General features: G+C 58.3%; 56 protein-coding genes and 1 tRNA gene (1 of these 57 running past the window's edge). 30 read left to right on the top strand and 27 right to left on the bottom strand.

Going from position 1 to position 56,717, the window contains the following annotated elements:
• Positions 1-1,106: the end of a magnesium-translocating P-type ATPase gene (gene mgtA, locus G5179_RS14415; RefSeq protein WP_421258596.1), read on the top strand. The gene continues 1,657 nt to the left of window position 1, outside the view; the window shows 1,106 of its 2,763 coding nt (coding positions 1,658-2,763); its start codon lies beyond the left edge, outside the window; it ends in the stop codon at positions 1,104-1,106.
• 129 nt (positions 1,107-1,235) lie between these two features.
• Here the strand turns inward: mgtA and G5179_RS14410 are convergent, their stop codons facing one another.
• The 5 genes from G5179_RS14410 to G5179_RS14390 form a co-directional block, all read right to left on the bottom strand.
• Positions 1,236-2,345: a YeeE/YedE thiosulfate transporter family protein gene (locus tag G5179_RS14410; RefSeq protein WP_216952316.1), complete on the bottom strand. Its 1,110-nt coding sequence runs from the start codon at positions 2,343-2,345 to the stop codon at positions 1,236-1,238.
• Positions 2,346-2,474: 129 nt separating this feature from the next.
• Positions 2,475-3,398, bottom strand: a complete 924-nt coding sequence (gene rarD / locus G5179_RS14405; RefSeq protein ID WP_421209102.1) for an EamA family transporter RarD — start codon at positions 3,396-3,398, stop codon at positions 2,475-2,477.
• A 125-nt stretch (positions 3,399-3,523) separates the two neighbouring features.
• Positions 3,524-3,694, bottom strand: coding sequence for a hypothetical protein (locus G5179_RS14400; protein ID WP_005341999.1), 171 nt, complete (start codon positions 3,692-3,694; stop codon positions 3,524-3,526).
• Between the two features lie 125 nt (positions 3,695-3,819).
• Positions 3,820-5,316 carry an aldehyde dehydrogenase gene (locus G5179_RS14395; RefSeq protein WP_421258595.1) on the bottom strand — a complete coding sequence of 499 codons (1,497 nt, stop codon included), beginning with the start codon at positions 5,314-5,316 and terminating at the stop codon, positions 3,820-3,822.
• 125 nt (positions 5,317-5,441) lie between these two features.
• Positions 5,442-5,984, bottom strand: coding sequence for a cupin domain-containing protein (locus G5179_RS14390; protein WP_042012327.1), 543 nt, complete (start codon positions 5,982-5,984; stop codon positions 5,442-5,444).
• A 186-nt stretch (positions 5,985-6,170) separates the two neighbouring features.
• Here G5179_RS14390 and G5179_RS14385 point away from each other — a divergent pair, with 186 nt between their 5' ends.
• From G5179_RS14385 to G5179_RS14360, 6 genes are all read left to right on the top strand, one after another.
• Complete coding sequence (locus tag G5179_RS14385) at positions 6,171-7,502, top strand: aspartate aminotransferase family protein (RefSeq protein ID WP_216952313.1); 1,332 nt, start codon at positions 6,171-6,173, stop codon at positions 7,500-7,502.
• An 81-nt stretch (positions 7,503-7,583) separates the two neighbouring features.
• Entirely contained in the window at positions 7,584-9,080 is a 1,497-nt protein-coding gene (locus G5179_RS14380) for a CoA-acylating methylmalonate-semialdehyde dehydrogenase (RefSeq protein WP_421206309.1), read from the top strand.
• 86 nt (positions 9,081-9,166) lie between these two features.
• Positions 9,167-9,895: a glutamine amidotransferase-related protein gene (locus G5179_RS14375; protein WP_216952309.1), complete on the top strand. Its 729-nt coding sequence runs from the start codon at positions 9,167-9,169 to the stop codon at positions 9,893-9,895.
• Between the two features lie 155 nt (positions 9,896-10,050).
• The gene (locus G5179_RS14370) at positions 10,051-11,022 is read left to right on the top strand and encodes a LysR substrate-binding domain-containing protein (protein ID WP_033114758.1); all 972 of its coding nucleotides are present in this window, start codon (positions 10,051-10,053) and stop codon (positions 11,020-11,022) included.
• Positions 11,023-11,128: 106 nt separating this feature from the next.
• On the top strand, positions 11,129-11,968 hold the full coding sequence (locus G5179_RS14365) for a PfkB family carbohydrate kinase (RefSeq protein WP_421258594.1): 840 nt from the start codon (positions 11,129-11,131) through the stop codon (positions 11,966-11,968).
• A 333-nt stretch (positions 11,969-12,301) separates the two neighbouring features.
• Positions 12,302-12,754, top strand: coding sequence for an Rrf2 family transcriptional regulator (locus G5179_RS14360; protein WP_033114760.1), 453 nt, complete (start codon positions 12,302-12,304; stop codon positions 12,752-12,754).
• Between the two features lie 53 nt (positions 12,755-12,807).
• Here the strand turns inward: G5179_RS14360 and G5179_RS14355 are convergent, their stop codons facing one another.
• The gene (locus tag G5179_RS14355; protein ID WP_216952305.1) at positions 12,808-13,329 is read right to left on the bottom strand and encodes a ferredoxin-type protein NapF; all 522 of its coding nucleotides are present in this window, start codon (positions 13,327-13,329) and stop codon (positions 12,808-12,810) included.
• Positions 13,330-13,469: 140 nt separating this feature from the next.
• On the opposite strand from G5179_RS14355, the gene G5179_RS14350 reads away from it, so the two are divergent.
• Together G5179_RS14350 and rmuC are read left to right on the top strand one after the other, a co-directional pair.
• The gene (locus tag G5179_RS14350; RefSeq protein ID WP_033114762.1) at positions 13,470-13,685 is read left to right on the top strand and encodes a hypothetical protein; all 216 of its coding nucleotides are present in this window, start codon (positions 13,470-13,472) and stop codon (positions 13,683-13,685) included.
• Entirely contained in the window at positions 13,682-15,022 is a 1,341-nt protein-coding gene (gene rmuC, locus G5179_RS14345) for a DNA recombination protein RmuC (protein ID WP_236095644.1), read from the top strand. The genes G5179_RS14350 and rmuC overlap by 4 nt, the downstream gene beginning before the upstream one ends.
• Positions 15,023-15,088: 66 nt before the next feature.
• Here rmuC and G5179_RS14340 read toward each other — a convergent pair whose 3' ends face one another.
• The 6 genes from G5179_RS14340 to glnA all read right to left on the bottom strand — a co-directional run bounded on the left by G5179_RS14340 (position 15,089) and on the right by glnA (position 21,403).
• Complete coding sequence (locus G5179_RS14340) at positions 15,089-15,385, bottom strand: hypothetical protein (RefSeq protein ID WP_421206314.1); 297 nt, start codon at positions 15,383-15,385, stop codon at positions 15,089-15,091.
• 204 nt (positions 15,386-15,589) lie between these two features.
• Positions 15,590-16,591: an adenosine deaminase gene (gene add / locus G5179_RS14335; protein ID WP_236095642.1), complete on the bottom strand. Its 1,002-nt coding sequence runs from the start codon at positions 16,589-16,591 to the stop codon at positions 15,590-15,592.
• A 141-nt stretch (positions 16,592-16,732) separates the two neighbouring features.
• Complete coding sequence (glnG, locus tag G5179_RS14330; protein ID WP_005339666.1) at positions 16,733-18,151, bottom strand: nitrogen regulation protein NR(I); 1,419 nt, start codon at positions 18,149-18,151, stop codon at positions 16,733-16,735.
• A 9-nt stretch (positions 18,152-18,160) separates the two neighbouring features.
• Positions 18,161-19,216, bottom strand: a complete 1,056-nt coding sequence (glnL, locus tag G5179_RS14325) for a nitrogen regulation protein NR(II) (RefSeq protein WP_005356202.1) — start codon at positions 19,214-19,216, stop codon at positions 18,161-18,163.
• Between the two features lie 80 nt (positions 19,217-19,296).
• Positions 19,297-19,878 carry a DUF4124 domain-containing protein gene (locus G5179_RS14320; RefSeq protein WP_421258593.1) on the bottom strand — a complete coding sequence of 194 codons (582 nt, stop codon included), beginning with the start codon at positions 19,876-19,878 and terminating at the stop codon, positions 19,297-19,299.
• Positions 19,879-19,993: 115 nt separating this feature from the next.
• Positions 19,994-21,403: a glutamate--ammonia ligase gene (gene glnA / locus G5179_RS14315; RefSeq protein WP_005339672.1), complete on the bottom strand. Its 1,410-nt coding sequence runs from the start codon at positions 21,401-21,403 to the stop codon at positions 19,994-19,996.
• 351 nt (positions 21,404-21,754) lie between these two features.
• Between glnA and typA the strand changes: the two genes are divergently transcribed.
• Positions 21,755-23,566, top strand: coding sequence for a translational GTPase TypA (gene typA / locus G5179_RS14310; protein WP_106844305.1), 1,812 nt, complete (start codon positions 21,755-21,757; stop codon positions 23,564-23,566).
• A 249-nt stretch (positions 23,567-23,815) separates the two neighbouring features.
• On the opposite strand, the gene G5179_RS14305 is transcribed toward typA, so the two are convergent.
• The 5 genes from G5179_RS14305 to def all read right to left on the bottom strand — a co-directional run bounded on the left by G5179_RS14305 (position 23,816) and on the right by def (position 29,641).
• Positions 23,816-25,258: a TrkH family potassium uptake protein gene (locus G5179_RS14305; RefSeq protein ID WP_421258592.1), complete on the bottom strand. Its 1,443-nt coding sequence runs from the start codon at positions 25,256-25,258 to the stop codon at positions 23,816-23,818.
• A gap of 96 nt (positions 25,259-25,354) precedes the next feature.
• Positions 25,355-26,731 carry a Trk system potassium transporter TrkA gene (gene trkA / locus G5179_RS14300; RefSeq protein ID WP_005339689.1) on the bottom strand — a complete coding sequence of 459 codons (1,377 nt, stop codon included), beginning with the start codon at positions 26,729-26,731 and terminating at the stop codon, positions 25,355-25,357.
• An 87-nt stretch (positions 26,732-26,818) separates the two neighbouring features.
• Positions 26,819-28,111, bottom strand: coding sequence for a 16S rRNA (cytosine(967)-C(5))-methyltransferase RsmB (rsmB, locus tag G5179_RS14295; protein WP_421206317.1), 1,293 nt, complete (start codon positions 28,109-28,111; stop codon positions 26,819-26,821).
• A 60-nt stretch (positions 28,112-28,171) separates the two neighbouring features.
• A complete protein-coding gene (gene fmt, locus G5179_RS14290) occupies positions 28,172-29,116 on the bottom strand; it encodes a methionyl-tRNA formyltransferase (RefSeq protein ID WP_421172637.1) in 945 nt (314 codons plus the stop codon).
• Positions 29,117-29,128: 12 nt separating this feature from the next.
• Positions 29,129-29,641 (bottom strand): peptide deformylase, encoded by a 513-nt coding sequence (gene def / locus G5179_RS14285; RefSeq protein ID WP_216952294.1) that lies wholly within the window; start codon positions 29,639-29,641, stop codon positions 29,129-29,131.
• A 108-nt stretch (positions 29,642-29,749) separates the two neighbouring features.
• Here def and G5179_RS14280 point away from each other — a divergent pair, with 108 nt between their 5' ends.
• The 9 genes from G5179_RS14280 to G5179_RS14240 all read left to right on the top strand — a co-directional run bounded on the left by G5179_RS14280 (position 29,750) and on the right by G5179_RS14240 (position 36,517).
• Positions 29,750-30,844: a LysM peptidoglycan-binding domain-containing protein gene (locus tag G5179_RS14280; protein ID WP_421206321.1), complete on the top strand. Its 1,095-nt coding sequence runs from the start codon at positions 29,750-29,752 to the stop codon at positions 30,842-30,844.
• A gap of 1 nt (position 30,845) precedes the next feature.
• Positions 30,846-31,961 (top strand): DNA-processing protein DprA, encoded by a 1,116-nt coding sequence (gene dprA, locus G5179_RS14275; protein ID WP_421258591.1) that lies wholly within the window; start codon positions 30,846-30,848, stop codon positions 31,959-31,961.
• The gene (locus tag G5179_RS14270; RefSeq protein WP_005339699.1) at positions 31,954-32,427 is read left to right on the top strand and encodes a DUF494 family protein; all 474 of its coding nucleotides are present in this window, start codon (positions 31,954-31,956) and stop codon (positions 32,425-32,427) included. The genes dprA and G5179_RS14270 overlap by 8 nt, the downstream gene beginning before the upstream one ends.
• 55 nt (positions 32,428-32,482) lie before the next feature.
• A complete protein-coding gene (locus G5179_RS14265; RefSeq protein WP_421258590.1) occupies positions 32,483-33,040 on the top strand; it encodes a topoisomerase DNA-binding C4 zinc finger domain-containing protein in 558 nt (185 codons plus the stop codon).
• 74 nt (positions 33,041-33,114) lie between these two features.
• Positions 33,115-33,618 (top strand): 5-(carboxyamino)imidazole ribonucleotide mutase, encoded by a 504-nt coding sequence (gene purE / locus G5179_RS14260; protein WP_005339704.1) that lies wholly within the window; start codon positions 33,115-33,117, stop codon positions 33,616-33,618.
• 135 nt (positions 33,619-33,753) lie between these two features.
• On the top strand, positions 33,754-34,314 hold the full coding sequence (locus G5179_RS14255; protein ID WP_019445779.1) for a Sua5/YciO/YrdC/YwlC family protein: 561 nt from the start codon (positions 33,754-33,756) through the stop codon (positions 34,312-34,314).
• A gap of 112 nt (positions 34,315-34,426) precedes the next feature.
• Positions 34,427-35,335 (top strand): oxygen-dependent coproporphyrinogen oxidase, encoded by a 909-nt coding sequence (gene hemF, locus G5179_RS14250; RefSeq protein WP_421258589.1) that lies wholly within the window; start codon positions 34,427-34,429, stop codon positions 35,333-35,335.
• 103 nt (positions 35,336-35,438) lie between these two features.
• Positions 35,439-36,260, top strand: coding sequence for a shikimate dehydrogenase (aroE, locus tag G5179_RS14245; protein ID WP_421258588.1), 822 nt, complete (start codon positions 35,439-35,441; stop codon positions 36,258-36,260).
• Positions 36,257-36,517, top strand: a complete 261-nt coding sequence (locus tag G5179_RS14240; RefSeq protein WP_069555578.1) for a DUF1488 domain-containing protein — start codon at positions 36,257-36,259, stop codon at positions 36,515-36,517. The genes aroE and G5179_RS14240 overlap by 4 nt, the downstream gene beginning before the upstream one ends.
• 776 nt (positions 36,518-37,293) lie before the next feature.
• Here the strand turns inward: G5179_RS14240 and yihA are convergent.
• Complete coding sequence (yihA, locus tag G5179_RS14235; RefSeq protein ID WP_064337553.1) at positions 37,294-37,950, bottom strand: ribosome biogenesis GTP-binding protein YihA/YsxC; 657 nt, start codon at positions 37,948-37,950, stop codon at positions 37,294-37,296.
• Between the two features lie 142 nt (positions 37,951-38,092).
• Here yihA and G5179_RS14230 point away from each other — a divergent pair, with 142 nt between their 5' ends.
• From G5179_RS14230 to hemN, 4 genes are all read left to right on the top strand, one after another.
• Positions 38,093-38,710, top strand: a complete 618-nt coding sequence (locus G5179_RS14230) for a c-type cytochrome (protein WP_005339710.1) — start codon at positions 38,093-38,095, stop codon at positions 38,708-38,710.
• An 836-nt stretch (positions 38,711-39,546) separates the two neighbouring features.
• Positions 39,547-40,134 (top strand): Der GTPase-activating protein YihI, encoded by a 588-nt coding sequence (yihI, locus tag G5179_RS14225; protein WP_216979905.1) that lies wholly within the window; start codon positions 39,547-39,549, stop codon positions 40,132-40,134.
• A gap of 11 nt (positions 40,135-40,145) precedes the next feature.
• Positions 40,146-40,586 carry a DUF2489 domain-containing protein gene (locus G5179_RS14220; RefSeq protein ID WP_005339712.1) on the top strand — a complete coding sequence of 147 codons (441 nt, stop codon included), beginning with the start codon at positions 40,146-40,148 and terminating at the stop codon, positions 40,584-40,586.
• A gap of 31 nt (positions 40,587-40,617) precedes the next feature.
• Entirely contained in the window at positions 40,618-41,991 is a 1,374-nt protein-coding gene (hemN, locus tag G5179_RS14215; protein WP_421258587.1) for an oxygen-independent coproporphyrinogen III oxidase, read from the top strand.
• A gap of 734 nt (positions 41,992-42,725) precedes the next feature.
• Here hemN and G5179_RS14210 read toward each other — a convergent pair.
• The 3 genes from G5179_RS14210 to G5179_RS14200 form a co-directional block, all read right to left on the bottom strand.
• Positions 42,726-43,094 carry a CopG family transcriptional regulator gene (locus G5179_RS14210; protein ID WP_216952276.1) on the bottom strand — a complete coding sequence of 123 codons (369 nt, stop codon included), beginning with the start codon at positions 43,092-43,094 and terminating at the stop codon, positions 42,726-42,728.
• A gap of 1 nt (position 43,095) precedes the next feature.
• Positions 43,096-43,743 carry an AAA family ATPase gene (locus tag G5179_RS14205; RefSeq protein WP_216952274.1) on the bottom strand — a complete coding sequence of 216 codons (648 nt, stop codon included), beginning with the start codon at positions 43,741-43,743 and terminating at the stop codon, positions 43,096-43,098.
• Between the two features lie 97 nt (positions 43,744-43,840).
• Entirely contained in the window at positions 43,841-44,017 is a 177-nt protein-coding gene (locus G5179_RS14200) for a hypothetical protein (RefSeq protein WP_421258586.1), read from the bottom strand.
• A gap of 747 nt (positions 44,018-44,764) precedes the next feature.
• On the opposite strand from G5179_RS14200, the gene arcA reads away from it, so the two are divergent.
• The 4 genes from arcA to G5179_RS14180 all read left to right on the top strand — a co-directional run bounded on the left by arcA (position 44,765) and on the right by G5179_RS14180 (position 49,588).
• A complete protein-coding gene (arcA, locus tag G5179_RS14195; RefSeq protein WP_005339718.1) occupies positions 44,765-45,985 on the top strand; it encodes an arginine deiminase in 1,221 nt (406 codons plus the stop codon).
• Positions 45,986-46,047: 62 nt separating this feature from the next.
• The gene (arcC, locus tag G5179_RS14190; RefSeq protein WP_005339719.1) at positions 46,048-46,974 is read left to right on the top strand and encodes a carbamate kinase; all 927 of its coding nucleotides are present in this window, start codon (positions 46,048-46,050) and stop codon (positions 46,972-46,974) included.
• A gap of 79 nt (positions 46,975-47,053) precedes the next feature.
• Positions 47,054-48,058, top strand: coding sequence for an ornithine carbamoyltransferase (argF, locus tag G5179_RS14185; protein WP_005339721.1), 1,005 nt, complete (start codon positions 47,054-47,056; stop codon positions 48,056-48,058).
• 123 nt (positions 48,059-48,181) lie between these two features.
• Positions 48,182-49,588, top strand: a complete 1,407-nt coding sequence (locus G5179_RS14180; protein WP_005339725.1) for a YfcC family protein — start codon at positions 48,182-48,184, stop codon at positions 49,586-49,588.
• Between the two features lie 132 nt (positions 49,589-49,720).
• Here the strand turns inward: G5179_RS14180 and G5179_RS14175 are convergent, their stop codons facing one another.
• The 5 genes from G5179_RS14175 to G5179_RS14155 form a co-directional block, all read right to left on the bottom strand.
• Positions 49,721-50,212 carry an arginine repressor gene (locus G5179_RS14175; RefSeq protein ID WP_421258585.1) on the bottom strand — a complete coding sequence of 164 codons (492 nt, stop codon included), beginning with the start codon at positions 50,210-50,212 and terminating at the stop codon, positions 49,721-49,723.
• 200 nt (positions 50,213-50,412) lie between these two features.
• Positions 50,413-50,877 carry an aspartate carbamoyltransferase regulatory subunit gene (pyrI, locus tag G5179_RS14170; protein WP_005339730.1) on the bottom strand — a complete coding sequence of 155 codons (465 nt, stop codon included), beginning with the start codon at positions 50,875-50,877 and terminating at the stop codon, positions 50,413-50,415.
• A gap of 15 nt (positions 50,878-50,892) precedes the next feature.
• Positions 50,893-51,813, bottom strand: coding sequence for an aspartate carbamoyltransferase (gene pyrB / locus G5179_RS14165; RefSeq protein ID WP_005339735.1), 921 nt, complete (start codon positions 51,811-51,813; stop codon positions 50,893-50,895).
• Complete coding sequence (locus G5179_RS14160; protein WP_133249581.1) at positions 51,794-51,988, bottom strand: hypothetical protein; 195 nt, start codon at positions 51,986-51,988, stop codon at positions 51,794-51,796. The genes pyrB and G5179_RS14160 overlap by 20 nt, the downstream gene beginning before the upstream one ends.
• A 99-nt stretch (positions 51,989-52,087) precedes the next feature.
• The gene (locus tag G5179_RS14155) at positions 52,088-52,630 is read right to left on the bottom strand and encodes a hypothetical protein (RefSeq protein WP_335865244.1); all 543 of its coding nucleotides are present in this window, start codon (positions 52,628-52,630) and stop codon (positions 52,088-52,090) included.
• A 201-nt stretch (positions 52,631-52,831) separates the two neighbouring features.
• Between G5179_RS14155 and G5179_RS14150 the strand changes: the two genes are divergently transcribed.
• Positions 52,832-52,908 (top strand) — tRNA-Trp (locus tag G5179_RS14150).
• 144 nt (positions 52,909-53,052) lie between these two features.
• Here G5179_RS14150 and G5179_RS14145 read toward each other — a convergent pair.
• Complete coding sequence (locus G5179_RS14145; RefSeq protein ID WP_421258584.1) at positions 53,053-53,925, bottom strand: LysR family transcriptional regulator; 873 nt, start codon at positions 53,923-53,925, stop codon at positions 53,053-53,055.
• Between the two features lie 100 nt (positions 53,926-54,025).
• Here G5179_RS14145 and G5179_RS14140 point away from each other — a divergent pair, with 100 nt between their 5' ends.
• Entirely contained in the window at positions 54,026-54,523 is a 498-nt protein-coding gene (locus G5179_RS14140) for a lactoylglutathione lyase family protein (protein WP_041209527.1), read from the top strand.
• A gap of 209 nt (positions 54,524-54,732) precedes the next feature.
• Positions 54,733-56,625: a methyl-accepting chemotaxis protein gene (locus tag G5179_RS14135; RefSeq protein ID WP_421258583.1), complete on the top strand. Its 1,893-nt coding sequence runs from the start codon at positions 54,733-54,735 to the stop codon at positions 56,623-56,625.
• Positions 56,626-56,717 lie beyond the last annotated feature (92 nt).

Genomic DNA, 56,717 nt, shown 5'->3' with positions numbered 1-56,717 from the left:
ATCCGCCCAAGGATTCGGCCGCACCGGCCATCCGTGCGCTGAACGACTATGGTGTGGCGGTCAAGGTGCTGACCGGTGACAATCCCATCATCACCAGCAAGGTGTGTCGTGACGTAGGGCTGGAGCCCGGCTTACCGCTGCTCGGCAAGGATATCGAAGGGATGGACGACGTGGCGTTGTGCGAGGTGGTCAAGCAGACCACCATCTTCGCCAAGCTCACCCCGCTGCAGAAGTCGCGGGTGGTGAAGGCGCTGCAGGCCAACGGCAACACCGTCGGTTTCCTCGGTGACGGCATCAACGATGCGCCGGCGCTGCGGGATGCGGACGTAGGGATCTCGGTGGACAGCGGTGCCGACATCGCCAAGGAGACCGCCGACATCATCCTGCTGGAGAAGAGTCTGATGGTGCTGGAGGAGGGGGTGATCAAGGGGCGCGAGACCTTTGGCAACATCCTCAAGTACCTCAACATGACCGCCAGTTCCAACTTCGGCAACGTCTTCTCGGTGCTGGTGGCTTCCGCCTGGCTGCCATGGGCACCCATGCTGGCGATGCAGATGCTGATCCAGAACCTGGTGTATGACGTCTCCCAGATGCTGCTGCCGTGGGACAAGATGGATCCCGAGTTCCTCAAGCGGCCGCGCAAGTGGGAGGCGAGCAACATCAAGCGCTTCATGCTCTGGCTCGGCCCGACCTCGTCGGTGTTCGATATCAGCACCTACTGCCTGATGTGGTTCGTGTTCGGTGCTGGCGCCCTCTATGCCACCGCCAACGGCAGTATGGATCCGCTGGTCAACGGTCAGGCCATCATGAACTCCGGCTGGTTTATCGAGGGGCTGGTGTCGCAGACGCTGGTGGTACATATGCTGCGTACCCGCAAGATCCCGTTCCTGCAGAGTACCGCTACCCTGCCGGTGCTGCTCTCCACCTCGATCGCCATTGCCATCGGCTGTTACCTGCCCTTCTCGCCTGTGGCTGAGCACTTCGGCTTCATCACTCTGGATGGGCCCAAGTACTTCATGTGGCTGGTGATCACCATGCTGGCCTACATGGGGCTGACCCAGACCGTCAAGAGCATCTACATCAAGCGCCACGGCCAGTGGTTCTGATGACGTGCTAGCTGACGGGCCGGTGTGATCCCGGCGCGACAGAAAAAAGAGAGCCAGCCCACGCAAGCGGACTGGCTCTCTTTATTTGGTGTGACCCGACTCCCTTGTTGGCGAGTACCGGCCTGTGGCTTAGAGCTTGAACAGCGGGCGCAGGCGAATACCGATCAGGCTGCCGGCGAGGGCCATCAGCATCCAGACCCAGCCGTGCAGGCTGCCGGAGGCGGTGCCGTCGAAGAAGCCGCCGAGGTTGCAGGCGCTGTACATGGCGCCCATCCCCATCAGCAGGCCGCCGAGGATGGATGCCAGACTGTTGCCGATCCGCATCGGGGCGAAGTTTCCGCCACCGCTGATGCAGCGCGCCAGCATGGCCCCCAGAATGCCGAGCCAGAACATGCCGACCATGGGATTGATGAAGAGTGGCTGGGCCAGCTTGGGGTTGCCCTCGAACAGGCCGAACAGAGAGGCGCCGCGCAGCGCCATGTCATAGACGGCGCCTGTGATGGTCCAGGCCGAGCCGTGCAGGGCGACGACAGTGGAGTTGAGTATGGCGATGATGATGCCGCCGGTCAGCACGGTGAAGCGGCCATCGCGCCAGAACAGGTTGCCGCCGCTGAAGAGGGGCTTGAGTTCGCCGGTACGCTTGAGTTCGCTGTTGCGAAACAGCAGGAACAGCGCGGCGACCAGCGCCAGGTTGAGCAGCATGCCGCTCCAGATATTGCCGGTCAAATCCTTGGCCAGCACCACATGGCTGGAGAAGGTGGCCTCCAGTTCGGGGCGGAACTGGTTGCTGATGAGGGTGCCGATTCCGTAGCAGATCAGCACCAGCCAGAAGCGGGGTTGTCCCTCGCCGCAGCAATAAAGAGTGCCGGTGGCACAGACGCCTGCCAGCTGCATGCCGATGCCGAACAGGAAGGCACCGACGATGAAGGGAATGCCGATAGCCATCACGTTACCCACCATGGCATCGCCAAACAGGGCGTGGCTAAAGGAGAGGAAGGTGGTGAACAGCAGAATTTCGATGGCGATGGTGAGCAGGTGAACCCGCACATAGTAACTGTTGCGCTTGGTCAGCATCTCGCGCCAACCGAAGACGATGCCGAAGCGGCTGAAGGAGAGGGTGAAGCCGAAGCCGAATCCGATCAGGGCCATCAGAGCCCATTTCATACCAAAGGTGTTGCCAAGCCAGAGTAACGCTCCCCCCGCGATTGCCACGATGGGGAGCGACCATTTTCGAGTCATAGCTGTAATTCCTTATAGCTGGATGGAGAATAGGGAGTGCGGATCCTATTCCCACATTGAGTCCAAGGCTACCGGTTTAACAGGTCAGGGGGCGAGAAAATGGCATATCGCTTCTGATGACTTTGTTAGCTACTGATTTGATTTTGAAGGCTTTATATTGCTCGTTGCAGCAGGACGCTTGCCGTTGCGCAGCCCATCGAGCGTGAAGATCAGCAGCGCGCTCCAGATACAGGCGAAAGTAAGAGCCTTGTCCATTGCCAGCTCCTCGCCGTAGAGAGTGACAGCGAGGATGAACATCAGGCTGGGGCCTATGTACTGGAAGAAGCCCAGGGTGGAGAGCTTGAGCCGTGTCGCAGCGGCGGTGAAGCAGAGCAGAGGGGCTGTGGTGACGGCGCCAGCAGCGATCAGCAGCAGGTTGAGGTGCCAGTCGTTCTGGGTGAGATGGCTGGTGGGGCTGTCGGCAATGCCCCACAGATAGATTGCTGCCGGTGGCAGCATGATCATGGTTTCGATCAGCAGGCCGGTAAGTGCATCGAGGGCCAGTTTTTTGCGCACCAGCCCATAGATGGCAAAGCTCGACGCCAGCACCAGCGCAATCCAGGGCAAGGAACCAAAGGCGATAAGCTGGATCGCCACCCCGGCAAAGGCCAGCGCCACTGCCCACCACTGCAGGCGGCGCAGCTTCTCGCTCAGAAACACCATTCCCAGCAGCACGTTGAACAGCGGGTTGATGTAGTAGCCGAGGCTGGCATCCAGCATATGGCCGTTGTTGATGGCCCAGATGAACAGCAACCAGTTGCCGCCGACGGTGACCGAGGTAAACGCTAGGGTGAGCAGCACTTTTGGCTGGCGCAGTACCGCCTGCACCTTGTGCCACTGGCGCCCTGCCAGGGTGAGTACCATCAGCAGTACGCAGGACCAGATCATCCTGTGGGTCAGGATCTCGGCGGCCGGGACGGCAGAGATGGTCTTGAAATAGATGGGGGCTATGCCCCAAAGGGTATAGGCGCACAGGGCGTAGATGACGCCCTGACGCTGGATCTGTTGCGGCATGCGGATGACCTTTACTGAAGCGTTGGATGCGGGAAAACATCGCAAAAAATCAGTGTAGCGATCCTTTTGCGGGGAAAGAAGCGAATAAACGAAGTTTGAGGGATAGGAGGAGTGTGGCTGGCAGGTCAGCCTTTACCGCGACGGATCTTGTCGACGTCCATCAACAGCCACAACATCAGGGCGATGGCGGAGATCCAGGGGCCCCAGGTCACGTAGGCCTCGCCGTGCCCCAGCACGAAAAACAGCAGGGGCAACCCGATCACCAGAAAAAGTACGCTTCCCAGAAAAAATAGCATTTTTGTCTTTATATTTAATGGTTTGCTTATTTGATGATTATATCGATTGTGCCGCCTGATGGAAGACCAAAATGCAAAAGGGGGGATTTCTCCCCCATTGCTGATGATGATGGCTATATATACCTTTATTCGAGCTGGATCCAGGTACTTTTCAGCTCGGTGTACTTCTCCAGCGCGTGCAGCGACTTGTCACGACCGTTACCAGACTGTTTGAAGCCACCAAACGGCATGGTCATGTCGCCGCCATCCCAGTTGTTGACGAATACGGTGCCAGCACGCAGGGCGCGGGAACCCTTCACCGCCTTGTTGAGATCCGCGGTCCAGATCGCCGCCGCCAGCCCGTAGTCGGTGTCGTTGCCCAGAGCAATGGCCTCTTCGAGCGTGTCGAAACCGGTCACTGCCAGCACAGGGCCGAAAATCTCCTCGCGGAAGATCCGCATCTCGGGTGTCACCTCGTCGAAGATGGTGGGCTCGATATAGAAGCCGCCGCTCTCAAGATTGGTGCGTTTGCCTCCCAGCAGTAGCTTGGCTCCCTCCTGCTTGCCAATCTCGACATAGCGCAGCACCTGCTCCATCTGGATGTGATCCACCATGGCGCCGATGCGGGTCGCAGGGTCGAGCGGGTTGGCTGAGATCCACTCGCGGGCATGGGCCAGCAGTCGCTCCATAAATTGCGGCTTGATGCTGTTTTGCACCAGCAGGCGAGAGGCGGCGGTACACACCTCGCCCTGGTTGTAGAAGATGGCGCCAGCGGCGCTCTTGGCCGCGGCGTCCAGGTCCGGCGCATCCGCCAGTATGATGTTGGGGCTCTTGCCGCCGCACTCCATAAAGGCGCGCTTGAGGTTCGACTTGCCGGAGCACTCCACCAGATGCTTGCCGATTTTGGTGGATCCGGTGAAGGTGATGCAATCCACATCCATGTGCATGGCCAGCGCCTCGCCCACGGTATGGCCAAAGCCCGGGAGTACGTTGAACACGCCGTCAGGAATGCCTGCCTCCTTGGCCAGACCTGCGATACGCAAGGCGGTCAGGGGGGACTTTTCGGAAGGTTTGAGAATGACCGAGTTGCCGGTAGCGAGCGCCGGCCCCAGCTTCCAGCAGGCCATCACCAGCGGGAAGTTCCACGGCACGATGGCGGCAACGACCCCGAGCGGTTCCCGGGTCACCAGCGCCAGGGCGGATTCCTCGACCGGCGCGACTTGATCGTAGATCTTGTCGATCGCTTCGGCGTTCCAGGCGATGCAGTTGGCGGCGGCAGGGGCATCGTAGCCCATGGCATCGCCGATGGGTTTGCCCATGTCCAGCGACTCCAGCAGTGCCAGCTCCACCTTATTGAGACGCATCAGTTCGGCGAAGCGCTGCATGATCAGCTTGCGCTGTTTCGGCGGCAGGCCGCTCCAGCGCTTGTCGTTGAAGGCATCACGCGCGGCCTGTACCGCCAGCTCGGCATCGGCGACATCGCAGGCTGCTACCTTGGTCAGCAGCTTGCCGTTGGCCGGGTTGATACAGTCGAAGGTGGCACCATTGACGGCATCCCGATAGCTACCGTTGATAAAGGCTTGTGAGGGCAGGGTCAGATGGGCGGCCTTGTGTTGCCACTGGGCCAGGGTCAGGTCACTCATGTTCACTCCTTGAACCGGCAAAAGTCATTGTCCGCGTATCAATATGCTAAACATCCTGCCACTTGTAAATCCATTTTGTAACAATTCATTAAACATTGGCGGCTGGCTGGCCCCTTATCACCCTGTTAGAAACTGGCGGGGGTATTGGCCGAAATCAATACGCACTCCTGCTCGCCCACATTGCGAAAACGGTGAGGAGTGCGGCTGTCGAAGTAGTAGCCGTCCCCCGGTGTCAGCAGGTAGATCTGCTCACCCACGGTCACTTCAACCTCGCCCTTGATGACGATGCCGCACTCTTCACCCTCGTGGCTCAGCATGTCGTCGCCAGTGTCGGCGCCCGGTGGCAGCACCTCCTGCAACATGCCGATGGCACGGTTGGCACGGCTGTGGCCCACCAGCCGGTAGCTAATGGGGTGAGTGCCGAGATCCGGCATATCGGCGGCGCGAAAGATCACTTCGGAGTCCATTTCGGTCTCGTCAGTAAAGAAGCTGGCCAGTGACATGGGGATCCCTTCCAGCACCTTGCGCAGGGAGGCAACTGACGGGCTCACCTGATTCTTTTCGATCTGGGAGATGAATCCGTTGGTCACGCCCGAGCGTTTGGCCAGCTCGCGCTGGGAGAGGGCCGCCTTGGTGCGAACCGCCTTGAGACGGTGACCGATATCCATCGATAGACACTCCTTGACTGTTTACTATTATTAAATTTGTGTTAAATATCTTATACCACCCTGTAGAGTCATCTAGCTAGGGGTGGCATCAGACAGGGCGATAATGAGCCCTTTTTTATGGATTCAGGTGTTTAATTTAATAGGCAATGGCCAATAGTTGCTAAACACCTTAAGGATGAGGTGACCATGAAACCGATCAGCGACATCAATACTCCCTCCGACATGTCCGCCTTCTGGATGCCGTTCACCGCCAACCAGCAGTTCAAGGCGGCGCCGCGCATCCTGAAGTCGGCGGAGGGGATGTATTATCACTCAGAGGATGGCCGCAAGATACTGGATGGCACTGCCGGACTCTGGTGTTGCAACGCGGGCCATGGTCGGCGCGAGATTGCCGAGGCGGTCTCCCAGCAGATTTCCCACCTCGATTTCGCCCCCACTTTCCAGATGGGCCACCCGTTGCCGTTCGAGCTGGCCAACCGGCTGGTGGAGATCGCTCCCCAGGGCTTTGGCCATGTCTTCTATACCAACTCCGGCTCAGAGTCGGTTGATACCGCGCTCAAAATCGCACTGGCCTGGCAGCGGGCTCGCGGTCAGGGCACCCGCACCCGGCTGATTGGTCGCGAGCGGGGTTATCACGGGGTTGGCTTTGGCGGCATCTCGGTGGGGGGCATTCCTGGCAATCGCAAGTGGTTTGGCTCCCTGCTGACCGGGGTGGATCATTTGCCCCATACCCTCAACATCGCCAAAAATGCCTTCACCAAAGGGTTGCCTGAGGAGGATGTGGCGCTGGCCGACGAGCTGGAAAAGATCGTCTTTCTGCACGATGCCAGCAATATCGCGGCGGTGATCGTCGAGCCCATCGCTGGCAGTACCGGCGTGCTTATGCCGCCCAAAGGCTATCTCAAGCGGCTGCGGGAGATCTGTACCAAACACGGCATCCTGCTGATTTTTGACGAGGTGATCACCGGTTTCGGTCGTCTTGGCTCCCCCTTTGCCGCACAGGAGTTCGATGTCATCCCCGACATGATCACCTGCGCCAAGGGGCTCACCAACGGCGCTATCCCCATGGGAGCTGTGCTGGTGCAAAAGCATATTTATGACGACATGATGGCGGCAGGTAAGGGGGCTATCGAGCTGTTCCACGGCTACACCTATTCCGGTCATCCGGTGGCTGCTGCTGCGGGTCTGGCGACCCTCGAGATCTATCGCAACGAGAACCTGCTTAGCCGAGCCGCGGATCTGGCGGGCTACTGGGAGGAGGCGGCCCATTCGCTGAAGGGCTGCAAGCATGTGAAGGATGTGCGCAACTACGGGCTGGTGGCCGGTATCGAACTTGAATCCATGCCGGATGCGCCGGGCAAGCGCGCCTATGAGGTGTTTGTCCGCTGCTTCGAGAAGGGGGCGCTGATCAGGGTGACCGGCGACATCATCGCCCTGTCGCCACCCCTCATCATCGAACGCAGCCAGATCGATGATCTCTTCACCCTGCTGCAGGATGCCCTGCAGGCACAACCCTAACCCATTTGATGGTCCCGCGCTGGCGGGGCCTTGCGTTGTCTTGTTCAGCGCAATCACCACATCAATTATCACGGAGGATACATGACATACAGGGTCAGCAACTTCATCAACGGCCAGCCGCAGGAGAGTCGTAGCGAGCGCCAGGGCGCCATCTTCAACCCAGCCTGCGGCAAGCAGCAGGGGAGCGTCGGGCTTTCCAGCGCCGCCGAGTGTCAGGAGGCGATCGCCATCGCCGAGCGTGCCTTTGCCGACTGGTCGCAAACCCCGCCGCTGGTGCGGGCTCGGGTCTTTTTCCGCTTCAAAGAGTTGATGGAGCAGCACAGGGACGAGCTTGCCCAGCTCATCAGCCGCGAACACGGCAAGGTCTTCTCCGATGCGCAGGGTGAGTTGACCCGAGGGCTGGAGGTGGTGGAGTTTGCCTGCGGCATTCCCCATCTGCTCAAGGGGGAGCACTCCCTCAACGTCGGCCGTGGGGTAGACAGCTACTCCATGATGCAGCCGGTCGGGGTCTGCGCCGGCATCACCCCGTTCAACTTCCCGGCCATGGTGCCGCTCTGGATGTTCCCGGTCGCCATCGCCTGCGGCAACACCTTCATTCTCAAACCCTCCGAGAAGGATCCCTCTCTCTCGCTGCGGATGGCCGAGCTGCTCAAGGAGGCCGGTCTGCCGGACGGCGTGCTCAACGTGGTGAACGGTGACAAGGAGGTGGTGGATGTGCTGCTGACCGACCCGCGAGTAGGTGCCGTGTCGTTTGTCGGTTCCACCCCCATCGCCCAGTACATCTATGCCACCGCCTCGGCCCACGGCAAACGGGTGCAGGCGTTGGGCGGCGCCAAGAATCACATGGTGGTGATGCCGGATGCGGATCTCGATCAGGCGGTCTCTGCCCTGATGGGGGCCGCTTATGGGGCCGCGGGCGAGCGCTGCATGGCCATTTCGGTAGCCGTGGTAGTGGGTGACGAGACCGCCGATGCCTTGGTAGCCAAACTGAAACCGCTCGTTGAGAAGCTGCGGGTGGGCCCGGGGCTGGGCCAGAGCCCGGAAAACGAGATGGGGCCGCTTATCAGCAAGGAGCATCTGGCCAAGGTGCGCGGTTATGTGGATCAGGGGGTGGCCGAAGGGGCCGCGCTGCGAGTCGATGGTCGCACGCTGAGCCACGACGAGGGTTACTTTATCGGTGGCTGCCTGTTTGACGAGGTGACCCCCGAGATGCGCATCTATCGCGAGGAGATCTTCGGCCCCGTGCTCTCCATCGTGCGGGTGCCGGACTACGAGACGGCGCTGCGACTCATCAATGAACATGAGTACGGCAATGGCACCGCCATCTTTACCTGCGACGGCGACACCGCGCGGGACTTCACGGCGCGGGTACAGGTCGGTATGGTAGGGGTGAACGTTCCCATTCCGGTGCCGATGGCGTTTCACAGCTTTGGCGGCTGGAAGCGCTCCATCTTCGGGCCGCTCAACATGCACGGGCCGGATGGGGTTCGCTTTTATACCCGGATGAAGACGGTGACGGCGCGCTGGCCCCAGAGCCTGCGCAGTGGTGCCGAATTCTCCATGCCAACCATGAAGTGATGAGCCCAGGGCTCACCACCATGATTTAATTCTCTTGCCCCCGCAGATCGCTGGTCTGCGGGGGCACTTCTGTAAAGGAGCAACAGATGCGATTGGGAATTCTCGATTGTGACCGGCTGGATCCCGATCTGGCGGATCGTTTTGGCCCCGTCTACTCCGAGATGTTTATCAGGGGGTTTCAGCCGCTGGCACCCGAGCTGGAGTTTCGGGTCTGGTCAGCCATCGATGGGGAGCTGCCGGAGGATCTGCACGAGTGCGATGCCTGGCTCATCACCGGCTCGCGCCACGATGCCTATAGCGATATCCCTTGGATCAAGGCGTTGCGTGGCTGGATCCGTCGGGCCCATGATGCCGACGTCAAGCTGGCCGGGATTTGTTTTGGTCATCAGGTGATCGCCCAGGCGCTGGGGGGCGAGGTGGTGAAGTCTACCAAGGGGTGGGGGCTGGGAGTGTCGGTGCACCCCATGTTGGCTGATGAGCCTTGGATGGCGCCGTCTCGTGATCAGATCCGTATTCTGGCCAGTCATCAGGATCAGGTGGCCCTGCTGCCCCCCGGAGCGACCCGGCTGGCGGGCAACGATTTTTGCCCCAACTTCATGTTCCTGCAGGGGAACAACATAGTTGCCATTCAGGGACATCCGGAATTTTCGGTGGAGTACAACCGGGCGCTGATCGAGCGGCGCCGAGGCCTGTTACCCGACGAGCGTTACCAGAGCAGCCTCTCCTCGCTGGAGGGAGAGGTGGATTCGACCACCATGATGCAGTGGTTGCTGCAGTTTTTGGGGATCCTGCCGCTGCGGGCCGGCGCAGCCTGAGCCCGGTTTGTCAGCGACCCCCTTCGGGTGCTAGATTTTGTAGCAAAATGAAGGATCAAGCGCTGCGATGTCGGGATCGGATGATACACTGGCCGCCCTTTGTGGCGGCCTGTTTGTCTGGCGTGATCGCCGCACCAGCTTGAGAGGGTGAAGCCTTGAAACTACAGCAATTGAAGTACTTGATCGCGATCCGGGACCACAACCTCAACGTCTCGGTGGCGTCCGATGCGCTCTATACCAGCCAGCCCGGGGTCAGCAAGCAGATCGGCCTGCTGGAGAGCGAGCTGGGAGTGCGGATCTTCGAGCGCCGTGGCAAGCATCTGCACCGCATCACCCCGGTGGGCGAGGAGATCATCAAGTGTGCCGAGGCGATGCTCAACATCGAGAGCAAGATAAAGGCGATCTCCCGTGAGTATCTGGATCCGACCGTGGGCACCCTCAACATTCACACTACCCACACTATCGCCCGCTATCTGCTGCCCAAGTCGGTTACCTACTTCACCAAGAAGTACCCCAAAATCTCGTTCCACCTCCATCCGGTGATGTCGGCGAGCAAGGAGCAGATCAGCAAGGGTTACTCCGATTTTTCCATCGTTGCCCACGAAATTGGCTTCGACAAGGAGCTGATCGCGCTGCCCGCCTACCTCTGGACCCTCTCGCTGGTGGTGCCGCAGGATCACCCGCTGGCCAAGGTGAAGAAGCCGACCCTGGAGCAGCTCTGCCACTACCCCATCCTCAGTTACGAGAGCGGTGCCACCGGTCGGCAGGTGCAGGATGAGGTGTTTCAGGCGGCGGGGCTGACCCCGAGCTACTACATGACGGTAATGGATGCCGGAGTGATCAAGCGCTATGTGGAGCTGGGCTTTGGCATCGGCATCATCTCCTCGCTGGTGGCCAACGACACCGACAGCCCCGGGCTGGTCTCCATCAATCTGGAGCACCTGTTCAAGCCCTGTCCGGCCCAAATCTGCTTCAGCAAGAGCATTCTGCTGCAGAACTACATGTATGACTTCATCAGCTCTTTCTCGCCTCACCTCACCAAGGAGGTGATCCAGAGCGTGATGCAACAACCGACCCAGGCACGCATCGACGAGCTGCTGGCCGGGGTGGAACTGCCCATCTATTGATCCCGATCGGATTACCGATCGCTTACGGTTGTCTCTTCAGTCAGGCTGGGCTCTACTCGGGGTTCAGCCTGTCTCTTTTGGGCTATCTCCATCGTCCGAGGTCTCTATGTCACGTATTCTGCTGCTTGCCAATCTCAACTGTGATCATGTGCTCTCCCTCTCCGAACCGCTGGTGGCGGGGGCCCGGCTGCAATACGTGGATCAGGGACGCAGGCTGGGAGGTGGTGCCGCCAATACCGGCATCGGGCTGGTGTGGGCGGGTCACGAGGTGACCATTGCCTCACGCATCGGGCTGGACGAGACCGGCGACTGGCTGCTGGAGCAGGCGGCCGGTTACGGGCTGGATTGCAGCCATGTGGAGCGCTTTGGCGGCGAGACCGGCGAGTTGCTGATCCTGGTGGACTCCACCGGCGAGCGCACCATACTTCGCCGTCCCCGTCGTCCCGATCTGCCCGGTGATCTGCCACAGGAGGGGATCGACTGCCTCTACGTGAACTATCCCGGCACCGCCATCATCAGCTACATGCGCCAGATGCTCGGCAAGAGCTTCGTGGTGGCCCAGTATCCCAAGGGCGGCCAAGCGCGCCGTCCCTGCCATGTGCTGGTGGCCTCCCGCTCCGATCTCGGCGAGGTAAGTGACCCCTGGCAACATGCCCGCCAGTTGGCGGGTGAGCAGCTTGAATGGCTTGTGTTGACCGAAGGGAAGGCGGGGGCGGTGGCCATCCATGGCGACGAGCAGATTAGGGTCGCCGCGCGGCCAGTCTCGGTGGTCGATACCACGGGAGCAGGGGATGCTTTCGCTGGCGGATTGATCCATGGCCTGGCGCGCGGCATGGCGATCAAGGATGCGCTACAGTGCGCGGTGGACTGGGGGGCGTTTGCCGTCGCCTCCGAGAGCTCCATCCCATCGGTCGCGCTGAAAAACTGGCTGAAACCGCCGCACTGACGCCCCGTTTATTCACTGTTCGAAGGGAGATTTCCCCTCTTGTCTGTTGGGTGCGGCGGTGAGGAATTTCGGGAAATTTAGCCGCCAGAATGGAGGTAAACGCCGGGCTAACCCGGCAAGTTTGCGATCAATCAAAGAAAGTGTCGATTTATGTGCATCTTCATCGACACCCGGTTGTGCTGCTCTTAACCTTGTCACTCCGCAACTCAGATTAAGAGACAGGCCCCTCCTCTGGCGAACCAATGGCGAACAGAGGCAAACCGGTTGTCTCCTGCCTCTTAGCTCAATGTTGTCGTCCTGATTCCTGGCTTGTAGTAAGAGGCAAGTGCGACCATGCAACTGACACGATTTACCGACTACGCCCTGCGTACCCTGACCTTCCTGGCGGTGCAGCCGGGCGATCGCCTGTCGACCATTACCGAAGTGGCCGATACCTTCGGCATCTCTCGCAACCACGTGGTCAAGATAGTGCACCAGCTCGGCATCAAGGGGTACATCGAGACGGTACGTGGCAAGCATGGCGGTATCCGCCTCGGTCGCTCCGCGGTCTCCATCAACCTGCGCGATGTGGTGATGGATATGGAGCACGTGCTCTGTCCGGTCGACTGCAAGCGCGAGAACTGCCGTCTCTCCGGTGGCTGCCGCATTCAGGGCATTTTGCGCCGCGCCATGAACGCCTTCCTCGAAGTGCTGGGTGAGTACACCCTGGCCGATGCGGTGCGCGATCCGAACCGTCTCTGCCATCTGCTGGGCATCGAGCAGGAGTCAATTCTGGCGATGGCCTGATGGGCAGGAAGCAAGAACAGATATAGAAGGGGCCTGATGGCCCCTTTTGTTTGTCAGCGATTGCCCGGCTGGCGGATCAGGGTGATGGCGCCGTGCAGACAGGCGAGGCCGCAGGCGCCGCAGCCATTGCAGGCATCCATGTTGACGTTGATGCCATCGGCTGTGGCCTTGATTGCCTGCTGGGGACAGGCATCTTCACAGAGCAGGCAGTAGAAGCCCTGCCGTGCCTGACAGCTCTCTTCAATCTGCACCCGGGTCTGCACCTGACGACCCAGCTGCAGGTCGAGGGCGCCGGTGGGACAGGCTCTGGCGCAGCTGCCGCAGTAGCTGCACTGGCCACAGGCGAGATCGAGTACCGGCGTACCGGCGATGGGGCTCCCCTCGTACTCCTCCTGGGTGGCCGGTTTGAGCAGACCGCGCGGGCAGGCCTTGAAACACTCGCCACAGCGGCTGCAGAGGGAGAGGTACTGGGACTCCTCGATGGCCCATGGCGGGCGCGCTTCATGGCAAACCACTGCGGGCTTGCGGGAAGCTTGCCAACCTTGTGTCAGCCAACGGAGGAAATAGTGAGTCATGCTCGCCCCTGATACCTATTAGGGGTTAATTTTATCGAAGTTTCGGGAAGCAGGCCAGAGAATAGCGGCCGTCAGGATCGCAAGCGCAGTTGCCCTTGTGTAAGCTAGGCGGGTCTTTTTACGTGGTTGAATGAAAACATATGTGGCTTTTTCTCTGGCGTTCGTCCCTGCTCTATATCTTTCCCCTGCTGATGTGGGGCTACTGCCGCATCAAGGGCATCGAGTTCGTCGAGCTCGATACCGGGGTTAACAGCCACAAGTGGGTGGTGCTCGCCGCCTACCTCATCTACGTGCTGCTCTGGCTGCTGGCCAACCGCTATCTCGAACTCTTCCTGCGCCAGCGGAGCCGTAAATGATCGAGCCCGGGCTCTGGGTCATCCTGCTGCCAGCCGCCGTGCTGGCCCTCGGGCTTGGCTGGCTGATCGGGCGACGGGCCGCCACGGCACAGGCTCAGGAGCTGATGCTGGCGCAGGAGCGGCATCAAGCGTTGCAGGATCGCTTCGACGAGTTGCAGGATGAGCGCATGCAGGGCCAGCAGAAGCTGGATCAGCAGCAGACCCTGCTCATCAAACTCACCGCCCGACTCAAGGATGCGGAAGCGACCCTGCGCAGCGAGCGGCTGGCTGCCGCCGAGAAGCTGCAACTGCAACAGGAGGCGGAGCAGCGCCTCAGCCAGCAGTTCGAGAACCTTGCCAACCGGATCTTCGAGCAAAACTCCGGCAACTTCCGTGAACTCAACCAAAGCAGCCTCGATCTGCTGCTCACGCCACTCAAGGAGCAGCTCGAGGGCTTTCGTCGTCAGGTGGGGGAGACCCACGCCCAGGAGACGGCCCAGCGCCACAGCCTCAAGTTCGAGCTGGAGCGCCTCGCCGAGCTCAATGCTCGTATGACCGAAGAGGCTGCGGCCCTGACCCGCGCCCTCAAGGGCGACAGCAAGCAACAGGGCAATTGGGGGGAAGTGGTGTTGGCGCGGATCCTCAGCGAATGCGGCCTGCGCGAGGGCCACGAGTACCACACCCAGGTCAATATCGAGGTGGAGAAGGGCAAGCGCTACCAGCCCGATGTGATTGTCCACCTGCCGCAGGAAAAAGACATCATCATCGACGCCAAGGTGTCGCTGACCGCCTACGAGCGCTGGTATAACGCCGGGGACGAGCTGGAGAAGGCTGTGGCGCTCAAGGAGCACGTCGCCTCGGTGCGCAACCACATCCGCGAGCTGGGCCGCAAGGATTATCAGCAGTTGCCCGGGGTGCGCACCCTCGACTATGTGCTGATGTTCGTGGCGGTGGAGCCCGCCTTCCTCACCGCGATGGAGGCCGATCCCTCGCTGGTGCGTTACGGTCTCGACAACAATATCCTGCTGGTGAGCCCCACCAATCTCATGGTGGCTCTGCGTACCATCGAAAACCTGTGGCGCTACGAGCGGCAGAACCAGAATGCCCGCCAGATTGCCGAACGGGCCGGTCGCCTCTACGAGAAGCTGCGGCTGTTTGTCGAGGAGATGCAGCAGATGGGCGGCAGCCTGCACAAGGCGCAGGAGAGCTACGACAAGGCGATGGGACGGCTGGTCAACGGCCGTGGCAACCTGATTGCGCAGGTCGAGCGTTTCCGCGAGCTGGGGGTGGAGGTAACAAAGAGCCTACCCGAGCCGCTAGTTGAGCGCGCGCTGGAACGCGACAAGGAGCGGGAGTAGTTTTTCCCTGCATCGCCATCCGCAAAAGGTCCAACCCCGGTTTGGGCCTTTTGCCATTTAACTTTGTTAACAGGCGATGGCTCCCATTCCCACTCGTCTTCTGAGTTTTTGGTATTGCTGGCCAAAGCTGGTTGTTTTTAGAACTGCACTGGTTGGTTGAGTCAATATATGAGCTGCGAGATAAAACATCCCTCGTTGTTTTAATGTCTGCGATCCATATTCCCCCCAACGGCTACCCCCTGTCTCATAGCTCGCTTCTTGCAAGGCGAAGATAACTTTCTCGGTAGGGTATGTATCTTCCTTACCGAATTGACCGAAAAACGAAGCGCGGAAGTGCCCAACAATATCTGGTGTAATATCCATCAAAAACCCTCTTTGTAAGAAGTAACCTCACGGTTACGCAATTAGAATGAGGGAGTTTGGAGTATTGCTCAACTCATTGTTTATAATGGTTTTTCATTGGCGAATTCGTCATGTGAGGCTTTTGGTTTTATGTCTGACCATGTAACAGGCAAATAGAAACGGCCCACCGAAGTGGGCCGTTTCTATTTGCAGTGCCGGTGTGGATCAGCGGCTGGCGGCGCGGGCGCTCAGCTCGGCTTTCTCGCTATCGCTCAGGAAGGCCAGGGTCAGGCCGTTCTGCTGGGCGGTGCGGATTTCGCTCGCGGTCATGCCGGCGGCCGGAGCGGCCACTTCATATTCGTGGGGCAGGTCGATCCCTTCCACCGCCGGATCGTCGGTGTTGAGGCAAGCCAGCACGCCAGCGGCCAGGAACTGGCGGATCGGGTGTTCGGTCAGGCTCGCCACTGTGGTGGTCTGGACGTTGGAGGTGAGGCAGGATTCGATGCCGATGCGGTGCTCGGCCAGATAGGCCATCAGGGCCGGATCCTGAATCGCTTTGACGCCGTGGCCGATACGCTCGGCGCCCAGCTCGCGAATGGCTTGCCACATGCTCTCGGGGCCAGCGGCTTCACCTGCGTGTACGGTGACGCGCATGCCTGCATCGCGCACCTGACGGAAGTGATCGACAAAGAGTTCCCCCGGGAAACCCAGCTCGTCACCGGCCAGATCGATGGCGACCAGCTTGTCGCGGTGGGCCAGACAGGCGGCCAGCTCCCGATTGCACTGCTCGGTGCCGAAGGTGCGGCTCATGATGCCGATCAGGTTGGTCTTGATACCGAAATCGCGGCTGCCCGCGGCCACGCCGTCGATGATGGCTTCTACCACGCCCTGCGGGTGCAGCTTGTGGGCCATCGCCATATAGGCCGGACTGAAACGCAGTTCGGCATAGTCGATACCGGCGCGCAGCAGATCTTCCACGTTCTCGTAGGCGACCCGGCGGCAGGCATCATAGTCGGCCAGCACGGCAACACCCCAGTCCAGCTTCTTCAGGAAGGCGACCAGGCTCGGCTCGTTCTCGACAATCTGTACGTGGGGGCGCAGCGCCTCCAGCTCGAAGGCGGGCAACTGAATGTTGTGTTGGCGACCCAGCTCGAGGATGGTTTGCGGGCGGATGTTGCCGTCCAGATGGCGGTGCAGGTCGGTCAGGGGGAGAGATCTGTCAATCATGGGGGCGCCCTCGTCGAGTCAGGTTTGAAAGCCTGCCATTCTAGGCGGGGCTTTCAAAAAAGATACCCCGTTTATCGTTAAACGGGGTTCTGGCGGGCGGTGATTTGTCAGGGCGTGATGGGAATCGTTTTTCCCCGGGACTCAGGAGAGATCGAGTTCCTTCAGCTTGCGGGTCAGGGTGTTGCGACCCCAACCGAGCAGGCGCGCCGCCTCCTGCTTGTGGCCGTGGGTGTGTTCCAGCGCCGTTTCCAGCATGATCCGTTCGAACTGAGGCATGGCATCTGCCAGGATGTCTGTCTCTCCCAGCGCCAGCTTGCTGGCCACCCACTCTTGCAACTGTTGCTGCCAGCAACCGGGCAACGCCGGTTGGCCCGGTTCGGCGTTGTGGGTGATGGGAGTGAGCAGCTCGGCAGGCAGGTCGCCGACCAGAACCTCCTGCCCCGAGGCCATCACGGTAAGCCAGCGGCAGACGTTCTCCAGCTGGCGCACGTTGCCCGGCCAGGGCAGGCGGCTGATATAGGCCTGGGTATCCGGGTGCAGGCTCTTGGCCTCGACGTTCAGCTCTTTGGCGGCGCGCAGCAGGAAGTGACGTGCCAGCTGGGGGATGTCCTCACGGCGCTCCTTGAGGGCGGGGATGTGGATGCGGATGACGTTGAGACGGTGGAACAGATCCTCGCGAAACTCGCCATCGGCGACCCGTTTCTCCAGATTCTGGTGGGTGGCGGCGATGATCCGTACATCCACCTGCACCGGCTGGTGGCCACCGACCCGGTAGAACTGGCCATCGGCCAAGACCCGCAGCAGCCGAGTCTGCACATCCAGCGGCATGTCACCGATCTCGTCGAGAAACAGGGTGCCACCGTCGGCCTGCTCGAAGCGGCCGTGGCGGATGTTGTTGGCGCCGGTGAAGGCCCCCTTCTCGTGACCGAACAGCTCGGATTCGATGAGATCTTTCGGGATAGCCGCCATGTTGAGGGCGATAAAGTTCTTGTGGGCGCGCGGGCTGTGCTTGTGCAGGGCGTGGGCGACCAGCTCCTTGCCGGTACCGCTCTGACCGTTGATCAGCACCGAGATGCTGGAGCGTGACAGGCGGCCTATGGCGCGGAACACCTCCTGCATCGCCGGTGCCTCACCGATGATTTCGGGAGTGGCGGTGGCTTCTTGCTGACGAGACTTGCGCTTGGTGCGCTGCTCCTTGAGATGATTCTCGGCGCGGCGCACCAGGGTCACGGCTTCGTCGATGTCGAACGGTTTGGGCAGGTACTCGAAGGCGCCGCGCTGGTAGGCGTTGACCGCGCTGTCGAGATCCGAGTGGGCGGTCATGATGATGATGGGCAGATCGGCCTGACGGCGGTGGATCTGCTCCAGCAGGCTCAAACCATCGATGCCGGGCATCCGGATATCGGAGAGGATGACATCGGGCGATCGCAGCTCAAGGGCGTGCAGCAGGGCTTCGCCATCGGCAAAGCTCTCGCAGTTGAAGCCTTCGCTGCCGAGAGTGCGCTCCAGCACCCAGCGGATAGAACTGTCGTCATCGACGATCCACACTTTGGCGGTCATGGGGTTCCCTTACTTGCGAAGCGGTAGAAAAATGGTGAATTCGGTGTGACCCGGCCAGCTGATGCAGTCAATCCGCCCCTTGTGCTGGTCGATCAGGTTCTGGGCGATGGAGAGGCCGAGCCCGGTTCCCCCCTCCTTGCCGGTGATCATGGGGTAGAACAGGGTGTCGCGAATGGCATCGGGAATGCCGGGGCCGTTGTCGATGATCTTGATCTCCGCCGCCAGCCGGTAGCGCTGGCCGTGGATGGTGATCTGGAACGCGGTGCGGGTCTTGATACGGATAAGCCCGGTCTGATCGCCCAGTGCTTCGGCGGCGTTGCGCACTATGTTGAGAAACGCCTGCTGCAGCTGATCCGGCTCCATCTCGAATTCGGGGATGCTGGGATCGTAATCCCGCTCGATGCGAACAGAGGGAGGGAGTTCGAGCTCCACCAGTCGGCGTACCTGTTCCAGTACCGAATGGACATTGTGCATCTGGTGACGGCCGGGGCGCTGGGGGCCGAGCAGGCGATCGACCAGTACCCGCAGCCGATCGGCCTGTTCGATGATGATGCCGGTATATTCGCGCAGCGCCGGGTCGGGCAGCTCTTTTTGCAGCAGCTGGGCCGCGCCACGCAGGCCGCCGAGGGGATTCTTGATTTCGTGTGCCAGGCCGCGCACCAGCTCCTTGGCCGCCAGCTGCTGGGCATGTTGCTGCTGCTCCTGACTGATCTTCTTCTGCTGGTCGATCTTGCGCAGCTCCACGACCAGCAGACGCTGTTCGTGGTCGGCCATGGGGGTAGCGCTCAGCTCCACCAGTCGCGGTTCTCCCTCTACCACCAGAGTCACTTCGCTATCGGTAAAGCCTTGCCCTGAAACGAGGCACTGCTTGAGCCGTTGCAAATCGAGGGAGATATGTTCCAGCAGATGAGGCAGTTCGATGCCGATCAGCCGGCGTTCACTGAGGGAGAGCAGCTGTTCAGCCGCCGGGTTGACGAATTGGATGCAGAGCCGTTCATCCATCAGGATCACGGCGGTCAGCAAATTATCTAAGAGTGTTTTGGCGTTGTCCGAGCGGGTTGGCACAGGTTTCTCCCTAAAACGGTGCTACACACCTATTATGCACCGATATGGTGCATAGAGTTTACCCGCATCGGTGCGCTATATCACCCTTGGTTGGCTTTGGGGGTGGGTTTGGGAGCCGGAGTCACGGTCGCTCTATGCAGGTAAAAGGTGACTGGTGTAGATTCAGCAAGGATCGTACCGTCTTTGGCGAGCAGCTCGAGCTGAGCTTCGTGGGCACCGCGATCGACATTTTCGACCCGGATAGAGAGGCTGTTGCTGACGATGGGGGCTGCCTTGCCATCCAGAGTCAGGCGCACATCATACTGGGTTGGCGGTTTGGGGCTGATTTGACCCTGAAAGACGATATTGCCTGTGTTGTCGCGCAGGGTGCTGCCCTGTTCAGGGGAGAGCAGCTCGATCACCAGTTTGGCCGCCTCCTGCTCCTTCTTGGCATCGGCGCCAGTCAGGCTGTTGAAGTTGTCTACCTGTACCGAGCTGGGGGCGCTACCCAGCAGGGGAGCAGCCCGCAGATCCACCTCCTTTACGTTTTTGCCGGGAGGAGGGGCATCCGTGTAGTGGGTAATGCCATTGCCATCGACCCAGGAGTAGACCTTGGCCGCATGAGTACTGAATGAGGTCAGTAACAGGAGGGTAATTGCTCCTATGCCATGTATCTTGTTCATCCATCTCTCCTTGACGGTATCTTGCTTAATCCTATCAGAGAAAAAACCCGCCATCTGGCGGGTTTTGTCACGATTCGGCAAGCTGCCCCAATCTAAATGGGCTGTCTGCTGCGACTTAGACGGAGTAGTACAGTTCGAACTCCAGCGGGTGCGGGGTCATGCGCACACGGTCAACATCCTGCTGTTTCAGTTCCAGATAGGAGTTGATGAAGTCATCGCTGAACACGCCGCCACGGGTCAGGAACTCGCGGTCAGCATCCAGAGCTGCCAGGGCTTCGTCCAGAGAGCCAGCAACGGTCGGCACTTCTGCAGCCTCTTCCGGCGGCAGGTCGTACAAGTTCTTGTCCATGGCATCGCCCGGATGGATCTTGTTGATGATACCGTCCAGACCGGCCATCAGCTGGGCTGCGAAGGCCAGGTACGGGTTGGCAGCCGGATCCGGGAAGCGCACTTCGATACGACGAGCTTTCGGGCTCGGTACCACCGGGATACGGATGGAGGCAGAACGGTTGCGGGCAGAGTAGGCCAGCATGACCGGTGCTTCATAACCCGGAACCAGACGCTTGTAGGAGTTGGTGGTCGGGTTGGCGAAGGCGTTGATGGCCTTGGCGTGCTTGATGATACCGCCAATGTAGTGCAGCGCCATCTCGGACAGACCGCCATACAGGTCCCCGGCGAACAGGTTGACGCCGTTCTTGGCCAGAGACTGGTGGCAGTGCATGCCGGAGCCGTTGTCACCGAACATGGGTTTCGGCATGAAGGTGACGGTCTTGTTGTAGGCGTGGGCCACGTTGTGGATCACGTACTTCAGTACCTGTACTTCATCTGCTTTCAGCGTAAGAGTGTTGAAGCGGGTAGCGATCTCGTTCTGACCGGCAGTGGCCACTTCGTGGTGGTGAGCTTCAACGACCTGGCCCATCTCTTCCAGCACCAGACACATGGCGGCACGGATATCCTGGGAGGAGTCGACCGGTGCAACCGGGAAGTAACCGCCTTTCACGAACGGACGGTGACCCTTGTTGCCATGCTCATAGGCAGTGCCGGAGTTCCATGCGGCTTCTTCAGATTCGATTTTCACGAAGCTGTGGCCCATGGTGTTGGAGAAGGTGATGTTGTCGAACATGAAGAATTCCGGCTCCGGCCCGAACAGCACGGTGTCAGCGATGCCGCTGGACTTCAGGAAATCTTCTGCACGCTTGGCGATGGAGCGCGGATCGCGGTCGTAGCCCTGCATGGTGGCAGGCTCCAGTACGTCACAAACGATGTTCAGGGTGGTCTCTTCGGTGAACGGGTCCAGCTTGGCGGAGGCTGCGTCCGGCATCAGTACCATGTCGGATTCGTTGATGCCCTTCCAGCCGCCGATGGAGGAACCATCGAACATCTTGCCGTCTTCGAAGAAATCTTCATCAACCTGGTGAGCAGGGATGGATACATGCTGCTCTTTACCCTTGGTGTCGGTAAAGCGCAGATCAACAAACTTGACTTCGTGTTCCTGGATCAGGGCCAAAACGTTCTGGGCTGACATGCTAAGTAACCTCCGGTGTTAAAACTCTCTGGGTGAATGCGTCGTCGTATTCACACAAGCCAGTATCGTGCCAAGTTTGTGACAGCTTGATTTCAGGGCAATCTCGCTGAAGAGGCTCCCCAAAATCAGGCGATCTCGACTCGCGTTGCATCAATTTAGTGCGATGGTGGATCGTTTTGGTGCACTGTAATGGTGCGCGAAATACGGTCACCGCCCATCTAAGCAGGGTTTGTCAGAGAGGTCTATGATCCAGATCTGTTGTTATGCGCGAATGTACTGCAATTCTGCTAGGCAGATCACAAAGGCAAGAGTACAATTAGCGCCCAATTTTACCCGGTGATTGAGGCGAGAATGTTAGAGAATTTACGCAATATTGCGATTATTGCGCACGTTGACCACGGCAAAACGACTCTGGTTGATAAGCTGCTGCAGCAGTCCGGCACCCTGGACCGCTCCACGGAAGGCCAGGAACGGATCATGGACTCCAATGATCTGGAACGGGAACGTGGCATCACCATTCTCGCCAAGAACACTGCGATCCGCTGGAATGACTACCGCATCAACATCGTTGATACCCCGGGTCACGCCGACTTCGGTGGTGAAGTAGAGCGCGTACTGTCCATGGTTGACTCCGTGCTGCTGCTGGTTGACGCCGTAGACGGCCCGATGCCGCAAACCCGTTTCGTGACCCAGAAAGCGTTCGCTCAGGGTCTGAAGCCGATCGTGGTCATCAACAAGGTTGACCGTCCGGGTGCTCGTCCTGACTGGGTAATGGATCAGGTATTCGACCTGTTCGACAACCTGGGCGCGACTGACGAACAGCTGGATTTCAAAGTTGTTTACGCCTCTGCACTGAACGGTTGGGCCACCATGGATCAGGACGTCGAGTCCGAAAACATGGAGCCGCTGTTCCAGGCCATCGTTGACAACGTTGAAGCGCCGAAGGCTGATGCCGAAGGTGGTTTCCAGATGCAGATCTCCCAGCTGGACTACAACTCCTACGTGGGCGTTATCGGTATCGGCCGTATCACCCGTGGTCGCGTCAAGACCAACCAGCAAGTCACCATCGTTGGTGCTGACGGCAAGACCCGTAATGGTAAAGTCGGTCAGGTGCTGGGTTATCTGGGTCTGTCCCGTACTGAAGTTGCCGACGCGCAAGCGGGTGACATCATCGCTATCACCGGTCTGGGCGAGCTGAAAATCTCCGACACCATCTGTGACAACGGTGCCGTTGAGGCCCTGCCGCCGCTCTCCGTTGACGAGCCGACCGTGAACATGACCTTCCAGGTCAACACTTCACCGTTCGCCGGTAAAGAGGGCAAGTTCGTGACCTCCCGCAACATTCTGGAGCGTCTGAACCAGGAGCTGGTCCACAACGTGGCCCTGCGCGTGGAAGAGACTGATGATCCGGACAAGTTCCGCGTATCCGGTCGTGGTGAACTGCACCTCTCCATCCTGATCGAAAACATGCGTCGCGAAGGTTACGAGCTGGCGGTATCCCGTCCGGAAGTAATCCTGCGTACTGTTGACGGCGAACTGCAAGAACCGTTCGAAACTGTGACTGTGGACGTTGAAGAAGCGCACCAGGGTTCCGTGATGGAGCAGCTGGGTCTGCGTAAAGGCGAAATGACCAACATGACCCCGGATGGCAAGGGTCGTGTCCGCCTGGACTTCATGATCCCGAGCCGTGGCCTGATCGGCTTCCAGACCGAGTTCATGACCATGACCTCAGGTACCGGTCTGCTGTACCACACCTTCGACCACTACGGTCCGCACAAGGGTGGCAGCATCGGTGAGCGTCAGAACGGTGTACTGATCTCCAACGCAACCGGTAAGGCACTGACTTACGCCCTGTTCGGTCTGCAAGACCGCGGTCGTCTGTTCATCGGTCACGCGACCGAGGTGTACGAAGGCCAGGTAATCGGTATTCACTCCCGTTCCAATGACCTGACTGTTAACTGCCTGAAAGGCAAACAGCTGACCAACATGCGTGCCTCCGGTACCGATGAAGCTCAGGTGCTGACTCCGCCGATCCGCATGACTCTGGAACAGGCTCTCGAGTTCATCGACAACGACGAACTGGTAGAAGTGACTCCTAAGAACATCCGTATCCGCAAGAAATTGCTGACCGAGCTGGATCGCAAACGCTCTGGCCGTGGTTAATGCCATGTGCTGAGTCTCGGCAGCCCTTGCGGCCGCTGACGGTTCACTGATAAACGGACCCAAACCTCTGGTTTGGGTCCGTTTTTTTATGCTTGTGATCCGCTCTGGCCACCCTGATGAACTCGTTCAGGCCATCAGCAATGGATGATGAGTGGGCTGATAAGCGGCGAACGAAAGTCGTGGGGATGGTGAGATAAAAAAGCCGCAGCGGGTGAACGCTGCGGCTTTTTGCTGGCTTGCAGTGAGGGATTACTGGCGCCAGAAGGAGGGGAAGAAGAGCACGGCGACCGTCAGGATCTCCAGTCGTCCCAGCAGCATGCCGAATGACAGCAGCCATTTGGCCGATTCCGGCAGGCTGGCAAAGTTGGTGCTGGGGCCGACCACCGGGCCCATGCCCGGGCCGACGTTGGCGACAGCGGTGATGGAGCTGGAGATGGCCGTCAGGGGGTCAAGCCCGATAGCGCCCAGCAGTGCGGCTATCACCAGAATGATGGTGAAGTAGGCCAGCACGAAGGAGATCATTGATCGGATGATGGCGTCATTGACCGTCCGGCCGTTGTACTTCTGGGGAAATACGCCGGAAGGGTGCATCAGCTGGCGCATCTGCTTTCTGAACAGGGCAAACGCCACCTGTACCCGGAAGATCTTGAGGCCGCCCGCAGTGGAGCCAGAGCAGGCCCCCAGCGCCAGCAGCACGATGAAGACGATGCTGGCGAGCGGTCCCCAGGTGCCGAAGTCACCAAGACCGTAGCCGGTGGTGGTGAGTACCGAGACGATGTTGAAGCAGCTGATGCGCAGGGCATCCCAGAAGCCGAACAGGTCTCTCTCCCACAGATAGAAGGTCATGATGACGGTGACCCACACGACCAGCCAGAAGAAGCCACGCACCTGGGCATCCTTGAACAGGCTGTTGTCCCTGTGGTTGAGGCTCTGCACATAGAGCAGGAAGGGCAGGCCACCGAGGAACATGAACAGGGTGCCAATCCAGTGTGCCGAGTTGGAGAAGTGGGACATGGATTGATCGGAGGTGGAGTAGCCGCCGGTACTGAGGGTGGTCATGGCGTGGTTGATCGCCTCGAACATATTCATGCCGCTGGCCCAGTAGGCCATGAAGCAGAGCATGGAGAGCACCAGATAGACCACAACGATGTTGTTGGCGACCGTCTTGGCACGCGGGGCGCTTTTGTCTGACCAGTCCGAGCTCTCGGTCTGGAACAGCTTCATGCCGCCGACGTTGAGATAGGGCAGTACGGCAACCGCCATCACGATAAAGCCGACCCCCCCCAGCCACTGTAGGATGGATCGCCACAACAGGATGCTGTGGGCCATGTTGTCGAGGCCGGATAGCACGGTAGAGCCCGTGGTGGTCACCCCCGACATGGTCTCGAAGTAGGCGTCGGTAAAGTTGATGTGGGTGATGAAGACAAAGGGCAGCGCCCCGAAGATACAGGCAACCACCCAGACCGAGGTGGTGAGCAGGAACATCTCCCGCACCCCCAGATGAAACTCCGCCTTGCGGCCGTAATGGAGGCAGAGCAGGGCGGCGCCGTGGGTGATCAGCACGGACTTGAGAAACTCGACAAATCCCTCTGACCCGGTGAGCAGTGCCAGCAAGGTGGGCAGCCACATGAAGAGCGCCAGCTTGGAGAGCACCAGCCCGAGGGTGAAGATAATGGGACGCAGTTTGATCATGTTCGATAACCTGGTCGTTGATTAACAAAAGACCCGGACCATCCCCTTGGAGGAGCTGAGCCGGGTCTGGTTTGACAGCCTGTGCGCATGAAGACGTTACAGGAAGAAGGGGCTTGGCTGGAACAGCCGCTCCACTTCCGGGATGTACTTCTTGTCCACCAGGAACATGACCACGTGGTCATCCTGCTGGATCTTGGTACGATCGTGGGCGATCAGCACCTCATCCCCGCGCACTACGGCACCGATAGTGGTACCCGGCGGCAGCTTGAGCTCGCCCACCGTCTTGCCGACCACCTTGGAGGTGTTCTCGTCACCGTGGGCAATTGCCTCGATCGCCTCGGCAGCGCCGCGGCGTAGGCTGTAGACGTTGGCGATATCGGCTCGGCGCACATGGGTCAGCAGGGCCGAGATGGTGGCCTGTTGGGGCGAGATGGCGATATCGATGGAGCCACCCTGCACCAGATCCACGTAAGCGCCGCGCTGGATCAGCACCATGGTCTTCTTGGCACCCATCTTCTTGGCGAGCAGCGCCGACATGATGTTGGCCTCATCCTCGTTGGTCACGGCGATGAAGACGTCGATTTGATCGATGTGCTCCTCAGCCAGCAGCTCCTGATCCGCCGCATCGCCGCAGAAGACGATGGTGTTCTCCAGCAGTTCGGAGAGCTGCTCCGCCCGCTTCTGGTTGCGCTCGATGAGCTTGACGCTGTAGCGCTTCTCCAGCTGGCGGGCGAGACCCGCGCCGATGTTGCCACCACCGACGATCATGATGCGGCGGTAGGGGCTCTCGAGGCGCTGCAGCTCAGACATCACGGCACGGATATGGCCCGCGGCGGCGACGAAGAAGACCTCGTCATCCGCTTCGATGATGGTGGTACCTTGCGGGCGGATCGGGCGGCCCTGACGGAAGATGGCCGCTACCCGGGTCTCGATGTTGGGCATGTGCTCGCGCAGGGTGGAGAGGGCGTTACCTACCAGCGGGCCACCGTAGTAGGCCTTGACCGCCACGAGACCGACGCGGCCACCAGCGAAATCAACCACTTGCAGGGCGCCCGGATACTCGATCAGGCGACGAACATAGTCGGTCACCAGCTGCTCCGGCGCGATCAGGTGGTCCACCGGCACCGATTCCGGCAGGAACAGGCGATCCCGTTCGGTCAGATAGGCTGGTGAGCGGATCCGCGCCACCTTGTTCGGGGTGTTGAACAGGGAGTAGGCCACCTGACAGGCGATCATGTTGGTCTCGTCACTGTTGGTGACGGCGACCAGCATGTCGGCATCCTGAGCCCCCGCTTCGCGCAGCACCTTGGGGTGGGCGCCGTGCCCGTTGACTACCCGCAGGTCAAACTTGTCCTGCAGTTCGCGCAGGCGCTCGCTGTCGGTGTCGACGATGGTGATGTCGTTGTTCTCCCCGGCCAGGTTCTCGGCCAGGGTGCCGCCGACTTGGCCGGCTCCCAAAATGATGATTTTCATAGGGAACGTCTACTCACGTTGAGGCAGTAAAGGGGAGCGCCAGAACGGAGCTGGCGGCTCTCCCGAATGAGGTTTGTCATGCCCGGCTCAGAGCTTGACCAGTTTGGCGTAGTAGAAGCCATCCATCTCGGCTTCACCCGGCAGGAACTGGCGGCCCGGGCAGTCCGGGGTGTCATGTTCGTGCAGCGGTACCAATTTGGCATCTTTGGTCGCGGCAAGGAAGGCACGGATCTGTTCGCGGTTCTCTTCCGGCAGGACGGAGCAGGTAGCGTAGAGCAGGGTGCCACCGCTTTTCAGCTTGCCCCAGAGGGCATTGAGAATACGGCGCTGCAGCTCGGCCAGCTCGCGGATGTCCTGATCACGGCGCAACCACTTGATGTCGGGATGGCGACGGATGACGCCGGTGGCGGAGCAGGGGGCATCCAGCAGGATGCGGTCGAACTGACCCTCCGGCCACCACTGTTCCGGTGCCGCGGCATCGCCATGGATCACCTTGGCGGTGAGGCCGATGCGGTCCAGGTTCTCCTGCACTCGCTTGAGGCGGTTTTCGTCGGCATCGACGGCGACCACGCCAGCCAGCTTGGGCTGACGCTCCAGCAGGTGGGCAGTCTTGCCACCGGGTGCCGCGCAGGCATCCAGTACCCACTCACCCGGTTGTGGGTCGAGCAGTGCCGCGGCCTGTTGTGCGGCACCATCCTGTACCGAGCAGTCACCGACCTCGAAGCCGGGCAGCTTGGTCACATCGCAAGGTCGCTCCAGCAGGATGCAATCCTCGCCCTCTTCACCGGCCACGGCATTGATGCCGACTTCAGCCATGCGAGCCAGCATGGCATCGCGGCTCTGGCGCTGGCTGTTGTTGCGGATCCACATGGGAGGGCGTTGGTTGTTCGCCTCCATGATGAATTCCCACTCATCGTGATAGGCCTGACGCAGGCGCTTGGTGAGCCACTCCGGATGACCGAGGCGAATGCTGGGAACGCGGTCGATGCGCAGCAGAATGACTTCGGCGCTGCGCTGGAAGTTGCGCAGCACGCCGTTGATGAGGCCACGCAGTGAGGTGCCTTTGAGCAGTTTGACGGCGTTGACGGTCTCGGCCACCGCGGCGTGAGCCGGAATGCGGGTGTAGATGAGCTGATAGAGACCGACCAGGATGAGGTAGTGGAAAATGCGGCTCTTGTTCTTGAGCGGCTTGTCCATCATCTCGTTGACTGCCGCATCGAGGCGGGGCAGCCAGCGCAGGGTGCCGTAGCAGAGTTCTTGCAGGAGAGCACGATCGCGAGGCGCGACCTTCTCCTGGGCAGCAGGCAGAACAGCGGAGAGGGATTGACCCTGATCCAGCACCTGTTGAATAACGAGAGCGGCCTGTGCACGTGTTTTCATAGAGTTACCTTAGATGCGCAAGTCGGGGCCTGGGCCCCGCTTGTGTCAATTCAATCCAGTTCAATTCAATTGCGTGCCGGGTTCAAACCAGTCGCGGCGAGAGTTGAGCAGATCCGAAACGGACATCGCCTTCTTGCCGGGCGGTTGCAGGGTCAGCAGGCGCAGTACCCCTTTGCCGGTCGCGATATCGATCCCCTGCTTGTCGGCCTTGAGCAGGGTGCCGGCGGGTTGGCCGTGGTCGATGTCGATGACGGCGGCTTGCCATACCTTGATGGTCTGGTCAGCTACTTCAAACCAGCTGATGGGCCAGGGGTTGAACGAGCGGATGCAGCGTTCGATGGCAACAGCCTCCATCGACCAGTCGATGCGGGCCTCTTCCTTGGAGAGCTTTTCGGCGTAGTTGGCCAGCGCATCATCTTGCGCCTCGGCAGCGGTTTCACCGGCAGCCATGGCATCGATGGTGTCGACCAGCGCCTGCGGACCCAGCTCTGCCAGCTTGTCATAGAGGCTGGCAGAGGTCTCGTCGGCGGCGATGGGGCAGCTTACCTTGCGGATCATGGCGCCGGTATCCAGCCCCACATCCATCTGCATGATGGTGACGCCGGTTTCGCTATCGCCCGCCCAGATTGAGCGCTGGATCGGTGCCGCGCCACGCCAGCGGGGCAGCAGGGAGCCATGGACGTTGATGCAGCCCAGACGCGGGGTATCGAGTACCGCCTTGGGCAGGATCAGGCCATAGGCCACCACGACCATCAGGTCTGCGCCAAGGGCGGCCAGTTCGGCTTGCGCCTCTTCCTTGCGCAGGGTAGCGGGCTGGTAAACCGGCAGGTTGTGGGCCAGTGCCAGCTCTTTGACCGGGCTGGCGGTGAGCTTCTGGCCACGGCCGGCGGGCTTGTCGGGCTGGGTATAAACGGCAACGACCTCGTGGTCGGAAGACAACAACGCCGCCAGGTGACGGGCGGCGAAGTCGGGAGTACCGGCAAAAATCAGTTTCAGCTTATTCAATGGGGCAGATCCTCAGAGGACTTTGCGATCTTCACGGGCCATCTTTTCCAGCTTCTGGCGAATGCGCTGGCGCTTGAGCGGGGACAGGTAATCCACGAACAACTTGCCCATCAGGTGGTCCATCTCGTGCTGGATACAGATGGCGAGCAGGTCGTCCGCTTCCAGCTCGAACGGTTTGCCGTGGCGATCCAGGGCGCGGATCTTGATCTGCTCAGCGCGCGGTACCAGAGCGCGGCTGCCAGGCACGGAGAGACAACCCTCTTCAATGCCGGTGCTGCCACACTGGGAGATCACTTCCGGATTGATCAATACCAGAGGATCTTCACGGTTTTCAGAGACATCGATCACTATGATGCGTTGATGAATATCCACCTGCGTTGCGGCCAGGCCAATGCCTTCCTCCGCATACATGGTTTCGAACATATCATCTACAATTTGTTGTAACTCGGGTGTAAAGGTCTCGACAGGGGCTGCGATAGTACGCAGACGCTCATCGGGAAAACGCAATACATCTAGAATGGCCATAGTTTTTTCTTTAGTTTCGTATAAATGCAGTCAATATTGGCGTAATTCTAGTCATTTACGCCGACAAAAAACAGCAACACTTTGCGCGCAGAGGTAACAGGGAGTGTTATGTATCTGAAGCAAACCATCCTCACCTGCCTGCTGGTGACCATGAGCCAAGCTGCTCTGGCCGATCAGCTGAGGTTGAAAGCGGGTTATCCCGAAAGCTATGTAGTGCAAAAAGGCGATACCCTGTGGGATATCTCCGGCAAATATCTCTCTGAGCCATGGCTGTGGCCCCGGCTCTGGAACATCAATCCACAGATTGCCAATCCGCACTGGATCTACCCAGGGGACGTGCTGCACCTGAGCTGGGTCAATGGTGAGCCCCGGCTGGGCAAAGCGATGCAGGGGGACAAACAGGTCATCCGTCTCGGCCCGAAAACCCGTTATGAGAGCAAGGCAAATCCTATCCCTACTCTGCCCTTCAGCGAGATAGGTCCCTTTTTGCAGACGGACCATATTTTGGCCGACAGTCAGCAGCAGAAAATGCTGCCCTATTTGCTGGGTTCAGACGAAAAGCACATTGGAATGCTTGAGGGGGACACCCTCTATGTGCAGGGAGCTCTGATACCGGGCAAGATGTATGGCATCTATCATCCCGGGGTGGTCTACAAGGATCGCGAGACAGGTGAGCTTTTGGGTCAGGAGGCCATCTTTGCAGGCGTGGTGCGTGCGGTAGCGCTGCTGGATGGTGATCGGACCGAAGTTACTCTCACCCACAACCAGCGTGAAGTATTGCAGGGTGACAAGATTATGGAGCTGCCCCCTCAGGAGAACATGCCTGCGGTTTTCATGCCCAAGGCTGCCCCGGCGATTGCCCCTGGCTACATCATCGACTTGCCGAGCAAAGCCAGGGGAGGGGGCAAGTTTGATGTGGTCTTGATTAACAAAGGCGCTCGGGATCAACTCTCCGCGGGCGATGTGCTCGATGTTCGGCGTCCGGGGGCTGCGCTGGTCACCAAGAATGGTGCAGTGAAATACAAGGAGTTCTCCTCTGTCTACGACAAGGTGTTCTACAGTAGTGGCAACCAGAAGGCACCACTGCCCTCTGAAGCGATTGCCCGCGTCATGTTGTTCAAGGTGTATGACAAGCTGAGTTATGGCCTCATCATGCAGAGCAAGGACATGGTGAGCTCGGGTTATCAGGTCACTCACTTCTGACGTGAATTACCCCGATGAGCGCTTGGCGCTCTGGTTAACCCTCAATGCGGTTACCGGAATCGGCCCTGTAACCGCAGTTCGGCTGCTGGAGCAGATCGGCGGTTCGATTGATGCCCTGTTTCAGAGCGATGAAACACAGCTGCACGGTATGGGGCTGTCGTCAGAGCAGATCAAACAACTGCGCTGGCCCTCGCCGGTTGTTGAGCAGAGTCTGGCTTGGGCCGCGTTACCTGGCAATCTCCTTATTCCGCAAGATCACCCTGTTTATCCGCCCTTGTTGCGTGAAATTCCCGCGGCCCCCCTGTTGCTCTACTGCCGTGGCGATCTTGAAGCGCTGTCGCTACCCCAGCTGGCGATGGTGGGGACACGTCATCCCACCTATGCAGGCAAAGATAACGCGTCCCGTCTCTGTAGCGAACTGGTTAGATGCGGGGTCGCCATCACCTCGGGCCTTGCGCTCGGTATCGATGGTGTTTGCCATCAGCAGGCGCTGGCTTGTGGTGGTATCACCCTTGCCGTGTTGGGCTCCGGGCTGGATTGCCTCTACCCCAAACGCCATCAGGGACTGGCAGGTCAGATTCTGGAGAAAGGTGGTTTGCTTATCTCCGAGCTGGCGCCGGATAAAGGGCCGCTGGCTGAACATTTTCCTCGTCGCAACCGTATTATCAGTGGTCTGTCGTTGGGAACTCTGGTGGTGGAGGCGACCGAGCAGAGTGGTTCGCTGATCACCGCTCGCTATGCACTGGAGCAGGGGCGCGAAGTGTTTGCGGTACCCGGCGCCCCGCAAAACGCCCAGGCGATAGGGTGCAACAGATTAATTCAGCAGGGGGCCAAACTTGTGCTGAGTGCGGCCGATATAGTGGAAGAGTTGCCAGAGTGGGTCGCACGGCCACATTCGTCGGTCATACCATCTGAGCAACCGCATAATAGCAAATTGCCTTATGCCGATTTGTTGGATAACGTAGATTATGAGACCACGAGCGTGGATACCGTTGCCGAGCGGGCCCAGCTTCCTGTCGAAGTGGTATTGGGCAGGTTGGTAGAGCTGGAGCTGGCCGGTGCAGTGATGGCGGTAGCCGGTGGATACGTCAGAGCGAGGAGGGCGAATCATGTTTGATGTATTGATGTACCTTTTCGAGACCTACATCCACAGCGATGCAGATGTGATGGTCGAGCAGGATGAGCTCACCGACGAGTTGAGCCGGGCCGGTTTCGATAAAGAAGAGATCGACAAGGCGCTCGACTGGCTGGAGCGACTGGCCAATCTGCACGATAGCGAGCGAGAGGTCTATGTCACCGCCAGCGCGCAAGGCTCGATGCGTATCTATGCTCCGCAAGAGCTGGCGCGCCTCAGCACCGAGTGCCGCGGCTTCCTGCTCTTTCTGGAACAGGCTCAAGTGCTGAATGCCGAAACCCGCGAGATCTGTATCGAGCGTCTGCTCGAGCTGGACAAGCCGGATATCGAGCTGGATGACCTCAAGTGGGTCGTCATGATGGTGCTGTTCAACGTACCGGGCAGTGAAAATGCCTACCAGCAGATGGAAGAGCTGGTGTTTGATGAGTCAGACGGCGTCATTCACTGACAGTCCGGTGCCGCGCTGGTAGAATTCAGGCCATCTGGATTTCAAGGCGCGGCCCATGTCAAAAATCGATCATCACCTCTTTTCAGCCCACGAACATGCCTTCGAGCGCGAGCCGTGCCCGCAGTGCGGGGCCGAGCTGGTGATCCGCCAGGGCAAACATGGCCCCTTTCTCGGCTGTTCTGCCTATCCTGCCTGTGATTACATTCGCTCCCTGACGCCATCCAGCCGCGACATCGAAAAGGTGCTCGAAGGCTCTGCCTGTCCCGATTGCGGAGAGCCGTTGGCGATCAAGAAGGGGCGTTACGGTCTCTTTGTCGGTTGTACCCAGTATCCGGCCTGCCAGCATATCGAATCCCTGCAGGAGAGCGACGATACCCAGATCCTCTGCCCCGAGTGCGGCAAGGGTCATCTGGTGAGCCGCACCTCCCGCTACGGCAAGCAGTTTTACTCCTGTGATGGCTATCCACACTGCAAATATGTGGTGAACGACAAGCCGATCCCCATGCCTTGCCCCGCGTGTGGCTGGGGCATCATGGTAGAGAAAAAAGTGAGGGGAACTCTGCGTTGGGTCTGTCCGCAAAAGAAATGCGGCCACCAAAGTGAGCAGGTATAATCCCGCCGCCGCAACCGGATTGAAACGTTTTCGGTGAACTTCAACCCCCCACTTGGAGTAAGGAAATTCCCACCATGAATAAACCCTTTGTTGCCGTATTGATGGGCTCTGATTCTGATTTCCCCGTGATGCAAACCACCCTCGAGGTGCTCAAGTCATTTGATATCGCAGTGGAAGTCAAAGTCACCTCCGCGCACCGCACGCCGGCTGCGACCCATCAGTATGTGACCGATGCCGAGGCCCGTGGCTGCAAGGTCTTTATCTGTGCTGCCGGTCTGGCTGCGCATCTGGCGGGTGCCGTAGCCGGCATCACGACTCGTCCCGTGATCGGGGTGCCCATCGATGGTGGCCCGCTCAAGGGGCTGGATGCGCTACTCTCCACTGTGCAGATGCCGGGTGGTGTGCCGGTAGCGACCGTGGCGATCGGCAAAGCCGGTGCCAAGAACGCAGGTTATCTGGCAGCCCAGATGCTGGCAGTAGCCGATGATGAACTGGCGGCCAAGGTTCGGGCCGAACGCCAGAAGAATGCCGAAGAGGTGATGGCTAAGGATGCCGCCCTGCAGGCTCAACTCAAGTAAGTGAATGGGTGGCGATCCGGATGTGTCGTATTTTTCCTGTGCTACAGCAAAACGTCACTTTGTTGTGGTCGCCGCCGTATGGATTCAACTTGCTACCAAGTGACGAGGCGGCAGCCAGGCTGCCGCATTTTTCCTATGCCAAATGAATTTGAACAGGCAGTTGCTGCCCTCCAGCAGGAAGGGGTGATTGCTTATGCGACCGAGGCCGTGTTTGGTCTGGGGTGTGATCCCGACTCCGAAGTTGCGGTGCAGCGACTGCTGGCCATCAAGCAGCGTCCGGTAGAGAAAGGGTTGATCCTGATTGCTGCCGATTTGGCGCAATTGCAGGACTACATCGATCTGAGCCAACTTAGCGGTGAGCAACTGGCTCGGGTTGAAGCCAGCTGGCCCGGTCCTTTTACCTGGATCATGCCTGCCCGTGCAACGACGCCGGCCTGGCTGACCGGGCAGTTCGAGACCCTGGCGGTGCGCGTGACGGCTCATCCTCAGGTACAGGCGTTGTGCCGTGCCTTTGGCAAGCCGCTGGTCTCTACCAGCGCCAACCTGACCGGTGAGGAGCCTGCCCGTCGGGTGGCCGATATTGGTGAGCGGCTGGCAAGCAAGTTAGCCTATATCCTGCCCGGTGAAGTGGGTGGTCAAGCCAACCCATCCGAGATCAAGGACGCCCGAACCGGCGCCATTATTCGCCCCTCCTGAGCAGGCGGATACGTCATGATTTGCCATCAATCCGCTGAGCGGTGAGCTCATCGGATTGATTTAACTATAAAAATGGACAGGGCGTTCACGATCCTGCCTGACTGGAGACAAGATGAGCAAACCGGATGTGGCCCAGGTCAAGGCCTTCCTGTTGCAGTTGCAGGACGAGATCTGCCGTGGTCTGGAGCAGGCCGATGGCAGTGGACACTTTGTGGAAGATGCATGGAGCCGTGAAGGCGGTGGTGGCGGACGCACCCGCGTGCTGCGCCACGGCGCGGTGATCGAGCAGGGGGGCGTCAACTTCTCCCATGTCTATGGCGATGCCATGCCTGCCTCTGCTACAGCACATCGGCCAGAGTTGGCCGGTCGCAAGTTCGAGGCGATGGGCGTGTCCCTGGTGATCCATCCGCACAACCCCTATGTGCCGACCAGCCACGCCAACGTCCGTTTCTTCATTGCCGAGAAAGAGGGTGAAGAGCCCATTTGGTGGTTTGGCGGTGGCTTCGATTTGACGCCCTTCTACCCGTTTGCCGAGGATGTGCAGTACTGGCATCAGGTCTCCCGTGATCTCTGCCAGCCCTTTGGTGATGAGATCTACCCCGAGTTCAAATCCTGGTGCGATCGCTACTTCTTCCTCAAACACCGCAACGAGACGCGAGGGGTGGGCGGTCTCTTCTTCGACGATCTTAATCGCTGGCCTTTTGCCGACTGCTTTGCCTTTATGCGGGCGGTAGGTCGGGGTTATCTGGATGCTTACCTGCCGATCATCGAGCGACGCAAGGCAGTGCCCTATGGCGAGCGGGAGCGGGAGTTCCAGCTCTATCGTCGCGGCCGTTATGTGGAGTTCAATCTGGTGTATGACCGGGGCACCCTGTTCGGGTTGCAGACCGGCGGACGTACCGAGTCGATCCTGATGTCGATGCCACCGTTGGCACGTTGGGAGTATGACTGGCAGCCGGAGGCGGGCACTCCTGAAGCCTTGCTCTACACCGATTACCTCACGCCGCGAGAATGGCTGTGACCCGAGGGACCATGATGGTCCCTTTTTACTGGCCGTTATTCGGCTTGTTCCCGAGTGCGAAAAACCGTTAAATCGGAATATTGCCTTCAGATGGAACTCTTTGATGGATCGTTATCTGGTTTTTGGCCACCCGGTGCGCCACAGCAAGTCCCCCTTCATTCACACCCTGTTTGCCAGACAAACCCAGCAAGAGCTGGAGTATGGGCTGGCTGAACCCGCCGTCGACGAGTTTGCCCAAGCCCTGCGCACCTTCTTTGACCAAGGGGGCAAGGGATGCAATGTCACCGTTCCCTTCAAGGAGCAGGCATTTACTCTGGTCGATCGCTTGAGCCCAAGGGCCAAGCGGGCGGGCGCGGTCAATACCATCAAGCTGACCGATGATGGCGTGTTGCTGGGGGATAATACCGATGGCGCCGGTCTGGTCGCCGATCTCAAGTCCCATGGTGTGACGCTGGCGGATAGCCGGATCCTGCTGCTGGGTGCCGGTGGCGCGGCTCGCGGTGCATTGGCGCCGCTACTGGCCGAGTTGCCGAGCGAGCTGGTGATCGCCAACCGCACCCACACAAAAGCGCAACAGTTGGCTGACGAATTCTGCGATCTGGGGCATGTGACTGCCCAGACCTATGAGCAGTTGGCAGGGTCATTCGATCTCGTCATCAACTCTACCTCCGCCAGCCTGCAAGGGGAGCTGCCGCCGTTGGCTCCCGCCCTGATCCACACGGATATTGCCATCTACGACATGATGTATGGCGCCTCGGATACGGCCTTTATCAGTTGGGCCAAACAGCATGGGGCCCGTCAAACCATGGATGGACTCGGCATGCTGGTGGAACAGGCCGCCGAAGCGTTTACCGTGTGGCGCGGAATTCGTCCCGGGACTAAACAGGTATTGAGAGAGTTGAAGCGTAACTTGGGGGTGATATGAACCAGGGGATTCTGTTTCCCGACCTGATGGAGTGGCAGGCTGACGAACAGCGGGTGCGTTTTCCTGCCCAGCAGATGGGGGCGCTGATAGATTGTTACATCAGCCATCGGCGACTGGAGAGAATGACAGGTCTGGCGCTGACGAGAGAGGATGACATCGTCAGAGCCTTCGAAAGTGTGCGTTTTGATATTGAAGATATTGCTGAAAAACTCATTGAAGAACAAGAGTTTGCTGAAGATGGCGCTATCTATCTCTGATTTTTCAAAGTTTTTTTGTTTTGTAGCGGAACTACTTTGAAATGGCGCTGACTAACTAGATAGTTGAGGAAGTGCTAGCTAGTCACCTTTATAACTCCCCGGTATTCGTACTGGGGATTTTTTTATCTGTATGAAAATAAAAGATTTTTTCTTAATCTGTAAGTTGTGAAACTAAATTACATAAATTACTTTCACTTTCTGCTGCTTTGCTGTACAGTTGTCTGCGTAGGGTACAGAGGTAAGATGTTCTATCTTTCAGACCTTTTATTTCACGTAATTGAATGTGGCTGAATAGCTGCCCCGATGAGATTCTCGTCGGGGTGTTTTTTTATACGCATAATTTAGAGTAAATGCTTTAAATTAGCGATGCATTTGATAGAATGAGGCTGCTTCTTGAGGAATACCTGTCGTCTGGTACTCAAGATTCAGCTTCTTCCCAATTTTTTGAACTTATTATTTCAGGCTGGATGGCATCACTGTCGTCCGGCCTCATTTTTATCCCTTTTGGTTAGATCTTGTAATTAAATTTCATTTTTGTCTATTTTTGTAATTATTGTTCGTTTTGAAAGAACGAATTTGAAAACGCTCTCAACGTCTTTAGATGTTAATTCCTTGCGTGAATCAACTACCTATCTATATGAACTGTAAGCAGTAATGGATATAGCCGGGGAGGCGAATGCGGGGTGTTTGTCGTGAGGCAGGTGAAAGCGGCAATCTGAAACCCTTTCAATCAGCGGAGGAGTGCTCCGCCAATTGCAAGGAGAGCGAGGAGTAGATTACTCCTCGGCAGGTTGCTGTTCGTCAGCGTTCAGCAGGTCGGTATCGTCACCACTGACGTACCATTCGGTCAGGGTTTTCGCCAGCTTTTCCACACCGATATTGGTGAGGGAGGAGAACGCTTCGACCTGGATCTGGGAACCGAGGTTGGCAACGGCCTGGCGCACCTTGATCACTTGGTTGTTGCGTGGGCCTGGGCTCAATTTGTCAGCCTTGGTCAGCAGCAGCATGACGGGCAACTGACGGTGCGAGCTCCACTCCAGCATGTTCATGTCGGTATCTTTGAGCGGGTGGCGGATGTCCATCAGGATCACCAGACCTTTCAATGACTCACGGCGCTGCAGATACTCTGCCAGTGACTTTTGCCACTTGAGCTTCATTTCCAGCGGAACTTGCGCATAACCATAACCCGGCAAGTCGACCAGACGCTTGCCCGGTTCCAGCTCAAACAGGTTGATCAGCTGGGTACGACCGGGTGTCTTACTGGTGCGCGCCAAGTTCTTGTGTTTGGTTAAGGTGTTCAATGCAGATGACTTACCGGCGTTGGAACGGCCGGCAAACGCGATCTCGACACCCCCATCATTTGGCAGGTGACGGATGTCGGGTGCGCTGGTCACAAAATGCACCTTATTGAAATTCAGAGTTTGTGTATCCAACGTAAATTCCCCATGGAGATAGAGGGTTATAGAGTTACTTTTTTGTAAAATGGTGTAAAATAGCGTCGCTTAAACGCGTTTATTTTAACATGCCTTCAGCGGCATGGGATCTGGAAGCCTAATAACGAAAAGTTGGAACGCCATGAAGAACCTAGTCATTACTCTTGCTCTGATGGTTGGCGTAACGGGGATGGCACAAGCCAAGGGCGATGCCGCTGCGGGACAGACCAAGGCTGCCGTTTGTGCGGCTTGTCATGGACCGGACGGAAACAGCCTGGTTGATATGTACCCCAAAATTGCTGGTCAGCACGCATCATATATCAAAAAACAGTTAGTTGAACTGAAGGCTGCCGCTTCTGGTCAAATTGGCCGGGTTGCGCCAGTGATGGGGCCGATGGCGTTACCTTTGTCGGAACAGGACATGGATGACCTGGCGGCTTATTTCTCCAGCCTGAAGGTTACCCCTATCGCTGTCCCTGACGACGTGGTCGAAGCGGGCAAGGCACTCTATATGGGTGGTGACATGAGTCGCGGTCTGGCAGCTTGTACGGCTTGCCATGGTCCCCGTGGCTCGGGTGTCGAACAGGCGAAGTATCCCAACCTGTCCGGCCAGCATCCTGCCTATATCAAGGCTCAGCTCACCGCATTCCGTGCCGGGACGCGTGACAACGATCCGAATGGCATGATGCGGGACGTTGCCAAGAAACTGACTGATCAGGATATCGAAGCCCTCTCCAAATATGTGGCGGGTCTGCACTGATATAGTCGATACGGTCGATTTGAGTTGAAACGGGGAGCCTGGGCTCCCTGTTGTTTTTATGGCTTTCAGATAATTCTCGGTTTAATCCCCCCGTTCTGTAAGAGATCTCCCATTCTCAAGGCAGGCCAAGGCTCATAAAATTGCATAAAATATTAAATAATCATTATTTATCAGTGAATTATATAAATATTGATATTTTTCGACATGTTGAGAATGTTTTGAGTGGATTGAGCCGCTTTATAGAGTTGGTACAGTAGGCTTAATGGATTCACCCACGGATTGGGTGACGGTTTCACGACAGGGTGTTGTGAGCAGAGGATGGCTGGCGTGGCGGGATGCCATGGGCTCGGATGAGCTGGCAAAGGATTGAAGGATCAGGATGGTGACCATCTCCGGAGCGGGATGGGGTTGCGGGATGCAGACTCCCCGGCACGATGGCAGGATGCGGTCGAGACGGGTCAAACAGGCACACGCACATTCAGGAACGACCAATATAAGGTCAGGATGACCACACAACGATATGATGCGGCGACAAGTTGTCATGGAGAGGACGAAACAGACTGTTTTGCCATTCAGGATGGCGCACGCATGAACATATCAAGGCAGCTTCGGCTGCCTTTTTTCTTTTGGGTCATTAACCCGATTAGCCATTCTGTGTCAAAATACCAGCAACATGCCCAGAGGATACCGATCCTGCGGTGTTCAGTGGCCTGATTGGGCCTGATTGGTGCGGGATCCTGCTCTTGTTCCAGCCTTACTGTTCCTCGCATCGTATCCCACCGGGTGAGATCATCCCGGGTACGGGTCAAACCAGTTATTTTCGGAGTTAGCCATTCATGTCTGCCAAACAACCCACTCGCAAGCCTACTGGCAAGCGCAAAGAATCTGATGTCAGTGCTCAGGAAGGCCGTGAGCGTAAACGGGCTGCCAAGCGCAAGGGCCTGAAGGCTGGTTCTCGTCAGCAAGTTGAACAGCCGAAGAGCAAGTCTGGCAACAGCCAGTCCAAAGATCCGCGTATCGGTTCCCGCAAGCCGGTGGTACTGGTGGTGGATGACAAACAGAAGAAGCCGACAGCCCCCAAGGCGGTGAAAGAGAAGACGTTGGTGATGACGCCCGAGCAGGAGCTGGCGTCCATCGAAAACGATGACCGCTTGAATGATCTGCTGGATCGTCTTGATGCCGGTGAAACCCTGGAAGCGGCCGAGCAGGCCTGGGTTGATCAGCGTGTCGACCGTTATCAGGAGCTGATGGATGAGCTGGGTATCATCGACAACGACGATGATGAAGATGACGAGCTGCCGTTTGATGATGGCGATGACGCCGAGTTCGACGAGCAGAAACCAGCCTCCGAAGAGGAGTTGTGGGACCGTTTCAACCAGGTCGATTTCAAGCCGGAACCCAAGCCTGAGCCGAAGAAAAAGTGATGAGTGGATGGATGCTGGCCGCCCTGTTGGGCGGCCTGATTTTGTCAGGATTGGCCATCTATGCAGGCATGCTGCTGGCCAGGCTGAGACGACAGCAAGCGATGCAGTGGCAGGCGATTACAGCTCGCAATGAACGAATTTTGGAGAGCGTGCGGGTCATTGCTCATGCGGTGCAGGAGGGGCAGTGTGATTACTCCGAAGGCGCCATTCGGCTGACCAATCTGCTGGATGCGTTGCAGATCAAGGGGGGACGGGCGTTTGTTGCCGAGTTCCCGGGTCTGTACGGGCTGTATGAGAAGGTGAAAGATATGCCGACTCATGAGGCCAGACGTGCCCTCAAGCGCAATGAAGTGATGAAGATGGATCTCGAACGCAGCGGCTACGAGGCCGAGCTGGAGGCTCAGATCCTCAAGGATGTGGCCCAGCTGAAGGATTTTCAGTTAGGTCGGTGAGCCAACAATAACAACAAGAGAGGAAGCGAGCGTGCAAGCAGAACAGATTGTGTGGGATCAGGCCCTGATCGAAAAATATAACTACAGTGGCCCGCGATACACCTCTTATCCCACTGCGCTGGAGTTCAACGAGAACTTCGGCTATCCGGATTTTGTCCACGCTGCTGGCCAGTATCCCGAGCGCAATCTGTCGCTCTACGTGCATATCCCTTTCTGTCACAAGCTCTGCTACTACTGCGGCTGCAACAAGGTCATTACCCGTCATCAGCACAAGGCTGACGAGTACCTCGACTACCTGGAGCAGGAGATCAAGGCGCAAGCCCCGTTCTTCAAGCATCGTCTGGTCACCCAGCTGCACTGGGGTGGCGGTACACCCACCTATCTGGATGAAGCGCAAACGCGCCGTCTGATGGCCATGCTGCGTGAGCACTTCCATTTCGCCGAAGAGGGGGAGTTCAGCATCGAGGTCGATCCGCGCGAGATTGCCATTACCATGCTGGATGTGCTGCGAGATGTCGGCTTCAACCGCATCAGCCTTGGGGTGCAGGACTTCAACAAGGATGTACAGGTCGCAGTCAACCGCGAGCAGGACAACGACTTTATTAAAGCCATGTTGGAACGGGCCCGTGAACTTGGCTTCCGCTCGACCAACCTCGACCTTATCTATGGCCTGCCGCATCAGGATCGTGCCAGCTTCCACCATACGCTGGAAGAGGTGCTCAAGACGGATCCGGCGCGCCTCTCCATCTTCAACTATGCCCATCTGCCGAGCCGCTTTGCCGCCCAGCGCAAGTTGAAAGAGGTTGATATGCCTGCGCCGCAGGAGAAACTGGCCATGCTGCAGGACACCATCGCCTTCCTGACCGGTCAGGGTTACCAGTTCATCGGTATGGACCATTTTGCCAAACCCGATGACGAGCTGGCAGTGGCGCAGCGCGAGGGCAAGCTGCACCGCAACTTCCAGGGCTATACCACCCAGGGAGATTGTGATCTGCTGGGGCTGGGGGTCTCCTCCATCAGCATGATCGGTGATGCCTATTCCCAGAACCAGAAAGAGCTCAAGGCTTATTACGCACAGGTTGCAGAGCTGGGTCATGCCCAGTGGAAAGGCTGCTCGCTCAATCAGGATGACCTGATCCGCCGTGAGGTGATCAAGCGGCTTATCTGTGATTTCCGTCTGAACTTTGCGTCTGTCGAGCAGGCGCACGGTCTCAATTTCAGAGAGTATTTTGCCGACGATCTCAAGCTGCTGCAGACCTTCATCAACGATGGATTGGTGCGTATGACGGAGGATGGTCTGGAGGTCTCCTCCACGGGGCAGCTGCTGATCCGCAATATCTGCATGTGTTTCGACGTGTACTTGCGCAACAAGGCGCGCCAGCAACAGTTCTCTCGCGTGATATAAGCTTGTTTGCCGATTAGAAAACAGAAAAGGGCGCCATAGTGGCGCCTTTTCATATGTATTTTTGCTTAAGCAGCGGGTCGGAAAGGTTCTGGTAAGAAGTCTCTGCGCTGAGGCAAGCAATTGAGAGCCAAGCAAGGGGACGGTGAAATGCAGATAAAAAGATGGGGGCGACTTGCGTCGCCCCCGGTAGTCGTATCGCTCAGATCCTTGAACGAAGTTGCTCCCTGCAATCCCTGACTGTTTACCTCTTCCTTTAGGTTTCCCCTTCCCAATCCTTTGGGGTGTCCTTTAGCCATCTTGGCCTGACGAGTCATCCTGTCCCGTCGCACTTTCTCCGTCCCGGGAGGTGTCCTTTACCACATCCTGTGGTGAGTCCATTTGCCCAACCCTGGCAGCCAGTCTTCCTGACCGACTTCATTGCGTCCGTGCATGAGTAACTATAAGGATTTTCTAACCGGCTACAACGTCAGAATGGAAAACGTTTTTTCTATTAGCTGTTTCGAAAGTGGTGTGTTTCGATTTATTCATTTATAAACAGATACTTAAGTTAATCGCCTCCACGTTTTAAGATCCTATCTTCCGATTATCTCGAGGATCTTTTAGGCTGTTTACTTACATGTGGAATGGCAGATCTCTTACACGGGATTTTGGTTACTTTGGAAACAGATTCTGTGCTCTGATGGTGATCACCCAATGTGGGTGTGACGGCAGGAAAAGAGCAGTGAATGGGGTATTTATAGGTGCTGGTTGAGGCGCTCATAGATGGTTTGGCGCTCTTCAGGGGTGAGCGAAGAGAAGTAGTGGGTAAAGAGGCGCAGTAGCAGGGACTTGTTCATGCCGTCTTGTTGGGTCAGATTACCCAGCTCATCGATGGCCACTGTACTCATGGAGAAGGTCGCTTTTTTAAAACTGGGCTTCAGATGCTCACCACTCTCGATAAAGGCCAGTGCCGACAAGGCTTCATCCCTATGCAGACTCAACTCAAGGCTGACAACCTTGGGTTTACCCTTGGCGTAGAACTCAGCATCTTCGATAAATTCATCGACAGTGAACTTCTTCTGGTGATGCAGCTGATGCTTTTTCTTCAGATCCGCCAAGCCCATCTCATACCCCCACTTTCAGGAACTCTTTGGCGATGGCCCGGATCTCTTCGGCAGATTTGCCATCCGGTTCTATCTCCATCACCGATAATCCCTTTTCCTCACTATCGTCGTAGACGTTGCGGCCATAGGTGATGGAATTCAGTACATCGACTCCGAACGAGGCACATACCTCTTTGGCCTCGAGAATCCGCTTTACCTGATTGGGCAAAGATGGACATTGGGTCAACACAACGGCTGCATTGAGGGTCGGATTGACCATCTTGCAGGTGGTGATCAGATCTTCCATATGGGGCAGGGTCTTGAGGTCGCGGCGTTTCGGGCGCAAGGGGATCAGGGCGTGGGTGGCGACAGCCATGGTGGAGCGCAGTGCCCGGTTGTCTTGCCCGCCGCAATCGACGATGACGTAGTCATAGCGATTTTTCAGGCTAAGCAGATCGTTGCGAATATTGCCATAGAGCTGAACGCAGTTGATTTGTGGCAGATCCGGGTTGTCGTTGCGTTCCTGAATCCAGTCCGAGGTAGTGCGTTGCGGGTCGCAGTCGACCAGTAACACCTCTCCCTGAAATTGGGATCTGAGGTAGACCGCCAGATTTTGCGCCAGGCAGCTCTTGCCACTGCCACCCTTCTCCCCACCGACCAACAAGATCATGACGTTCCCCTATCCATGAGAAAACCGCTGATTTCAGTATAGGAGGGGGTTGGCTCATCACAAGGCGAGAGGAGTGATGCTCCTCTCGTTCTGCAGGTTAATAGTGAACACTGCCGCCATGCCAGCGGCAGACATAGTCGGGCACCAGCATCTGGGGAGCCTTGTCGATATGGCAGACCACCATGGGTATGGCAGGGGCTCCTTCAGCCTGACTGAGGGTGGGGAGCGCAGAGAGCAGCAAAGTCGCGAGTAACAGCATGGGTTTCATCTTCATAACAACTCCTTGGTAGTGTCATTCCTGTGTGATCCGGATCACTTTCTGAGTTAAGTCGAGGTTGGCGCCAGCGCAAGGTGAGGTGAATAAATTCAATTAATGAAAAAAGTATCAAAAGGCGTTGTGGTGACCGACGAGGATGGCTGCCCACCTTGATGCGGACTTTGTGCATATTAAGTTGAACCGCAAAAAGAGGCGGTGACTTATGAGGCTGGGCCTGATGGGGTTGGCGTCAATGCCATGATCTGGAACAAGAAAAGATTTATGCAGTGAATGTGGTCGATGTGAGTATTTATTTCTCCCGCGTTCCTCTCGTTACGGCGATGTATTCAATACACAGGTAGTAATATTCAGATATTATTTTAGTTGCCACCCATTTCATTGTTTTTTAATGGGTTTTTGTTTTTTCTTTTAATCTTTCCAGTGAGTTGGCATGAATAAAAGTTGAATCAACCTGAAATATATCGGGGTGGTTTTGCATGAAGATTCAGGGTTTGCTGGGAGGAAAATGCGTAAATTGCTACTGGAGTCATAGATTGAAAGGTGAATATATTCAGTTCAAAGTGAATGTGATCAATGTCTAAGTTTATTGCTATTGGCAGGTCTAACCTCGGCTTCGAAAGGCAAGGGCAGGATAGAACATAAGCCGATTACCCTACATAAAGAATATCCCGCCTTAGCCACGAGCATGAATAGAAGGAATCTATTCAATCACTCGCAGGGACCACTGCTAGACGGAATATAATCATGAGCAAATTTTATGTAGGTTCTGAAGTTGGCCAATTGCGCCGTGTCATGTTGCACCGCCCCAACCTCAGTCTGAAGCGTCTGACTCCTTCCAACTGCCAGGATCTGCTGTTCGATGACGTCCTGTCAGTTGAACGCGCCGGTCAGGAGCACGACAAATTCGCTCAGGTACTGCGCGATCAGAATGTCGAAGTTTTCCTGCTGACCAATCTGCTGGCGGAAACCCTGGATGTGCCGGAAGCCAAAACCTGGCTGCTGCAACATCAGGTCTCCGACTACCGCCTCGGCTCTTCTTTTGCCAACGACGTGCGCTGCTTCCTGGCTGACATGCCGCATCGCGAATTGGCCCGCATTCTCTCCGGCGGCCTGACTTACTCCGAGATGCCCTACAGCGGCGTCAACATGGTAGTGGGCATGCACGCTCCGACCGATTTCATCATCGAACCGCTGCCCAACCACCTCTTCACCCGTGACACCTCCTGCTGGGTTTACGGTGGCGTCTCCATCAACCCGATGGCCAAGCCGGCTCGTCGCCGCGAGACCAACCATGTGAAGGCTATCTACCGCTGGCACCCGATGTTTGCCGGTCAGGACTTCATCAAGTACTTCGGTGACGAGGAGCGTGACTACGACAACTCCACCATCGAGGGTGGCGACGTACTGGTTATCGGTCGCGGCGCCGTGCTGATTGGTATGTCCGAGCGCACCACCCCGCAAGGTGTCGAGCATCTGGCTCGTAGCCTGTTCAAACATGGTCAGGCCAAACAGGTCATCGCCATGGAGCTGCCGAAACACCGCAGTTGCATGCACCTGGATACCGTCATGACCCACATGGATATCGATACCTTCTCCGTCTATCCGGAAGTGATCCGCAAGGACGTGCAGTGCTGGAGCCTGACTCCGGGCGGCGCCACCGGCATGAACATCAAGGAAGAGGGTTACTTCGTCACCGCTATCGAGAAAGCGCTGGGCGTGGATCAGCTGAAGATCATCACCACTGGTGGTGACAGCTTCGAAGCCGAACGCGAGCAGTGGAACGACGCCAACAACGTGCTGACCGTACGTCCCGGCGTGGTGGTGGGTTACGAGCGCAATACCTACACCAACGAGAAGTACGACAAGGCCGGTATCACAGTTCTCTCCATCCCGGGTGATGAACTGGGCCGTGGCCGTGGCGGCGCCCGCTGCATGAGCTGCCCGATGGAACGCGACAGCATCTGATGAGACGGCGTGGCGCCGGCAGAAGCTGGCGCCACACAGAACCAAACTCGAGATTAACCACTATGAAAAAACCAACTGTCGTCGTCGCTCTGGGTGGCAATGCACTGCTCCGTCGTGGTGAGCCACTGGAAGCGGATATCCAGCGCAAGAACATTGCAACTGCCGCCAAGACCATCGCCCTGATCGCTCAGGAGTACAACGTGGTGCTGGTGCATGGCAACGGCCCGCAAGTCGGCCTGCTGGCCCTGCAGAATAGCGCCTACACCAAGGTATCCCCCTATCCGCTGGATGTGCTGGGTGCCGAGTCCCAGGGCATGATCGGCTACATGCTGATCCAGGAGCTGAAAAACCTGATGCCGAGCCGCAACGTCACCGCGCTGCTGACTCAGGTGCAGGTCGATCCCAAGGATCCGGCGTTTGCCAATCCGACCAAATTTATCGGCCCCGTCTACGAAGAGGCTGAAGCCCGCACTCTGGCAGAAGAGAAGCACTGGGTGGTCAAGGCTGACGGCAAGTTCTTCCGCCGCGTAGTGCCATCCCCGCTGCCCCAGCGCATCGTCGAAGGCGATGCCATCGAAACCCTGATTGCCCAGGGCCACCTCATCATCTGTACCGGTGGTGGCGGCATCCCTGTGACCTGGGATGGCCAGAGCCTGACCGGTATCGAAGCCGTCATCGACAAGGACATGTCTGCCGCCTATCTGGCCAAGCAGATCAAGGCCGACGCCTTGCTGATCCTGACCGATGCCGATGCCGTCTATCTGGATTGGGGCAAACCGACCCAGCGTCCGCTGCGAGTCACCAGCCCGGACGAGCTGGCCGGGGTCAAGTTCGATGCAGGTTCCATGGGACCAAAAGTCGAAGCCTCCTGTGAATTTGTCAAAGCGACCGGCGGCATGGTCGGCATCGGCTCGCTGGAAGATGGCCTCGCCATCCTCAAGGGTGAAGCCGGCACCAATATCGTCGCCACCCGCACCGTACATGCGTAATTACCGACATCTGTACTGAGAATGCGTAGTCAACACTACTGCCCGAACTGGTCTGAAACATATATAGAGAGAACTCATCATGGCTTTTAATCTGCGTAACCGTAACTTCCTGAAACTGCTGGACTTCACCCCGCGCGAAATCCAATACATGATTGACCTGGCCATCGACCTGAAGAAAGCCAAATACGGTGGCTACGAGCGCAAGCATCTGGTCGGCAAGAACATCGCCCTGATTTTCGAGAAGACCTCCACCCGTACCCGCTGTGCGTTTGAAGTAGCGGCCTTCGACCAGGGCGCTCAGGTCTCCTACCTTGGCCCAAGCGGTTCCCAAATCGGTCACAAGGAGTCCATGAAGGACACCGCCCGTGTACTGGGTCGCATGTATGACGGTATCGAATACCGCGGCTACGGTCAGGAGATCGTGGAAGAGCTGGGCGCCTACGCAGGTGTCCCGGTCTGGAACGGCCTGACCAACGAATTCCACCCGACCCAGATCCTGGCCGACTTCATGACCATGCTGGAGCACGGCAAGGGCAAGCGTCTGGATCAAATCAAGTTCGCCTACCTGGGTGATGCCCGCAACAACATGGGTAACTCCCTGATGGTTGGCGCCGCCAAAATGGGCATGGACATCCGTCTGGTCGCGCCGAAAGCCTTCTGGCCGGAAGAGGAGCTGGTTGCCAAGTGCCGCCTGATCGCCGAAGAGACCGGCGCACGCATCACCCTGACCGAAGATGTGAAAGAGGGTGTGCTGGGTGCTGACTTCCTCTACACCGACGTCTGGGTATCCATGGGTGAAGCGAAAGAAGCCTGGGATCAGCGCGTCAAACTGATGACCCCGTATCAGGTCAACATGGATGTCATCAACGCCACCAAGAACCCGGATGTGAAGTTCATGCACTGCCTGCCGGCGTTCCACAATGACGAGACCACCATGGGCAAGGAAGTGGCTGACAAATATGGCATGAAAGGCCTGGAAGTGACCGAGGACGTGTTCGAATCCGAGCACAGCATCGTGTTCGACGAGGCCGAAAACCGGATGCACACCATCAAGGCAGTGATGGTTGCTACGCTGGGCGACTAAGGTCGCAGTAGTGGTGCCGGGGGGCGACCCCCGGCTTTTCGACCATGTGACAGCGGCATAATACCTCTAACCCTACAACCCGCAGCCTGCATGGATACCACACCCACAGAAGGAAGCTGGACCATGACCAAATTCAAGTTCCCGTCAGCCTACACGATACTGTTTGTGCTGATCGCCCTGGTGGCCGCCCTGAGCTGGATAGTGCCGGCCGGCAAATATGAGATGACCATGAACGAAGCCCTCGGCAAAGAAGTGCCGGTGGCGGGTACCTACAAACTGGTGGAGGGGAATCCCCAGGGGATCGTCGACGTGCTGCTGGCACCTATCGATGGCCTCTACAACCACGACACCTATGAGGCAGGCGCCATCGACGTCTCCCTCTTTATCCTGATCATCGGTGGTTTTCTTGGCATTGTGACCAAGACAGGTGCCATCGATGCCGGCATCGAACGTGTGACCGACCGTCTGCGTGGCCGTGAAGAGTGGATGATCCCGATCCTGATGGCGCTGTTCGCCGCAGGCGGCACCATCTACGGGATGGCCGAAGAGTCGCTGCCTTTCTACACCCTGCTGGTGCCGGTGATGATGGCCGCCCGCTTCGACCCTGTGGTGGCAGCAGCAACCGTATTGCTGGGCGCCGGTATCGGTACTCTCGGTTCCACCATCAACCCGTTTGCGACCGTGATTGCCGCCAATGCGGCCGGTATCTCCTTCACCGACGGTATCTGGCTGCGCGTCGCCATGCTGGTCGCCGGTTGGCTGCTCTGCGTTGCCTACGTCATGCGTTACGCCAAGATGGTGCGCAGCGATCCGAGCAAATCTCTGGTGGCTGACAAGTGGGAAGAGAACCGTGCCCACTTCCTTGGCAACAAGAGCGACCAGATGCTGGAGTTCACCCTGACCCGTAAAATCGTGCTGGGTATCTTCGTCGCCGCCTTCGCCGTGATGATCTACGGTGTGGCCGTGCTGGGCTGGTGGATGGCGCAGATCTCCGGTGTGTTCCTGGCTGCCGCCATCATCGTTGGTCTCATCTCCCGCATGAGCGAGGAGGAGCTGACCTCCAACTTTATCGATGGTGCTCGCGACCTGCTGGGGGTGGCGCTGATCATCGGTATCGCCCGCGGTATCGTGGTGGTAATGGATAACGGCATGATCACTCACACCATTTTGCACAGTGCAGAAGGGATCGTGACCGGCCTCTCCACCATCGTCTTTATCAACGTGATGTTCGTGCTGGAAGTGGTGCTCTCCTTCCTGGTGCCATCCTCCTCCGGTCTGGCCGTACTGACCATGCCGATCATGGCGCCGCTGGCCGACTTCGCCAACGTGGGCCGCGATCTGGTGGTGACTGCTTACCAGTCTGCCTCCGGTCTGGTGAACCTGGTGACCCCGACCTCCGCCGTGGTCATGGGCGGCCTGGCTATTGCCAAGGTGCCTTATGTGCGCTGGTTGAAGTGGGTGGCTCCGTTGCTCGGTATCCTGACCGTGCTGATCGTGGTCTGCCTGAGCCTGGGCGCCGTGCTCTCCTGAGGGATAACAAGCAAGATGAAGCGGGAGCCTGCGGGCTCCCGTTTTTTATAGGCGCAAGAAGTGATGGGCACAAAGTCGCAGGCAACAAAAGGGCGACCCGCGGGTCGCCTCAATACATTTGGGGGAGAGAGCTTAGCGGGCCTGCGCCAGTGTGCGCACCACGGCGGCATGGGCCTGACGGGTACGGCTGATATGGCGTGGCGCGACCAGCACCACGTCATTGCCTGCGACGGCGCCCATGATCTCGGGATTGGCGTTGCGATCCAGCAGGCGAGCCACCACGGTGGCGGCCCCCGGAGTGGTGTGGATCAGCACCATCTGCTGGTTGTATACCACTTCGCGCACCATGTCGTGGATAGAGCGGGTGCTGCCGGCGGGTTCCAGCTGCTCGTCGACCAGGGTGTAGACCTTCTTGCCGTTGGCATTTTGCGCCTTGGCGACGCCGAGACGGCGCAGCAGGCGGGAGATGGTGGACTGGCTGATGTCGGCAAAGCCGCGCTCCGACAGTTCGCGACGGATCTCTTCCTGGGTGCTGTAGCAGTGCTGACCGATGATCTGGCGACAGGCATCCAGCTGGGCCAGATCGGGCTCTTGGGCAACGGGACGACTGAGGGTTTTGACCACGGCGAATTCCTTTGATGATGACCGGAGGTAAACGCGCGATATCTGCCATAGCAGTCAGTTATCAGGTAAAAACACTGATAATCAGCCTATATGCAGGAAATGAGCGGGCATTACCATCTTGCGATGGCAAATTATAGCTGACTGGAAATTCGGTGATGTGACAGGGTTCAAAAATGGGCCCCGCGGGGCCCAATCAGATATCAGTAACGCTCGCTGACGATGTCCTGAGTGAAGGACTTCTCGCAATATTTGCACTTCATCCGTACCACGCCTTTCACTTCGCGCACCCGGAAGTAGCTGTCCACCGGCTCGTTGTGGGAGATGCAGTTGGAGTTGGGGCAGTGGAACACCCCAGCGATGAACTCCGGCAGCTCCAGCTGGTGCTTCTTCACTACATTGAAGTCTTCGATGATGTTGACGGTCGCTTTCGGGGCGAACAGCGCCAGCTGGTTGGCCTGTTGCTCGGTCAGGCGGGTGTTCTCAATTTTGATGAGATCCTTCTTGCCCAGCGCACCGGATTTCAGGTTGAAGCCGACGGTGATCCGCTCCTGGGTTTCAACCAGCTGGAACAGCTTGAGGATCTTGATGCCCTGGCCAGCGGGGATGTGATCGATGACGGAGCCGTGACGGATGGCTTCGACTTGCAGTTGGTTCTTGTCAGACATGATATTCCCCTAAGCTCAGACAGTTTCGTTCAGTACCAGTGCCAGCAGCGCCTGGCGTGCATAGACCCCGTTCTCCGCCTGCTGGAAGTAGCAAGCGTGGGGAGTCTTGTCGACCGCCACATCGATCTCGTCGACGCGGGGCAGGGGATGCAGGATCTTCATGGTGGGCTTGGCCCCTTCCAGAGTCGCCAGCTCCAGAATGAACTTGGCAGCCATGTGCTTGTATTCGGTCTCGTCGAAGCGCTCTTTCTGGACGCGGGTCATGTAGAGGATGTCCAGCTCCGGCATCACCTCTTCCATGGTCTGGTGGACGCTGAACTGGATACCCTTCTCTTCCAGCTCTTCGCAGATGTAGTCCGGCATCGCCAGCGCTTCCGGGGAGATGAAGAAGAAGCGGCAGTTGAACAGGCTGAGGGCCTGGGCCAGCGAGTGCACGGTGCGGCCATATTTCAGGTCACCGACGAAGGCGACGTTGAGGTTGTCCAGACGACCCTGGGTCTCATGGATGGTGAACAGGTCGAGCAGGGTCTGGCTCGGATGCTGGTTGGAGCCGTCGCCGCCGTTGATGACCGGCACGCGGGAGAATTCGGAGGCTAGACGGGCCGCACCCTCTTTCGGGTGGCGCATCACCACCGCATCCGAGTAGGAGCCGATGATCTTGATGGAGTCAGCCAGCGTCTCGCCCTTCTTGGCGCTGGTGTTGCCACCGTCGGCGAAGCCGATGATGTTGCCGCCAAGGCGCTGTACCGCGGTCTCGAAGGAGAGGCGGGTGCGGGTGGAGGCTTCGAAGAAGCAGCTGGCAACCAGCTTGTCTTTCAACAGGCTGGTGTCAGGTTCAGCCTTCAACCGTTGTGCGGTTGAGACTACCAGTTCCATTTCTGACCGGGTCAGGTCCGAAATGGAGATGACATGTTTCTTATAGAGTGGATTGGTCATCGTCTGCATTCCCTTTGACATCATTGGAGGTTTTTCGGGCACAAAAAAAAGCCCCTGAAACAGGGGCTTTTTTTAAAAATAACTGGGGATCTTTGGGGTGGGAACCGGAAACAACGGGGCCGCTCTGGTGCGCACCACCCGTCTGCAAGGCTGTTTTCTGAATCAAAAACTGCATCGTTTCGTCCCGACCTTTTTCAAAACCGGACAGATTATAGGGCCGCTTTTTTAATTGTCAAAATTTTATTTACGATGCCAATTTCAGCATGAAAAACGTTTAAGTGACGGAAACATGACGACAAATCCACACCTTGTGCGTCTCTTGCAGCGATTCCCCATCGCGGGCCATGGCGCGCAAATAACCGAGTCTGTGGTGTCCTTCCAGCAGGCAGTAGGGGCGGGGTAGGGGATGACCGTTCGGGTAGCTGGCTCCCTCTTCCGGCACCAGCACGATGACAGGTTCGGGCCAGGTGCCGTCGTTTAGCATCTTCTCGCCGAGCCAGGAGCGGCGGACATAGCGGTTGCTGCGCAGCATCTCGCCCCAGCGCTCGATCACCTCCATATGGCGGGAGTCTATCTGCTCGATAATCTGCGCGGTGGGCCAGCTTTCGCATGCGAACTGGTGGCTGGCGAGATCGATAAAGCTCCAGTTGGACTCAAAACCGCGCCAATGACGGTAAATCCACTGGGAAAGCACATTTTCGGGGATGAATGGCACCAGCGGGGCGACCCGGGCCAGGTAGTCGGGCAGGGACTCTGTTTTGCGTTCGTCCCTGAAGTTGAGGGGCGCAAGTTGTTGGAGCAGTCGGTAATTGAGCATAAGTGGCCTCCCGGTACCTGATTTCACCCTACCCCCATTTATGCCCCATTCCTACCCCGCTGAGTCTGGAAATACAGCAAGTTACCCCTCGTTGCTGCACAAATCGGCGCGACTTGTTCGGGATTTGTGCAATCGCATTAAAAGTGTGAAAAAAGCCTTTACCTTTGAAACCCGCTTTGTATACTACGCCTCGTTTGTTGCAGGGGCGTAGTTCCAATTGGTAGAACAGCGGTCTCCAAAACCGATGGTTGCGGGTTCGAGTCCTGCCGCCCCTGCCATTTTCAGAAAGGCCAGCTCATTGAGCTGGCCTTTCGCATTTCCGGCGTTCGCCAATTTATCCCTCTCTCCTTTCTCTTCTCCTTCTTGCCGCTAGCTCTCGGTGACTGTGGCCACATTGATCTCTATGTCTGCCGCAAGAGCGTTCAATGTGCAGCAACCCGCTGTTTCAGGACGGTGACCAGCCGCTGGTGGCGGGCGGGGAGCGGCCACTCGGCGCGGTAGATCAGCCAGAGGGTGTCGATCACCTCAATACTGCTCTGGATCACCCGGATTTTCTCCTGTTGGGCAAAGGCGGTGACGGCGAAGCGGGGCAGCACGGTAAAGCCGAGGCCGCGGGCGACCGGCTCCAGGATCAGGCCGATCTGGTTGGTAAAGCCGCGCTGCGGGATCTCGTCAACGCGCTGGCCGGGGTAGCGTCGTCCCAACAGGCGTTGTGCCATGCTGCGGCCATCCGGGTGGTCGATAAAGCCGAGCTGACAGAGGTACTGCCAGCTCGGCCCCTTGCCATCGTTGGGCACCACCAGACAGAGGGGTTCGCGGGCGAAGGGCTCGGCGGCGATGCTGAGGTGTTCAGGCGGCTGATCCACCAGTCCCAGATCGCTGCGCCCCGCCAGTACCGCCTGCACTATGTCGGGGGTGGGGGCAAAGCGGTGCTGGATGGTGAGTCCGGGGTGCTCCTGTTGCTGGTCGAGCAGCAGGGGATAGAGCAGCAGACCGATGCTGCCGGGGGTGGTGAGGGTGATGGCGCCGCGGTGAGGGTCGTCGTCAGAGAGGCGCGCTCGCAGCTGTTCGGCTGCCTGCGCCTGCTGGCGGGCAAAGTCGAGCAGCACCAGCCCGCGCGGAGTGAGCTCCAGCTGACGGGGCTTGCGCAGCAGCAGGGTGCCAAATTCGGCCTCGAGACGCGAGATATGCTGACTGACGGCGGCCTGAGTGAGATCCAGCCGCTCGGCGGCGCGGGTAAAACTGCCGGTTTCATGCACCACCACCAGGGTGTGGAGCCAGAGTGGATTAACCATAAATTTAATTTATGCCTTCCATTAGTTTGACCTTATTTTTCATTATGTCGCCCCTTCCTATCATGTCACCTGTTTCCCACACACAATTTCAAGGTGACGTATGACCTATCCACGCAACTTCTCCCACATCGGCATCACGGTGACTGACCTCGACAAAGCGGTCGAGTTCTATACCAAGGTGATGGGCTGGTATCTCATCATGCCGGCGACCACCATCACCGAGGATGACTCCGCCATCGGCGTGATGTGCAACGACGTGTTTGGCCCGGGCTGGGGCTCCTTCCGCATCGCTCATCTCTCCACCGGCGACAAGATCGGCATCGAGCTGTTCGAGTTCCCCAACAGCGAGCAGCGCGAAAACAACTTCGAATTCTGGAAGACCGGGGTGTTCCACTTCAGCGTGCAGGATCCGGATGTCGAGGGGCTGGCGGCGCGCATCGTCGCGGCGGGCGGCAAACAGCGGATGCCGGTGCGTGAGTACTACCCGGGCGAGAAGCCCTACCGCATGGTCTACATGGAAGATCCCTTCGGCAACATCATTGAGATCTACAGCCACAGCTATGAGCTGACCTACTCCGCCGGTGCATATCAGGGGTAAGTGACAGGCCGCCTTCGGGCGGCCTGCTGCTTTGTTGTGGTGATGGTCAGTAGCATGGAATAGCGATCTTGCTCACACGGATAGCGGCTTCTGTTGTTGATAGATGTAAAAGTATACAGATTCACTAAAGTCTGTTCAGAGAGTGGCCGATAGCCTCTATTACATCAGGGTCTTTCCCTGCTTCGTCACAACAACAAGGATCTGTCGTCATGACCCTCTCTTTGCGCGGCAAGCTGCTGGCAACCAGTCTCGGGGTGGTGCTGCTGATGGCATCACTGCTCGGCATCGTTGCCTTTCACACCCTCAAATCCCGCACCATGAGCGCCATCCAGAGCGAGGCGGTCAACTATGGTCACGCCTACTCGGTTGCCATCGGCGACTGGATGGCGGATCGCAAGAACACGGTGCACGCGCTGGTGAACCTGATCGCCGACAACCCGCAGGCCGAGCTGGTGCCACACCTGAAGCAGGCCTACACCTCGGGCGGCTTCGGCCTCACCTACTTTGGTTCGACTCAGGGGGTGATGACCCGCCAGGACCCTTCCCTCAACACCGGCAACTATGACCCGCGCGAGCGCCCCTGGTATCAGGATGCGGTGAAGGCGGGACAGCTCATCGTCACCGCTCCCTATGTCAGCGTCACCATGCAGAAGCTGGTGGTGACCCTCTCCGAGCCGGTGCGCCATCAGGGCGAGCTGGTCGGCGCCGTGGGGGCCAACCTGGCGCTCGACAAGCTGATCGACGAGGTGCTGGCGATGCAGGTGCAGGGCGAGGGGTACGCCATGCTGCTCGACAGCAGCGGCCTCATCGTCGGTCACCCTAACAAGGAGCTGGCGCTCAAGCAGATTGGCGAGCTCTCCCCCGATCTGTCGGCGGCCACCTTCCAGCAGTGGGGCCGCGAGAACAACGAGCTGCACGCCGCCACCCTCGACGGGCGCGATGTGCTGCTGGCGGTACAGCCGGTGCCGGGCACCGACTGGCTGCTGGCCATGGTGATGTATCGCGATGTGCTGGAGGCGCCGCTCAGCAGTCTGCTGTGGGAGCTGGTGGGGCTGACCCTGGTGCTGATGCTGGTGTTCAGTGCCCTGCTCACCGCTACCTTCAAATACCTGTTCGCCGATCTCGGCCGGGTCGCGCACGCCCTGCACGACATTGCCCACGGCGAGGGGGATCTCACCGTTCACATCAACACTCACAGCAAGGATGAGGTGGGTCAGCTGGCCCAGAACTTCAACCAGTTCGTGGCGCGGCTGCATGGCATCGTCAGTCGGTTGCGGGATGTGACCGTCGAGCTGGCGGCACAGTCCCGCGCTCAGGCGGCCGGGGCGCAGGCCCGCAGTCAGCGGGTGCGCCAGCAGCAGGACGAGATCGTGATGGTGGCGACCGCGGTGACCGAGATGGCTTCCGCTACCCAAGAGATCGCCGGCAACGCCGAGTTTGCCGCCACTACCGCCACCGATGCGGTCGCACTGGCGGTCGCGGGTCAGTCGCAGGTCGGTCAGAGCCAGCGCAGCATTACCGGGCTCGCGGATGAGGTGGCCGATGCCAGCCAGATCATCAATGAGCTGGATGCCCACGCCCAGAAGATCAGCGGCATTCTGGCCACCATCAGCGGCATCGCCGAGCAGACCAACCTGCTGGCGCTCAACGCCGCCATCGAGGCGGCGCGGGCCGGTGAGCAGGGGCGCGGCTTCGCGGTAGTGGCGGACGAGGTGCGGGTGCTGTCGCGCCGCACCCACGACTCCACCGACGAGATCCAGCAGATGATCGAGACCCTGCAGCAGACCACCCGCCGCGCCGTGGGCGGCATGGAGACCAGTCGCCAGCTGGCGGGCACCAGCGTCGAGGATGCGGAGTCCGCCAACCAGAGTCTGGCGCGGATCAACGAGGCGATCGGCTCCATCAGCGACATGGCGACCCAGATCGCGGCGGCGGCGGAAGAGCAGACCTCGGTGACCAGCGAGATCAGCCGCAACACCGAGAATATCCGCCACGTCTCGCAAGAGCTGGCCGAGCAGGCCAATCAGGAGGCGGCGCAGGCGGCCGAGCTGAAGGCGCTGACCGAGCGGCTGGAGCAGGAGATCGGCCGTTTCCGGCTCTGATCCTCAGGCCATCTTTGTCTAGTCCTGAAATAGGTTTACACATTTTCAACTAGCATTTCTCTACTCAGAACCCCCTATGTACCGCATCGGGG

Origin of the sequence: Aeromonas sp. 600886, from assembly GCF_049174935.1 — a bacterium.
Taxonomy (GTDB): Bacteria; Pseudomonadota; Gammaproteobacteria; order Enterobacterales; family Aeromonadaceae; genus Aeromonas; species Aeromonas veronii_A.
The sequence above is the reverse complement of the archived record's forward strand: the minus strand, read 5'-3'. Positions and strand labels throughout refer to the sequence as shown.

Coding starts and splice junctions, on each gene's coding strand:
- G5179_RS14410 (WP_216952316.1), bottom strand. CDS start 2,345: ATGACTCGAAAATGGTCGCTCCCCATCGTGGCAATCGCGGGGGGAGCG.
- rarD (WP_421209102.1), bottom strand. CDS start 3,398: ATGCCGCAACAGATCCAGCGTCAGGGCGTCATCTACGCCCTGTGCGCC.
- G5179_RS14400 (WP_005341999.1), bottom strand. CDS start 3,694: ATGCTATTTTTTCTGGGAAGCGTACTTTTTCTGGTGATCGGGTTGCCC.
- G5179_RS14395 (WP_421258595.1), bottom strand. CDS start 5,316: ATGAGTGACCTGACCCTGGCCCAGTGGCAACACAAGGCCGCCCATCTG.
- G5179_RS14390 (WP_042012327.1), bottom strand. CDS start 5,984: ATGGATATCGGTCACCGTCTCAAGGCGGTTCGCACCAAGGCGGCCCTC.
- G5179_RS14385 (WP_216952313.1), top strand. CDS start 6,171: ATGAAACCGATCAGCGACATCAATACTCCCTCCGACATGTCCGCCTTC.
- G5179_RS14380 (WP_421206309.1), top strand. CDS start 7,584: ATGACATACAGGGTCAGCAACTTCATCAACGGCCAGCCGCAGGAGAGT.
- G5179_RS14375 (WP_216952309.1), top strand. CDS start 9,167: ATGCGATTGGGAATTCTCGATTGTGACCGGCTGGATCCCGATCTGGCG.
- G5179_RS14365 (WP_421258594.1), top strand. CDS start 11,129: ATGTCACGTATTCTGCTGCTTGCCAATCTCAACTGTGATCATGTGCTC.
- G5179_RS14360 (WP_033114760.1), top strand. CDS start 12,302: ATGCAACTGACACGATTTACCGACTACGCCCTGCGTACCCTGACCTTC.
- G5179_RS14355 (WP_216952305.1), bottom strand. CDS start 13,329: ATGACTCACTATTTCCTCCGTTGGCTGACACAAGGTTGGCAAGCTTCC.
- G5179_RS14350 (WP_033114762.1), top strand. CDS start 13,470: ATGTGGCTTTTTCTCTGGCGTTCGTCCCTGCTCTATATCTTTCCCCTG.
- rmuC (WP_236095644.1), top strand. CDS start 13,682: ATGATCGAGCCCGGGCTCTGGGTCATCCTGCTGCCAGCCGCCGTGCTG.
- G5179_RS14340 (WP_421206314.1), bottom strand. CDS start 15,385: ATGGATATTACACCAGATATTGTTGGGCACTTCCGCGCTTCGTTTTTC.
- add (WP_236095642.1), bottom strand. CDS start 16,591: ATGATTGACAGATCTCTCCCCCTGACCGACCTGCACCGCCATCTGGAC.
- glnG (WP_005339666.1), bottom strand. CDS start 18,151: ATGACCGCCAAAGTGTGGATCGTCGATGACGACAGTTCTATCCGCTGG.
- G5179_RS14320 (WP_421258593.1), bottom strand. CDS start 19,878: ATGAACAAGATACATGGCATAGGAGCAATTACCCTCCTGTTACTGACC.
- glnA (WP_005339672.1), bottom strand. CDS start 21,403: ATGTCAGCCCAGAACGTTTTGGCCCTGATCCAGGAACACGAAGTCAAG.
- typA (WP_106844305.1), top strand. CDS start 21,755: ATGTTAGAGAATTTACGCAATATTGCGATTATTGCGCACGTTGACCAC.
- G5179_RS14305 (WP_421258592.1), bottom strand. CDS start 25,258: ATGATCAAACTGCGTCCCATTATCTTCACCCTCGGGCTGGTGCTCTCC.
- trkA (WP_005339689.1), bottom strand. CDS start 26,731: ATGAAAATCATCATTTTGGGAGCCGGCCAAGTCGGCGGCACCCTGGCC.
- rsmB (WP_421206317.1), bottom strand. CDS start 28,111: ATGAAAACACGTGCACAGGCCGCTCTCGTTATTCAACAGGTGCTGGAT.
- def (WP_216952294.1), bottom strand. CDS start 29,641: ATGGCCATTCTAGATGTATTGCGTTTTCCCGATGAGCGTCTGCGTACT.
- G5179_RS14280 (WP_421206321.1), top strand. CDS start 29,750: ATGTATCTGAAGCAAACCATCCTCACCTGCCTGCTGGTGACCATGAGC.
- G5179_RS14270 (WP_005339699.1), top strand. CDS start 31,954: ATGTTTGATGTATTGATGTACCTTTTCGAGACCTACATCCACAGCGAT.
- G5179_RS14265 (WP_421258590.1), top strand. CDS start 32,483: ATGTCAAAAATCGATCATCACCTCTTTTCAGCCCACGAACATGCCTTC.
- purE (WP_005339704.1), top strand. CDS start 33,115: ATGAATAAACCCTTTGTTGCCGTATTGATGGGCTCTGATTCTGATTTC.
- G5179_RS14255 (WP_019445779.1), top strand. CDS start 33,754: ATGCCAAATGAATTTGAACAGGCAGTTGCTGCCCTCCAGCAGGAAGGG.
- hemF (WP_421258589.1), top strand. CDS start 34,427: ATGAGCAAACCGGATGTGGCCCAGGTCAAGGCCTTCCTGTTGCAGTTG.
- aroE (WP_421258588.1), top strand. CDS start 35,439: ATGGATCGTTATCTGGTTTTTGGCCACCCGGTGCGCCACAGCAAGTCC.
- G5179_RS14240 (WP_069555578.1), top strand. CDS start 36,257: ATGAACCAGGGGATTCTGTTTCCCGACCTGATGGAGTGGCAGGCTGAC.
- G5179_RS14230 (WP_005339710.1), top strand. CDS start 38,093: ATGAAGAACCTAGTCATTACTCTTGCTCTGATGGTTGGCGTAACGGGG.
- yihI (WP_216979905.1), top strand. CDS start 39,547: ATGTCTGCCAAACAACCCACTCGCAAGCCTACTGGCAAGCGCAAAGAA.
- G5179_RS14220 (WP_005339712.1), top strand. CDS start 40,146: ATGCTGGCCGCCCTGTTGGGCGGCCTGATTTTGTCAGGATTGGCCATC.
- G5179_RS14210 (WP_216952276.1), bottom strand. CDS start 43,094: ATGGGCTTGGCGGATCTGAAGAAAAAGCATCAGCTGCATCACCAGAAG.
- G5179_RS14205 (WP_216952274.1), bottom strand. CDS start 43,743: ATGATCTTGTTGGTCGGTGGGGAGAAGGGTGGCAGTGGCAAGAGCTGC.
- G5179_RS14200 (WP_421258586.1), bottom strand. CDS start 44,017: ATGAAGATGAAACCCATGCTGTTACTCGCGACTTTGCTGCTCTCTGCG.
- arcA (WP_005339718.1), top strand. CDS start 44,765: ATGAGCAAATTTTATGTAGGTTCTGAAGTTGGCCAATTGCGCCGTGTC.
- arcC (WP_005339719.1), top strand. CDS start 46,048: ATGAAAAAACCAACTGTCGTCGTCGCTCTGGGTGGCAATGCACTGCTC.
- argF (WP_005339721.1), top strand. CDS start 47,054: ATGGCTTTTAATCTGCGTAACCGTAACTTCCTGAAACTGCTGGACTTC.
- G5179_RS14180 (WP_005339725.1), top strand. CDS start 48,182: ATGACCAAATTCAAGTTCCCGTCAGCCTACACGATACTGTTTGTGCTG.
- pyrI (WP_005339730.1), bottom strand. CDS start 50,877: ATGTCTGACAAGAACCAACTGCAAGTCGAAGCCATCCGTCACGGCTCC.
- pyrB (WP_005339735.1), bottom strand. CDS start 51,813: ATGACCAATCCACTCTATAAGAAACATGTCATCTCCATTTCGGACCTG.
- G5179_RS14160 (WP_133249581.1), bottom strand. CDS start 51,988: ATGCAGTTTTTGATTCAGAAAACAGCCTTGCAGACGGGTGGTGCGCAC.
- G5179_RS14155 (WP_335865244.1), bottom strand. CDS start 52,630: ATGCTCAATTACCGACTGCTCCAACAACTTGCGCCCCTCAACTTCAGG.
- G5179_RS14145 (WP_421258584.1), bottom strand. CDS start 53,925: ATGGTTAATCCACTCTGGCTCCACACCCTGGTGGTGGTGCATGAAACC.
- G5179_RS14140 (WP_041209527.1), top strand. CDS start 54,026: ATGACCTATCCACGCAACTTCTCCCACATCGGCATCACGGTGACTGAC.
- G5179_RS14135 (WP_421258583.1), top strand. CDS start 54,733: ATGACCCTCTCTTTGCGCGGCAAGCTGCTGGCAACCAGTCTCGGGGTG.